Annotated in this window: 55 protein-coding genes and 1 riboswitch (1 of these 56 only partly in view); of the genes, 29 read left to right on the plus strand and 26 right to left on the minus strand. The window is 63.4% G+C overall.

The window, feature by feature from the left end; translation table 11 throughout:
- The first annotated feature begins 1,144 nt into the window (after positions 1–1,144).
- The 3 genes from ACX80F_RS14620 (at position 1,145) to ACX80F_RS14630 (ending at position 4,096) form a co-directional block, all read left to right on the plus strand.
- Positions 1,145–1,738, plus strand: a complete 594-nt coding sequence (locus ACX80F_RS14620; protein ID WP_459337131.1) for an AAA family ATPase — start codon at positions 1,145–1,147, stop codon at positions 1,736–1,738.
- 22 nt (positions 1,739–1,760) lie between these two features.
- Positions 1,761–1,973, plus strand: coding sequence for a hypothetical protein (locus tag ACX80F_RS14625; protein WP_459337132.1), 213 nt, complete (start codon positions 1,761–1,763; stop codon positions 1,971–1,973).
- Positions 1,974–3,754: 1,781 nt separating this feature from the next.
- Positions 3,755–4,096, plus strand: coding sequence for a hypothetical protein (locus ACX80F_RS14630; protein ID WP_459337133.1), 342 nt, complete (start codon positions 3,755–3,757; stop codon positions 4,094–4,096).
- A gap of 40 nt (positions 4,097–4,136) precedes the next feature.
- On the opposite strand, the gene ACX80F_RS14635 is transcribed toward ACX80F_RS14630, so the two are convergent.
- From ACX80F_RS14635 to ACX80F_RS14645, 3 genes are all read right to left on the minus strand, one after another.
- Positions 4,137–4,475, minus strand: a complete 339-nt coding sequence (locus ACX80F_RS14635; RefSeq protein WP_459337134.1) for a histone-like nucleoid-structuring protein Lsr2 — start codon at positions 4,473–4,475, stop codon at positions 4,137–4,139.
- 207 nt (positions 4,476–4,682) lie between these two features.
- Positions 4,683–5,015, minus strand: coding sequence for a hypothetical protein (locus tag ACX80F_RS14640; RefSeq protein WP_459337135.1), 333 nt, complete (start codon positions 5,013–5,015; stop codon positions 4,683–4,685).
- 182 nt (positions 5,016–5,197) lie between these two features.
- Positions 5,198–5,638 (minus strand): hypothetical protein, encoded by a 441-nt coding sequence (locus tag ACX80F_RS14645; protein ID WP_459337136.1) that lies wholly within the window; start codon positions 5,636–5,638, stop codon positions 5,198–5,200.
- Positions 5,639–5,870: 232 nt separating this feature from the next.
- Between ACX80F_RS14645 and ACX80F_RS14650 the strand changes: the two genes are divergently transcribed.
- Positions 5,871–6,221 carry a DUF6221 family protein gene (locus tag ACX80F_RS14650; protein ID WP_459337137.1) on the plus strand — a complete coding sequence of 117 codons (351 nt, stop codon included), beginning with the start codon at positions 5,871–5,873 and terminating at the stop codon, positions 6,219–6,221.
- 71 nt (positions 6,222–6,292) lie between these two features.
- Entirely contained in the window at positions 6,293–7,030 is a 738-nt protein-coding gene (locus ACX80F_RS14655; RefSeq protein WP_459337138.1) for a helicase associated domain-containing protein, read from the plus strand.
- Here the strand turns inward: ACX80F_RS14655 and ACX80F_RS14660 are convergent.
- From ACX80F_RS14660 to ACX80F_RS14675, 4 genes are all read right to left on the minus strand, one after another.
- Positions 7,009–8,273, minus strand: a protein-coding gene (locus tag ACX80F_RS14660; protein ID WP_459337139.1) for an IS3 family transposase whose coding sequence is annotated in 2 segments (ribosomal slippage) — positions 7,009–7,970 and positions 7,970–8,273 — 1,266 coding nt in all. Because the reading frame shifts where the segments join, the coding sequence is not laid out codon by codon here. The two genes, ACX80F_RS14655 and ACX80F_RS14660, sit on opposite strands and share 22 nt — an antisense overlap.
- 487 nt (positions 8,274–8,760) lie before the next feature.
- Positions 8,761–9,240 carry a DUF4411 family protein gene (locus ACX80F_RS14665; protein ID WP_459337140.1) on the minus strand — a complete coding sequence of 160 codons (480 nt, stop codon included), beginning with the start codon at positions 9,238–9,240 and terminating at the stop codon, positions 8,761–8,763.
- Positions 9,237–10,412 carry a helix-turn-helix domain-containing protein gene (locus tag ACX80F_RS14670; protein WP_459337141.1) on the minus strand — a complete coding sequence of 392 codons (1,176 nt, stop codon included), beginning with the start codon at positions 10,410–10,412 and terminating at the stop codon, positions 9,237–9,239. The genes ACX80F_RS14665 and ACX80F_RS14670 overlap by 4 nt, the downstream gene beginning before the upstream one ends.
- A gap of 249 nt (positions 10,413–10,661) precedes the next feature.
- The gene (locus ACX80F_RS14675) at positions 10,662–11,165 is read right to left on the minus strand and encodes a hypothetical protein (RefSeq protein ID WP_459337142.1); all 504 of its coding nucleotides are present in this window, start codon (positions 11,163–11,165) and stop codon (positions 10,662–10,664) included.
- Between the two features lie 195 nt (positions 11,166–11,360).
- Here ACX80F_RS14675 and ACX80F_RS14680 point away from each other — a divergent pair, with 195 nt between their 5' ends.
- Positions 11,361–14,177 carry a hypothetical protein gene (locus ACX80F_RS14680; RefSeq protein ID WP_459337143.1) on the plus strand — a complete coding sequence of 939 codons (2,817 nt, stop codon included), beginning with the start codon at positions 11,361–11,363 and terminating at the stop codon, positions 14,175–14,177.
- Between the two features lie 55 nt (positions 14,178–14,232).
- On the opposite strand, the gene ACX80F_RS14685 is transcribed toward ACX80F_RS14680, so the two are convergent.
- Positions 14,233–15,213 (minus strand): YaaC family protein, encoded by a 981-nt coding sequence (locus ACX80F_RS14685; protein ID WP_459337201.1) that lies wholly within the window; start codon positions 15,211–15,213, stop codon positions 14,233–14,235.
- 394 nt (positions 15,214–15,607) lie between these two features.
- On the opposite strand from ACX80F_RS14685, the gene ACX80F_RS14690 reads away from it, so the two are divergent.
- The 7 genes from ACX80F_RS14690 to ACX80F_RS14720 all read left to right on the plus strand — a co-directional run bounded on the left by ACX80F_RS14690 (position 15,608) and on the right by ACX80F_RS14720 (position 21,155).
- On the plus strand, positions 15,608–16,201 hold the full coding sequence (locus ACX80F_RS14690; protein WP_459337144.1) for a recombinase family protein: 594 nt from the start codon (positions 15,608–15,610) through the stop codon (positions 16,199–16,201).
- A 60-nt stretch (positions 16,202–16,261) separates the two neighbouring features.
- Entirely contained in the window at positions 16,262–16,540 is a 279-nt protein-coding gene (locus ACX80F_RS14695) for a hypothetical protein (protein ID WP_459337145.1), read from the plus strand.
- 113 nt (positions 16,541–16,653) lie between these two features.
- Positions 16,654–17,049: a hypothetical protein gene (locus tag ACX80F_RS14700; RefSeq protein ID WP_459337146.1), complete on the plus strand. Its 396-nt coding sequence runs from the start codon at positions 16,654–16,656 to the stop codon at positions 17,047–17,049.
- Positions 17,050–17,159: 110 nt separating this feature from the next.
- A complete protein-coding gene (locus ACX80F_RS14705) occupies positions 17,160–18,104 on the plus strand; it encodes an oxygenase MpaB family protein (RefSeq protein ID WP_459337147.1) in 945 nt (314 codons plus the stop codon).
- A gap of 775 nt (positions 18,105–18,879) precedes the next feature.
- Complete coding sequence (locus ACX80F_RS14710; RefSeq protein WP_459337202.1) at positions 18,880–19,986, plus strand: IS110 family RNA-guided transposase; 1,107 nt, start codon at positions 18,880–18,882, stop codon at positions 19,984–19,986.
- A 148-nt stretch (positions 19,987–20,134) separates the two neighbouring features.
- On the plus strand, positions 20,135–20,545 hold the full coding sequence (locus ACX80F_RS14715; RefSeq protein ID WP_459337148.1) for a nuclear transport factor 2 family protein: 411 nt from the start codon (positions 20,135–20,137) through the stop codon (positions 20,543–20,545).
- A gap of 76 nt (positions 20,546–20,621) precedes the next feature.
- Positions 20,622–21,155, plus strand: coding sequence for a phosphoribosyltransferase family protein (locus ACX80F_RS14720; RefSeq protein WP_459337149.1), 534 nt, complete (start codon positions 20,622–20,624; stop codon positions 21,153–21,155).
- Between the two features lie 55 nt (positions 21,156–21,210).
- Here the strand turns inward: ACX80F_RS14720 and ACX80F_RS14725 are convergent, their stop codons facing one another.
- The 3 genes from ACX80F_RS14725 to ACX80F_RS14735 all read right to left on the minus strand — a co-directional run bounded on the left by ACX80F_RS14725 (position 21,211) and on the right by ACX80F_RS14735 (position 22,802).
- Positions 21,211–21,651, minus strand: a complete 441-nt coding sequence (locus tag ACX80F_RS14725) for a hypothetical protein (protein WP_459337150.1) — start codon at positions 21,649–21,651, stop codon at positions 21,211–21,213.
- A 111-nt stretch (positions 21,652–21,762) separates the two neighbouring features.
- On the minus strand, positions 21,763–22,293 hold the full coding sequence (locus tag ACX80F_RS14730) for a hypothetical protein (protein ID WP_459337151.1): 531 nt from the start codon (positions 22,291–22,293) through the stop codon (positions 21,763–21,765).
- A 62-nt stretch (positions 22,294–22,355) separates the two neighbouring features.
- Entirely contained in the window at positions 22,356–22,802 is a 447-nt protein-coding gene (locus ACX80F_RS14735; RefSeq protein ID WP_459337152.1) for a hypothetical protein, read from the minus strand.
- Between the two features lie 212 nt (positions 22,803–23,014).
- Between ACX80F_RS14735 and ACX80F_RS14740 the strand changes: the two genes are divergently transcribed.
- Positions 23,015–24,418 (plus strand): ParB/RepB/Spo0J family partition protein, encoded by a 1,404-nt coding sequence (locus tag ACX80F_RS14740; RefSeq protein ID WP_459337203.1) that lies wholly within the window; start codon positions 23,015–23,017, stop codon positions 24,416–24,418.
- A 324-nt stretch (positions 24,419–24,742) separates the two neighbouring features.
- Here the strand turns inward: ACX80F_RS14740 and ACX80F_RS14745 are convergent, their stop codons facing one another.
- The gene (locus ACX80F_RS14745; RefSeq protein WP_459337153.1) at positions 24,743–25,168 is read right to left on the minus strand and encodes a hypothetical protein; all 426 of its coding nucleotides are present in this window, start codon (positions 25,166–25,168) and stop codon (positions 24,743–24,745) included.
- A 580-nt stretch (positions 25,169–25,748) separates the two neighbouring features.
- Between ACX80F_RS14745 and mobF the strand changes: the two genes are divergently transcribed.
- Positions 25,749–30,659, plus strand: coding sequence for a MobF family relaxase (gene mobF, locus ACX80F_RS14750; protein WP_459337154.1), 4,911 nt, complete (start codon positions 25,749–25,751; stop codon positions 30,657–30,659).
- Between the two features lie 86 nt (positions 30,660–30,745).
- Here the strand turns inward: mobF and ACX80F_RS14755 are convergent, their stop codons facing one another.
- Positions 30,746–31,156: a metal-sensitive transcriptional regulator gene (locus ACX80F_RS14755; protein WP_459337155.1), complete on the minus strand. Its 411-nt coding sequence runs from the start codon at positions 31,154–31,156 to the stop codon at positions 30,746–30,748.
- Positions 31,157–31,465: 309 nt separating this feature from the next.
- Positions 31,466–31,695, plus strand: a riboswitch (cyclic di-AMP (ydaO/yuaA leader).
- A gap of 2 nt (positions 31,696–31,697) precedes the next feature.
- On the opposite strand from ACX80F_RS14755, the gene ACX80F_RS14760 reads away from it, so the two are divergent.
- Both ACX80F_RS14760 and ACX80F_RS14765 read left to right on the plus strand, forming a co-directional pair.
- Positions 31,698–32,579: a LysM peptidoglycan-binding domain-containing protein gene (locus tag ACX80F_RS14760; RefSeq protein ID WP_459337156.1), complete on the plus strand. Its 882-nt coding sequence runs from the start codon at positions 31,698–31,700 to the stop codon at positions 32,577–32,579.
- A gap of 255 nt (positions 32,580–32,834) precedes the next feature.
- A complete protein-coding gene (locus ACX80F_RS14765; RefSeq protein ID WP_459337157.1) occupies positions 32,835–33,812 on the plus strand; it encodes a cytochrome c oxidase assembly protein in 978 nt (325 codons plus the stop codon).
- A gap of 80 nt (positions 33,813–33,892) precedes the next feature.
- On the opposite strand, the gene ACX80F_RS14770 is transcribed toward ACX80F_RS14765, so the two are convergent.
- From ACX80F_RS14770 to ACX80F_RS14785, 4 genes are all read right to left on the minus strand, one after another.
- The gene (locus ACX80F_RS14770; protein ID WP_459337158.1) at positions 33,893–34,762 is read right to left on the minus strand and encodes a DsbA family protein; all 870 of its coding nucleotides are present in this window, start codon (positions 34,760–34,762) and stop codon (positions 33,893–33,895) included.
- Positions 34,763–34,940: 178 nt separating this feature from the next.
- Positions 34,941–35,618 (minus strand): class F sortase, encoded by a 678-nt coding sequence (locus tag ACX80F_RS14775; RefSeq protein WP_459337159.1) that lies wholly within the window; start codon positions 35,616–35,618, stop codon positions 34,941–34,943.
- A 43-nt stretch (positions 35,619–35,661) separates the two neighbouring features.
- Complete coding sequence (locus tag ACX80F_RS14780) at positions 35,662–36,438, minus strand: CHRD domain-containing protein (protein WP_459337160.1); 777 nt, start codon at positions 36,436–36,438, stop codon at positions 35,662–35,664.
- A 138-nt stretch (positions 36,439–36,576) separates the two neighbouring features.
- Complete coding sequence (locus tag ACX80F_RS14785; protein ID WP_459337161.1) at positions 36,577–37,182, minus strand: sigma-70 family RNA polymerase sigma factor; 606 nt, start codon at positions 37,180–37,182, stop codon at positions 36,577–36,579.
- Between the two features lie 510 nt (positions 37,183–37,692).
- Here ACX80F_RS14785 and ACX80F_RS14790 point away from each other — a divergent pair.
- From ACX80F_RS14790 to ACX80F_RS14800, 3 genes are all read left to right on the plus strand, one after another.
- Positions 37,693–38,412, plus strand: coding sequence for a hypothetical protein (locus tag ACX80F_RS14790; RefSeq protein ID WP_459337162.1), 720 nt, complete (start codon positions 37,693–37,695; stop codon positions 38,410–38,412).
- A 177-nt stretch (positions 38,413–38,589) separates the two neighbouring features.
- Entirely contained in the window at positions 38,590–39,876 is a 1,287-nt protein-coding gene (locus ACX80F_RS14795; RefSeq protein ID WP_459337163.1) for an Nramp family divalent metal transporter, read from the plus strand.
- Between the two features lie 199 nt (positions 39,877–40,075).
- A complete protein-coding gene (locus ACX80F_RS14800; RefSeq protein ID WP_459337204.1) occupies positions 40,076–40,780 on the plus strand; it encodes a metal-dependent transcriptional regulator in 705 nt (234 codons plus the stop codon).
- A gap of 24 nt (positions 40,781–40,804) precedes the next feature.
- Here the strand turns inward: ACX80F_RS14800 and ACX80F_RS14805 are convergent, their stop codons facing one another.
- The 5 genes from ACX80F_RS14805 to ACX80F_RS14825 all read right to left on the minus strand — a co-directional run bounded on the left by ACX80F_RS14805 (position 40,805) and on the right by ACX80F_RS14825 (position 44,732).
- Entirely contained in the window at positions 40,805–41,683 is an 879-nt protein-coding gene (locus tag ACX80F_RS14805) for a cation diffusion facilitator family transporter (RefSeq protein ID WP_459337205.1), read from the minus strand.
- 107 nt (positions 41,684–41,790) lie between these two features.
- Positions 41,791–42,210, minus strand: coding sequence for an ArsR/SmtB family transcription factor (locus ACX80F_RS14810; protein WP_459337164.1), 420 nt, complete (start codon positions 42,208–42,210; stop codon positions 41,791–41,793).
- A 49-nt stretch (positions 42,211–42,259) separates the two neighbouring features.
- A complete protein-coding gene (locus ACX80F_RS14815; protein ID WP_459337165.1) occupies positions 42,260–43,048 on the minus strand; it encodes a hypothetical protein in 789 nt (262 codons plus the stop codon).
- Positions 43,049–43,190: 142 nt separating this feature from the next.
- Positions 43,191–43,760 carry a copper resistance CopC family protein gene (locus tag ACX80F_RS14820; protein ID WP_459337166.1) on the minus strand — a complete coding sequence of 190 codons (570 nt, stop codon included), beginning with the start codon at positions 43,758–43,760 and terminating at the stop codon, positions 43,191–43,193.
- Positions 43,761–43,880: 120 nt separating this feature from the next.
- Positions 43,881–44,732 carry a YcnI family copper-binding membrane protein gene (locus ACX80F_RS14825; protein WP_459337167.1) on the minus strand — a complete coding sequence of 284 codons (852 nt, stop codon included), beginning with the start codon at positions 44,730–44,732 and terminating at the stop codon, positions 43,881–43,883.
- A gap of 1,008 nt (positions 44,733–45,740) precedes the next feature.
- Between ACX80F_RS14825 and ACX80F_RS14830 the strand changes: the two genes are divergently transcribed.
- The 5 genes from ACX80F_RS14830 to ACX80F_RS14850 all read left to right on the plus strand — a co-directional run bounded on the left by ACX80F_RS14830 (position 45,741) and on the right by ACX80F_RS14850 (position 49,190).
- Entirely contained in the window at positions 45,741–46,085 is a 345-nt protein-coding gene (locus ACX80F_RS14830; protein ID WP_459337168.1) for an ArsR/SmtB family transcription factor, read from the plus strand.
- A complete protein-coding gene (locus ACX80F_RS14835) occupies positions 46,085–47,005 on the plus strand; it encodes a cation transporter (protein ID WP_459337169.1) in 921 nt (306 codons plus the stop codon). Before ACX80F_RS14830 ends, ACX80F_RS14835 begins: the two co-directional genes overlap by 1 nt.
- A 104-nt stretch (positions 47,006–47,109) precedes the next feature.
- Positions 47,110–47,811, plus strand: coding sequence for a DsbA family protein (locus ACX80F_RS14840; RefSeq protein WP_459337170.1), 702 nt, complete (start codon positions 47,110–47,112; stop codon positions 47,809–47,811).
- A 29-nt stretch (positions 47,812–47,840) separates the two neighbouring features.
- A complete protein-coding gene (locus tag ACX80F_RS14845) occupies positions 47,841–48,485 on the plus strand; it encodes a vitamin K epoxide reductase family protein (protein ID WP_459337171.1) in 645 nt (214 codons plus the stop codon).
- Positions 48,486–48,557: 72 nt separating this feature from the next.
- Entirely contained in the window at positions 48,558–49,190 is a 633-nt protein-coding gene (locus tag ACX80F_RS14850) for a methyltransferase family protein (RefSeq protein WP_459337172.1), read from the plus strand.
- Between the two features lie 172 nt (positions 49,191–49,362).
- Here ACX80F_RS14850 and ACX80F_RS14855 read toward each other — a convergent pair whose 3' ends face one another.
- The 4 genes from ACX80F_RS14855 to cmtR all read right to left on the minus strand — a co-directional run bounded on the left by ACX80F_RS14855 (position 49,363) and on the right by cmtR (position 52,137).
- The gene (locus ACX80F_RS14855; protein ID WP_459337206.1) at positions 49,363–50,340 is read right to left on the minus strand and encodes an arsenic resistance protein; all 978 of its coding nucleotides are present in this window, start codon (positions 50,338–50,340) and stop codon (positions 49,363–49,365) included.
- A 226-nt stretch (positions 50,341–50,566) separates the two neighbouring features.
- Positions 50,567–51,085: a signal peptidase II gene (gene lspA, locus ACX80F_RS14860; RefSeq protein WP_459337173.1), complete on the minus strand. Its 519-nt coding sequence runs from the start codon at positions 51,083–51,085 to the stop codon at positions 50,567–50,569.
- 87 nt (positions 51,086–51,172) lie between these two features.
- Positions 51,173–51,781 carry a cadmium resistance transporter gene (locus tag ACX80F_RS14865; RefSeq protein ID WP_459337207.1) on the minus strand — a complete coding sequence of 203 codons (609 nt, stop codon included), beginning with the start codon at positions 51,779–51,781 and terminating at the stop codon, positions 51,173–51,175.
- Positions 51,778–52,137, minus strand: a complete 360-nt coding sequence (cmtR, locus tag ACX80F_RS14870; protein ID WP_459337174.1) for a Cd(II)/Pb(II)-sensing metalloregulatory transcriptional regulator CmtR — start codon at positions 52,135–52,137, stop codon at positions 51,778–51,780. The genes ACX80F_RS14865 and cmtR overlap by 4 nt, the downstream gene beginning before the upstream one ends.
- A 366-nt stretch (positions 52,138–52,503) precedes the next feature.
- Between cmtR and ACX80F_RS14875 the strand changes: the two genes are divergently transcribed.
- The 4 genes from ACX80F_RS14875 to resB form a co-directional block, all read left to right on the plus strand.
- The gene (locus ACX80F_RS14875) at positions 52,504–52,839 is read left to right on the plus strand and encodes a hypothetical protein (protein ID WP_459337175.1); all 336 of its coding nucleotides are present in this window, start codon (positions 52,504–52,506) and stop codon (positions 52,837–52,839) included.
- A gap of 204 nt (positions 52,840–53,043) precedes the next feature.
- Positions 53,044–53,793, plus strand: coding sequence for a cytochrome c biogenesis CcdA family protein (locus ACX80F_RS14880; RefSeq protein ID WP_459337176.1), 750 nt, complete (start codon positions 53,044–53,046; stop codon positions 53,791–53,793).
- A 146-nt stretch (positions 53,794–53,939) separates the two neighbouring features.
- The gene (locus ACX80F_RS14885) at positions 53,940–54,605 is read left to right on the plus strand and encodes a TlpA family protein disulfide reductase (protein ID WP_459337177.1); all 666 of its coding nucleotides are present in this window, start codon (positions 53,940–53,942) and stop codon (positions 54,603–54,605) included.
- Positions 54,606–54,732: 127 nt separating this feature from the next.
- On the plus strand, positions 54,733–56,286 hold the 5' portion of the coding sequence (gene resB / locus ACX80F_RS14890; RefSeq protein WP_459337208.1) for a cytochrome c biogenesis protein ResB. 45 nt of this gene lie beyond the right edge of the window; only the first 1,554 of its 1,599 coding nucleotides appear in the window; its start codon is at positions 54,733–54,735; its stop codon lies off the right edge, out of view.

Genomic DNA, 56,286 nt, shown 5'->3' on the forward strand with positions numbered 1-56,286 from the left:
ACCGCAAGGAACGCGCCGCCTGGCACGCCTGGCTCGACCGGCACCTACTCCCCCACCTCGAAGAACACGAACTCCACGACCCGGAACGCGACGACTACTGGCTACCACCCCTTGCGGACGACGACGAGCATCAACACTCCCTCTGGCACGCCGCCTAACGACCACGGGGTCTGACTCCCACCATCCCGAGGTGTGATGGACTTTGGCGGTCGTGTGCTGACCCATGGGGATTGCCTGCTCAGAGGTCGCCACAATGTTGCCATCGAAGGAAGGCAGTCATGGAAATCGCAACCGTCATCGCCGTAGCACTGGCTCTGTTCGCCGGAGTAATCCTCGGGCCTCGTGCCAAGAAACGGAAGGACAAAAAGACTCCCTAACGGGCGTCTTCACCGTTCACCGGTGTCTTCACTGTGCTGAGCCTCCTGCCAACCTGGGTGCGGCACAAGCCCCCGGCGCTTCGCTGCTTGTCCCGCACCCACGTGGACAGCAGGAACCATCAGCCCGCCTGCACCCACCCACCACGTCACCAACACGCCGACAGGTCACCTCGAGCGAGCAGTGGGTCTGCACAGCCTCCACGGACCCGAGTACAGCAGTGCAACCGGTCAAGACCCGGAACGGTCCCGGATCGGAATCTCACGGCGCGTGCACTGATCCGGGCGTACCCACGCCTCACGGGCCCGGGAGAACTCCACCCACTGCGCGTACACCGCGGTCGGGGTCCACGCCATCGCAAACCCCTTCACCGTCTGCTTCCCGCCATCCGGGTACTCCAGCGCAACCCACAGCGCCGGCGCCCTGGCCGGCTTCGTTACCGGCCCATCGGGCGCGTCGAGCTGCAGCGGAGGCACAAAGCGGTCCGCGTTCGGCGGAATACCGTGCCACCCGGGACGAGGAGCTGAAGTCATCGGCACAACCTACCGGGCTCCCCAGACACCGAGCCCCACTCCCCTACCGGTCGCCAACGTCCTGCGGATCGGTCGGAAAGCTTTGCGACGACTGGGGTAGCGGTAGAACACGACTTTGCTGCTGTCGCACCCTCTGGTGACTGCTGGAACGCATGTGGATGAAGCTACTGCAACGGAAACAGAAACACGGCTATCTGTGCCCCCGTATTTCTGTGTTTCAGTGCTACGCTTAGGGTATGAAAGTTGCCCTCGTAAACCTCAAAGGTGGAGTAGCGAAAACCACCAGCTCCATCTACATCGCTTCTGCTTTAGCGAGAAAAGGCACGGTCGTGCTGCTTGACGGTGACCCCCAGGGGTCCGCATCAGACTGGACGGGGCTCATCGAAGAGAGCGGGGAGTTAATGCCCTTCGCTGTGAGAGTCGTCAATCAACGCACAATGGAGAAGGCCACTCATGGGTTCGACCACAGCGTGATCGACACTCCCCCAGGCAACCCTCAAGTCATCGACGCCGCCATCGCCAGCGCAGATGTCGTGGTCATCCCTACCGATGCATCCGCGATGGACATCCAGCGGGTGTGGCCCTCGATTGAGGCGGCCGCACGAGCCGGTAAGCCCGCCGCCGTGCTCATTGTGCGCGCGAGACTGAACACTAGAAGCCTCGCGATAGCAGTTGAGACCTTCGAGAACGCTGGTGCCGCTGTCATTGACGCCTACATTCCACTCCGCGAAGACATCAAGAATGCCTACGGCACTATTCCGGCCAACCTGCACGGCTACGACCAGGTAGCACTCGACCTACTGGAGGTACACAATGGCATCGCCAGCTAAGAAGCCATCACTTGCAGAACGAATGGCACCCAAGGTGACCGCGATCGACCCGGCGCTGTCGAGCAACGGGCCCTCGGTCTCCTCGTCCTTCAAGAACGCCAACGAAGACTACGCAAAGCGCCTCACGCTTGACCTGACGCTCGCGCAGCACCGAAAGCTGAAGCTGCGAGCCATGGACACTGGAGTCCCCATGGCACAGATCCTCCGGGACTTCATCGACGGAATTACCGATTAGCCTCGCGGTCCGAGCGGTCAGGCACTCCCCCACCGCCTAACGCTGAACGACGAGCAATCACTCTGGCACAGAAATACGTAAACACGGATAGTTTCAGTGGTTACAAAGGGGACCTTTTTGCTGCATGAGGGCCGGCCTGCTGGCTGGCCCTCATGCATTCGCTTCTCGGCCCAGTCGAGTCTTGCTTCCATGGAAGCAAGCACTCAGTAGATAAAGGAACACAGAAATACGCCCGGACAGCTAGTCCGATGGTGGATGCGCGACTCCTGATCGCAGGGGGTTGCCGAATCTCGCGGCCTGAGCAGCCGGCCGCTCCCCCACCTCGCAAGCGTCAGTCACAGAGGCGGCCCCCGTGAAGGCCCCAGGTGCAGTCAAGTCCTTATTCCGCAGGCTTGAGCATCAGTAAATGAAGATACACAGAAATACGGTTTCACAGAAACGCCCGTCGATTTTCAACGGTCGGTGAATCTGCTGACGCCAGGGCTGGTGCACACTGCGCCCTTGAGCACTGCTTGCGGGCGGTTCTCCGGGACCCACGGCAGTCCAAGGGTCCCCCTGCCTCCCGTCACTCAGATGTCGGACACGCCTGAGGCTACTGAAATACAGAAAGATGTATCAACAGAAAGCCGTAAAAACAGATTTCCGTGTTGGCGGGGTGGCTGCCGCTGAACGCAGTGTGTCGTGGCAGCACCGGGTAACTCCGGGGACGCCTCTGGAAACCTAATCCGGTGGGCCCGAGGTCTGCGCATTCCCGCAGCCGGAAGCCGAGAGGCGCGCGAAAGGACGGGATGCCGTCCACGCCAACACAGAAAAATAGAAAAACAGAAAAGCGTAAACCCAGAAGCAAGTCCGGTAAGGAAAATGCATGTGGTCGCCATTCGTGCTCGGCGGGAGGGCTGACTTGGCGCCCCGCTCCAAGTCAGGCTCAAGGCGAGTGACCCTAAGCATTCGATTTTGGGGCGTAGGCCTCCAGTGCGGCAAGTGGGAGAGGGTTAGAGCAGGGTAGGCGAGAACTCGTAGCTGTGGATCAAGACAGTTGGGCGCCAGGGTGTGCCCGCCCGGCTCAGGGGAGTGATGGTCGTAAATCCCTAACCCGGTGGGTCGAATCTACACATCGAGCCATCAACGATGGGTTGATGGCTAGCGCGAGTCTGTGGATCTGTAAATCTGTTGACACTGCAATCTGTTTAAGTGTAAAAGCGTATACACAGAAATCCGTATTTCTGTGCATTCTTGAGCGGAGGGTGTGCCTAGGTTATGGAGGGCCGGTGTTTCGCACCGGCCTGCACGATGTTGTTGGGTGATCCTGCCCCGAGTTGAGAGTGTGGCGAGGGCAGGGAACCGGTGGAATGGGTGATGGCTGCGAACAATGGGGGAGTGGTGCTGGTGTTTGTTACTTCTGAATGGTGTGGCACTTACGGTGTAATGCCGGTCAGGCACTCAAGGGAGGTTGTGCACGGCCACTGCTCTCTCGAGGTGAGATCTCTGGGTGTCGGTGACGCGGGTGGTTGTGTGTAGGCGTCCGGTTGGGTTCCTGCTGTCCAAGTGTGTGTGGGTGGAGCGGGGAGAGCTTGGACTGTGCACAGTCGGCCAGGAGGTAACGCGTAGGCCCTACCCGCAGCCATGGAGGGTGTGCTCCTCGGATCATTGATGCCGGACATGGGGAAGGCCTCGTTCGGCTGCCCGAATGGGGGAATCAGGGAGACGTCCGGGATCTTCACTACCGGTGCACACCGGGGGACAGCCGTCCCCGTAATCCCGATGATGGAGGAGTCAAGCTGATGAGGAATCCGCCATACGCCGGGTCCAACGACACTAATGACTTTGATGATCTCGGCCCGAATGAGGCGGCGAAGATGCTGCAGTCGTACCGGCTGCTCGGGGACTGTTTCGAGCTCTCCGACGACGAAGACCTGTTCGGGTGGGGCTGGCTGATCGAGGGCTGGCGGGATCTGCTGGTAGGCCGTCAGGAGCAGCTGCAGCGCGCGGAGCGGGAGATGGCGGCCGCCGTCGGACTTGCCCACCATGAGGGTGGATCCTGGGACGACATCGCCCAAGTGCTCCGGTTGCGGCCGGCTGAGGTGTATGTGCGCGTCGGCCGGCCGACCCAGGGCCAGGACTAGACCCAGCCCGGGAGGCCGGTATCGGAGCCGGGGGAGGGGTTTAGTGGGCTGCCGTGTAGGCGTCGATGATGGTCTGACTGATCCGTCCGCGGGGGCTGGGGTTGTGGCCGTTGTCCTGGGCCCACTGGCGGATCTGCTGGGTGTCTTCACGCTTGGACCGGTTCGTCGACGTGCCCGACGTCGAGGACCGCTGGCTCTTCCGGCCGGTGGCTTTGCGGGCCTTGTTCACGTATTCGGCGAGGGTTGAGCGGAGTTTCTCCGCATTGTTCGTGGTCAGGTCGATCTCGTACTCGGTGCCATCGACCCCGAAGCGGACGGTTTCCTGGGCGATCTCCCCGTTGAGGTCATCGACGAGTTCGACCTGTACGCGCTGTGCCATTATCTGGTTACTCCTAGAATCGTTGACAGTAAATTGCTAATCCCCAGTGGTCGACTCTATCGCAGAATCAATATGTTTTGCACGCCCGCGTATTACTCGAAAAGCACCAAACCATTACGTGTGGCTGATTGCTGGTTTGTTGCCAACTGATTCGCGGGTGTGCACCGGGGCTCATATCAGATCTATGCCGTGTGCGCGTGGGTTGGGTTAGTGGCGTGGGGGAGTGGGCCTGTCAGCGGAGTTGTCCACGGACGCGTCCCTGGGATTGTCGGTGGGGGCGGGGGTGACGGAATTGAGCCATACCCAGCCTTCCCGGTGGATGTGGATGAGGGGTTCGAGGAATCGGATCTTCACGGCGGTCCTGGTGTAGGAGATGGCGTGGGCCTGGATGCGGAAGGCTTTGGAGGGGTAGCGGATCCACGCGTACACCCGGCGGGGTTCCGGGAAATTGGTGGCAGGAGTGTTCTCGAGGTCGAGTTCGGCCGCGGTGAGCATGATGAGTTCCTCGCGCATCACGAACTCCTCGATCCGCTCATCCATCGCACGGGCATAAAAAGCCTTGTACCTTCGGCTCTGACCCATAATTCGCTACTTGCTTCTCTATCTCCGGTCCGTATTGGCCCGGCACGAACCGATTACACCCCGACCGAACCCAATAAACGCATTGATCGTGAGCTAGTCAGGAAGTCGGCCGGGATTGCTCGGAGTTGGCTGGTGTCCGGTTAGAAGCCGTAGACGGTGATGACGCCGCGCAGCCGCCAGTTGGTTGATTGTGTGTCGGCGCTCATCTCGAACTCCAGCACCGGGGACGCCGGCCCGGTCTGTGCCTGGAACCGCCAAAACCGGGTGCCGGCATTGCCCCCAGACTCGGGTAGGGGAGGAGGGGTCGAGGTGGGTCCGGGTCGGTTGTTTGGGCTGGACCAGGAGGCGGGGGCGCCGATGACCTGCCACAGGCCACCCCGCCAGCGCAGCGCCAGCGGGAGCCCCGAGGGCAGGAACCGGACGGCCGCGGTCTCATCGAGCACCTGCGACGCGGTCTGCCCAACCGGTCCACCCTTCGTTCCACTATTAGCCCCACTGCCCGTCTTGCCGCCGGCCCTGGCGCCCTGTGCGGGGGTATGTGGGTGGGTGGTGTTCCTGCGGTGGGTGGTCGTGGTCGCCATGGGTGTGTTTCTCCTGATCCGTCCTGCCGTCCCTCGGACAGGTTCCTTAAAATAGAACACAGGTTCGATTATTTGGGAAGCCAAACCCGACAGCCGGGCCCGGTTGCTGACACACGGGGTGTGGGGCATCCACGTGTGGGCGGGTGGAGCCCGTGAGGGTGGAGCTCAAAGCCGTCCACAGGTGGGTGCGCCGCACCCCCGCCCTGCGTGTCCTCTGGTTACCCTCGACACCATGAACCGCACGAACAGTACGGACCGGACGGATCAAACAGACCAGATGGGCCAAACGAACCAGACGGGATCAGACGGTACTGCTGATCCGATGGATGAGCTGGCCGCGTTCATCCTGGCGCGCATCACCGACGATCTGGAGGTCCTCGCCGGGGCCGGGGTGATACCCGTTCAGGTGGGGGAGCGGCTGCTGACGGAGTGTGAGGTCAAACGCCGCCTGGTCGGACACGTCCAGAGCGTCGATTGGGCGTATGAGCCGGCCGGGGATCAGGACTACAGAGGCAAGATCCTCGAGCTGCTCGCCCTGCCCTGGGCCGCACACCCCGCCTACAACCCGGACTGGGCGACCTGACGCCGATGCAGACCCCCATCCACGCTCCTGCTGACCCGAGGGAGACGCCGTCGGAACGCCGAGACGACCTGATGACGGTTCCCGCGGGCGTGGATGAGCCGATCTTGTCCGAGGACGAGGACCTGTGGGCGGCGTGTGAGAGCAGGCAGGAGTGGCTGCTCATGTACTCCCGCGGCGTACCCGCACCGGTAATCGCCGCCTGGTGCAGGGTGCCCGTGAAGCGCGTGGCCCGCGCCGTCGACCGGCAGATCGAACGAGACCCGACATGGTTCGACCGATGCTGGTTGGTTCATGATCAGCCCGCATGGCCGGCGAACAGGAAGCACCGCCGGCGGAGCCGGGAGCAGGTGTGGTGGGAGCACTACGCCCGCCTCACAGCCCATGTGCGCGCTCACGGGAGGATCCCGGCGCAGAACGACAGTCAGGACAGTCGTGTGCTGTATCGGTGGGTGGAGAATCAGCGCAGGAACTACGACGCCGGCACCCTTACCCCCGACAGGATCCAGTCCCTGAATGCGCTGGGGGAGTGGGTGGGTATGAGGAGGGGTAATGCCGACGCGCTGTGGGCGCTGCGCCTCGAGGAAGTGCGGCAGTTCCACGCTCATACCGGGCGGTTCCCGATCTATGACCGCGTCCGGTACCCGGACGAGACGGTCCTCGCCGTATGGCTGGGCCGGCAGCGCACCTGGCAACGCAAGAACCGGCTGCGACCCGACCGCCTCCAAAAGCTCAACCAGACCCTGCCCGGCTGGTATTTGAACCGCTCTGGGTTTGATGGAGACTCGCGTTATGTGATTCCCACCAGCTGATTGTGGTTGGTTTGGCCAGCATAGAACGTCTGCTCGAACTCGGCGGGCGGGACATCGCCGAGGTAGCCGTGAAGGCGCTGCGTGTTGTGCCAGTGAACCCATCCGAGGGTCGCTAGCTCGAGGTCCTCGACCGTCTTCCACGGACCAGGGCGGGCTGGACCACGGACGAGTTCGGTCTTGTAGTATCCGTTCACCGTCTCCGCCAGGGCGTTGTCATAGCTATCGCCGACGGTCCCTATCGAAGGCGTCGCACCAATTTCCGCGAGGCGTTCGCCGTAGCGAATCGACGTAAATTGGCTGCCCGCGTCGCTGTGGCACCGAAGATCCTCGTGGTGAGTGCCTCGTGACCAGCGAGCCATCTCGATCGCGTCGAGGACCATCTCGGTGCGCATGTGCGACGCGCACCGCCAACCAACGATCATCCGCGAGTACGCGTCGATGATGAAGCAGACGTACGCGACGCCGGCCCATGTCGGGACGAAGGTCAGGTCGGTCACCCAGAGCCGGTTCGGCGCCGCTGCGGTGAACTGTCGTTTCACCAGATCCGGGTGTCTTGTTGCGACCGGATCCGGCCGCGTGGTCTTCACCCGCTTCGAACGGGTGGCGCCCTCGATGCCGGCAGATCGCATCAGCCGGCCCGTCTGGTCCCGGCCGATGACCATTCCGGCGCGACGCGCGGCTTTCCAGAGCTTGCGGACCCCATAGACGCGGTAGTTGTCCTCCCACAGGGCGACTAGCTCCGGGGTGAGGATCGCGTCGCTGACGGCACGCGCGGACGGGACGCGGTTCTTCGCGGCGTAGTACGTGCTCGGGGCCACCTGCAGCAGCGCGCAGATGGGCTCGACTCCAAGCGGTCGGCCTTCGACGATGTCGTGTCTGTTCACGTCGATGAACGCGATTACTTCCGGTGTTGGCGGTCGAGCTCCGCCCCGAAGAAACTCGCGGCCCGCTTCAGGATCTCGTTCGCCCGCCGCAGCTCCCGGACTTCTTGTTCAAGCTCCCGCACCCGCTTGGCCTCGGCAGTACTCACCCCAGGGGCCTGACCTTCATCGACGTCGGCCTGCCGGACCCATGACCGTACCGACTCCGTTCCGTACCCCAGCTGCGACGCGACCCGGTGAACTGTCCCGTGCTCGGTCCCGAGCTCTGCCCGCAAGGTCCGCACCATCCGGACCGCAGCGGCTTTCTCCTCCGGCGAATACCGACGAGCGGTCGGCTTCCCGGCTCCCTGACTTGATGCCATGACTCTATTCTCGTTTCCAAGGTCAGGAGTCTCCATCAAACCCAGAGCGGTTCATTACTTGCGCCACTGTTAGCCGCCGTCGATTCAAACTCGTCGTTGTTCGCGGCATGGCGCTTGTTCTGGCCCACTCTGCGGACAGTACGAGGGACCGCCGACAATCAGACCCTGATCGTGATCCCTCCTCTAGTCCCAGTCCGCACCCGTGGAGGCTGTGCACGGCCACTGCTCGCTCGAGGTGAGCTGCCCGTGTCGGTGACGCAGGTGGTTGTGTGCAGGCGGGCTCTTGGTTCCTGCTGTCCATATGTGTGCGGGACGAGCAGCGGAGCGTGGGGAGCTCGTGCCGTGCCCATGTGAACAGGAGGCGCGCCAGGGAGACGAGATGTCAGCAGGGTACGCGAAAGCGGCAAAGCCTATTCAGGCTCGATCGCTGATGTGGTTGCGAGATCTATTTGTAGACCAATAGTAGAAGGGGGAGGTATGGCCTGTGTCAGCCGACGACCCAGTCTTCCTTACGAATCAGGTCAATCAGCTTCCCGTGATTAATCTGCCGTTGTGCGCATACGTACGGGATTTTTGGTTTTGCTGGCCCGCCGTTGGTTTCACCGGAGATGACCATGCCGGATTTCACTTCAGCTACGGCGATGACGAAGGGGTCAGCGCCGTTCTTACCGCCTTGTTCGGACCACTGGGGGAATTGAGAGACGATGTCGCCGGCGACTGACGCGACCTCAGATGTCGTCGCGTACATGCTCGATGCCCGTCCCATGCCGGTTTCCTCACACCACTCCTTTACTGGTGCGTCTGTCGAAATCGCTTCCGTCCACGCTTCTTCGGAGATGAGGAGACGACCGTGAGAGATGAGAGCATCTACATGGTCCCAGAGCTTTGGGAAGTGACGGCGCGGATAGAACCGCTCGATGCCGTCGATCAACGCGCTGGTATCGAGGGAGTAGGTCAGAGCGGTCACGCGAGAACCTCCGCGGAAGTAATTCGATCGACAAGTTTAGGAATCTTGTCGTACGAGACGTCGAGCAGTCGGGCGGTGTCCCTGGAACTCAGGGCACCTTCGTTGTGAGCACGGACCATGGAGGCGATGAAGGGTCGTCCAAGGTCACGTACTTTGAGCTGGTAGTAAATGGGTGTGTCCCGTCCGCTTCGAGCGTCCTTCTCGTCTTGTTTGTGTCGTTCATAGGCTGACCGGAACTCACCCCTCATTTCGGCATAGTCGTCCCACGTCGCCAGCCCAAGATGGATCATCCTGATCAGCCCCGCCTCGGCACTGGCTCCAAACCGGTCGGAAACTGTCCTGAGATCCGTGTAGGAGGTCGGATCGATTCTGAGGTCTCGGGATAGACTGGCGAATGCTCGACCTGGCATCAAGGCCGCAGCTGCCACCCGATCGCAGTAGCGCTCCTCGGGGGCAGACGATTGACGACTCAGGTCGCACAGCCCGCTGTGACGCAGGCTCACGTGTGCCAGCTCGTGAAGGAATGAGTAGATCTTCCCCCGAGGCCAATCGGCTCCGTTCAGAGCAATGACGGGGGCGGGGTCTCCTGAAATGGAGAAGCCGCGCATCTCGGTCACCGGCACACGTTGTACCTGAATGACCAGGTAGCCGCGTTCTTCCACCTTCCGGACGAGGGTCCTCAACAGCTCCAAGGGCTGGGCGAGGCTTCGGGCTGGAAGCTTGTCCAAGCCGAGGTGTCCTCGGAGTTGGTGGCCTGCTTTTTCCGGATCAGTTTCGTCGATCTGAAGAATCTGAAGCGGCGGCAGGAAGTCTTCACCGAGCTCCTCGCGGACATCCAGCAGTGCCTCCTGCTGGCGTTTGGCACGCAGAATCGCCTTGCGCAGGGCAGCTGATTCCTCGCCTTCGGACTCTGGCCGGCGGAAGTCGGGCAGATCGAAAACTTGTTCTTCCTCTGGAGGAGCGGTGAGGAATAGGGCAGCCAGCGGGCGGTTGTATGCATCGGCTGCGGCTCGCAACTGGTTAATTGTGGGTTCAGTGTCGCCACGCTCCCACTCGGCTAACCGGGTGATGGAGACACCAATGCGCCGTGCGGCTTCCTCATCTGAGAGTCGCGCGGAGGTGCGGGCCCACGACAGAACGTTGGGTGACGCGGCGAAGCGGCGCAGCTTCATGTCATGTCCCCCAGTCCATTGCTTGATTCTAACGGTCGATAAGGTGCAACTCGGTGTTAATGGCGGAGTGTCTACCGACAACGGTGCGCGAGGTAGAAGTGATGCAAGGCTTAGAACACATACCGGAACGGTCACAGTTAGCAAGGAGCAGGCCGAAGTGCACTGTCGAAGGACGGGGAGCCAGGCGTACACAGTGACCGTGCAGGGATCCTTCAGTGGGCGGGTCTCGTGCGGCGGTGGTGCGTTCGTTTAGAGGTGGGCCGTGAGAATGGTGCGTCCGCGATTGAGGATTTCCATGATGGTCAGCCGTTCCTGGCGGGTGAAGTCTGGGCTGTAGTGTTCCCCGGCCGGGGTGATGCTTTCAAGGTTGTTGCCGTAGAAAAGCTTGTCATAGCAGGCAGAGGCTTCCGGCCCCCGGTCCTCCAGGGAGGCTCCGAGGCTACGGGCTATGTCGTTGAACAGGTTCCACGCGTTGAGGATCTGCGCGCAGACTGCCTCCGAGGCCGGTAGTTCGAGCAGCTGGTCCAGTCCATCCAGGTTTTGCGGCTCCTCATCGCCCTTCTCCAAGGCCAGACCATGCCGGTCTGCCACCGCTTCGAACCCGTCCGCCGGGGACACGGTCACTACCCTGTCACCGTCGGTAAGGACGCAGTCGGTGTCCTCGTCGGGTTCGCCGGTTCCGTCCTCGGTCTGCCACACGAGGCCCAGTGTCCGGCTGCTGAACCGGATCCAGTGCCCATACGAGATCATCATTCTTCGGACATTACCGATGAACCCGACTGTGGCGGATCAGACGTGCCTGCGCTTAGCTTTCGTCATGCCAACCTTCCGAACTGTCGGCGTGCGTAACCCGATCCTCACCCGGGCCGCACCCGACGCGCTCGAACACATCCACGAGTGGATGCCCATCATGGTGCTTCTCAACGCGGTCAGGCGACAATATGAGTTATGAATGAGATCGCCATACACGGCCGCGAAAACGACCTAGACGCCGTCGTGGCTACGCCTGCTGGTTTCGTGCTCGTTGTGGGAGATTCCGGTATTGGAAAGTCGAGTTTTCTCTCCAGCTTGACCATCTGGCCCGATGAACCTTTGGTATCGAGCCCCATCGTCCTGAAGTCGGTAGAAGGTTCCTTACAAACGGCTCTCGCCGACGCGATCAGTGATTGCATGTCGCAGTATCTGACCGAAGCGCCCGACGTGGGCACCGCTTGGACCGTAGTGAAGTCAATCGCGGATCGGGCGACGACGGTCACCGGCGGTGAGATTGGTGGCGCGATTCTCGCTCGTGCTCTTACGTATGCCGAATCGAAGCTCGGAAAGGAAGTCATCGACATCGGTAAGAAGGTGCTCGGTGACGTTTCCAAAGGTGGCATCTTGGGCTTTGCTGATCAACTAGCATCAATCCGAGTTCTTAACCGTGCGAAAGAGTTGTGTGATATCGCTGCAGACTTCAGCCGGGCCGCGGGCCGCCCCATTGTGCTGCGGCTCGACAACGCAGAGCGCCTCGTGCCATCTGATCGCGGACTGCTGACGGAACTCGTCGACACCGTCGTCGGCTCGGTACGGATCGTAGCTTGCGTTACGCCCCATCACGCGGCGGGTGACGAAATAATCTTGCAGATGAAGATGCGAGGTACTGAGCCGCATGAGCTGCTTCCGCTTGCGCAGCCCGCCATCGAAGAGTGGCTCAGTTCCGCTCATGTGCCCCCGGCTCACTGGGACACGATCGTTCGACTCTCAAGTGGATATCCGTTCTTCATTGCCGATGCCATCCAACTATCAGGCGCGGACGCATCCTTCGACGAGATCACCGCCCCGAACGGTTTTGACGTGCTTATGCGCGAGTCCTGGAAAAATATCCCTGAAAATCTTCGAGCAATTGCAGCCCGACTAGCTCCCTTCACTGACCCACCAAGTGACGCCTTCATCCTTCAATATCTAGGGTTTAATATTTTAGAATGGGGAATCCTGACGGATTCGTTGCTCGAATCAGGCATTTTTATCCGTCGCTCTGATGGTGAGGCTTGGTTCCACGATCGGCGGCGTGCCTTCATTTGGGAGCGGGTTCTCGCTGATAAGGCACGAAAGCACGTTGCTGGAGAAGCGTTTGCCGCCGTCTCATCGTGGGTGGACGGGCGGAGTGACTTTGAGCTGTGGGTGCCCTCTGCAACGGCGGTTCTTGCAAGAGCCTCCGAGATATCGGCGGCCGGGAGTGCCACTCAGGACCTTCTTGCGCTGCCCGACGAAGGCATCGCTTTGCTGTGGGGTCTGATTGAGGTGATCGAGCCGGATTCAATGCTCGCCCCCTTCGCCGAGATAGGGGAGGTGCTGCGTCATGCCGAGGCGCGGTCAGGTCGAGTAATAGATGCGCTGGCTTCCATGGCGCAACTCAAAGAAAAAGGCTTGATTCAAACAGACGAGGCAGATCACCTCCGCCTCGTACGCAGCAATGTTCGACAGAATAGCGACTATGCTGCTTTGCTCGGCGAGATTCAACTACGTTTTCACACTACTCCGAGGCCGCGTCTCGCAACCGCAACCTTCAACGCGTTCATACGTCCCGTAATGGGCTCGTTTAGCGCAGCGGTGATCAACCTAGGCACCTCAAGCCTCGCCGCGCATAAGGACCACGCGAGGGCGTTGCGTGACCCCGGCGTCATCGAGAGTGCCAGCGATTTGATAGGTCTCGGGGCGACGGTAACCGTCGATGGCCAGCAGTTCAGCTTCACTGCCAGATTTCGAAATCATGAGGCTAGAGACCAGGCAGAGCGAGCGGTGCTTGCCATTGCCGACCGCACCTCGCGTGTGCGACCCGACAGAGTGCTTCCCCTGCCACAGCCGCGCCTGCGATACGCACGCTATCGGATGGCGATGGAATTACTGGGGCTGAAGCTGGCGAAAACGTCATCGCCTGCCCCAGAGGAAATCATCACTTTCCTCGATTTGAGGGCGCAGTACGCGACAGCGCTAGGAACGATCAGTACAGTCGACGAGGTTGAAGTGCTCAACTTGGGGCGTAGGCGCTTTCTCGTTGAGACACGTACAGCCCCTGACTCTTGGACCTCATTCGAAGTACGCACGGACAACGTGCGGCCCACACAAGACATCGCGCCCTTTGCTTCCGATCCTCGCAATCCGTTTTTCGAGCTTCAGCTGCGTGCCGACGGCTTCTTAGCTGGCGGGGAGCACATCGTTAAGGCGACGACTCATTACGGCTCGAAGTCTTCGATCCCCCATCCGCTGACGGCAGTTATGGATGATATAGACACGGCTGGTAAGAAGTACAACTCAGGGCTCCGGTCGGTGCTTTTCGCCCCTGATCCCGAAATGCTCGAGCGAGAGATTCGCGGTGAGCGTCAGCGACTCATGAACGCGGTGAGTGCGTTGGAATCGGTTGGCGTCGAAGAAGCGACCGATCATCAGCGTTCGTTGCTCGTGGGCTTTTGGGAGGACACGGATGCAGGGTGGAGTGACTTCGGCAACTGGAATGCGTGCGCTCTAGAGGTTGATGATGGCCAAGGCGTCGTAGTTGTCCGAAGACTTCCGAGACGACCCACTGAACTCTCCGCCTGGCCCATAATTGCGGTACCTAACGAGTTCGGTGACCATGTCGGGGCAATAGTATCTTCATGGTCACATGGTGAGGCGGACTCGATTATTGCGCCCCTGTTGGGATACTCCGACTACGATGCGCGAATGATGGACCTCGATACGCCAATCGGTCAAATGATTCGGAGCACGCACGACATTCTTGGCGAGTGAACTTACCTCCTGAGGCGAGCACAATGGTGTTGGCGGCATCTCAGCCCTCGCCCTTTTATTGTGGTGGTCGGTTCAGGAGCGACAGAATCTGGTTTGGTAGCGCATCACTAGCCTTCGAAAGGACTGTCTCAAGCGGCACTGCGTGATGCGATTGGTTAACATCGACCGCCTGCGTCCACACAACGGGCTTGTAGCGTGTGATCATCGACAGTCCGTAGAGCAGTACCCACCAGCTAAGGATTGGATCCAGCGATTTCTGCCCTGGGACGACCGCCGGCATGAGTACCGTGGACCTCCTGTAGCCGCGAAGGTGTGATTCGAAGTTCTCAAGCTCAAACTTTGCTAGATCTAGGCGTGCACCCGCATCATCGATGTGCTGTCCGTTGCCTGTGGTTGTAACGAGTAGGGCCGGTTCAAGGTCCGGGTATTGACGCTTTATTGCCGCACCGTTCTCCTCTGCGTCCTGTTCGCTCAGAGGGATCGTGAAGTGACGCTGGCTGTACTGCCCTGGAAGCGAACCGTCGTAGACACGATTGACGAAGAGCGGAAGGGGGTAGTTGGGCTGTGGGAAATCTAGAGAGACTTCGAGAACCATGTTCCACATTGCAGCCAGAGACACAGGCGTCTTTAGGGGATCTGAATTGAGCAACCATGCGAGCCTGCCGAATGATGAGTCAGTTCCGCCGTCTCCTCTAATCTCGCAGCTAAAGAGAGCATCTGCTTTGAGGCTGTCTAGCTGCAAGAGTTTGAGTCCGTGCCCCCGCACCTCAGGTGAAGTCGTTTTAGCCGTGGGTGTAAGCGCCGCTGATATCGCCCGTCCTGCCTGAGACAGCCCGTAATACAAGTTGAGGGACCTTGATTCGTAACCGATGTGCTCAGCCGCCTTGAACTGCTGCTCAGCCTGTTCCAGAGCGCTCACGAATAGTTGCTTCCGGCTCTCGGGCATCCAGGTAGGAGGTCTGGAGCGAAGCGCGCGGATTCTGAGCCAGCTTTCCTTGGAATCCTCTGAGTCACCTTCGAAGATGCGTCTTGGCATTAGACCATCTTCCGCCAAGTTGCTGCTCCTTTGGGGACGTGCAGCTGTGGCCCGTCTGTAGTCGGTGAGAGCTTGCGCAATATGACGGCAAGCCGGTCGTTTACTGGCACCACGCAGGGGTTCCGGACCTGCCGGCCGCGCCAGGCCGGGGGAGGGACGTTTAGCCCGGGCGATGAAGACGGGCGCAAACGTACCTCAAGCGGTACGCCTATCCAGGGCAACCGCCCTCCGAACGCGTCTCAAAAAACTACAGTTTTCCAAGACACTCAGGTGGCACCTTTGGGGCCCGAGAACTTCCGTGGAACTCCAGGGCACGCTCTGTCTCGGAAAGCCGTCTCGCTATAAAATGTCTCAGTTCTCGTGTCACCCGGACTTTCTGAGGCACACTAGTCAAATGAGGCATCTTGGATACACCCGCGTGAGTACATCGACGCAGGATGCGAAGCTGCAACTCGACGCACTAGTCGCCGCCGGGGTGCAGAAGCGGGACGTGTTCGCTGATGTGACCTCCGGGAGCAGAACCGCGCTTGAGCGGCCCGGAATGAAGAAGCTACTCGAGTACGCCAATGAAGGTGACACCGTCGTGGTCTGGCGGGTCGACCGTCTCGGGCGGTCGTTGATCGATGTGCTGAACACGGTGAACCTCCTTCGTGAGCGGGGGATTTTAGTGCGGTCCTTGTCGGATGGCATTGATCCGGAAACCTCGACGGGCCGGCTGATGCTGAACATGCTCGCCACCCTCGCCGAGTACGAGCGTGAACTCATCGTCGAACGCGTCAACGCCGGCCTGGTGGCGGCCCGGCAGAACGGGACCCGCTTCGGCCGACCACGCTCGGACCCGAAGGTCATCGCCGCGAAGCTCGACGTCGTGGCCGACGCCCGCGCGAAAGGCAGGACCGCCGAGGATGCGGCGCGTCTGGTTGGCTGGAGCAGGGCCACCCTGTACCGGCACCAGCAAGCCCACGAGGCCCAAAACCATACGAGCTAAACCTATCCGCCGCAACCGCCCCGTAGTCAGGGGAGCGCGATGATCCGACTGATCCGCTAGTTGCTGACCTCGAGCATCCGGTACAGCTACCTGTTCGTCCGTTTCATCCTCCGGCTCCCGCTGCTACTGCTGCCCATCCCGCCGCGGGTCCGCAACAAGATCGCCGGCGCGCTGGCGATCGCACTCTGGTTCGCCGGCCTGTACGTTCTGGTCGTCGCGGCCGCCGCGCCGTGGTGGGGTCAGCTGATGGTCGTCGCCGCAGCTGCACTGGTGATCGTCGGAGTGGTGCGGATGGAGGGTCGCCGGCCGATCGTCCGCCGAGCAGCGCGGGTCCGATGACGTCCTGGCAGAGGTAGCCGGCGATGAGACAGCGCAGGGTAGAGGCTGACCGATTCTGGGAGAAAATTTTCAAGGGCCCGCGGCCGCATGATTGCTGGATCTGGACCGGCGCGGTGGCCGACGATGGCTACGGGCGGTTCTGGGTCGCCAGGGACGGTGAGCAGCGCGCCCTGCGGCCGCAACGCTACGCCTACGAACACCTCACCGGGGAGACCCTGCACCCCGGCATCGCGCTCATGCACGTCTGCGACGTACCCCTGTGCGTTCACGCCAGCACCGGGGCAGACACGCATCTGCTGCCGGGCACCCAGGCGTTGAACATGCTTGACCGGTCCCAGAAGGGCCGGCACGCGAACGCCTCGACCTTCCGGTGGCGCGGTGTTGGCCGTGCCCAGTTCCGCGCCCAGTCGCTCACACTACGCACAGCCCTCCTCGAGCACGGCTGGAACGAACCGATCATCCGCCCCCTAATCAGCGGCATCGACCCCGAAGCACCAACGCTCTTCTGACCACGGAAGGGTCCTCTCGGCCATCGCCGTGTCAGGGCCATGTTCTACGCTGTGTAGTGGAGTCCTGTTTTGGGTGTCCGTCGTACCCGACCTACCGTCGTTGGAGCATCATGCCTGTGAGCTCGATCCCGCGCCCCGCCGAGTTGGCTCACCGCGTCCGCAGCGCGTTCCGCGCCCGGGTCTCCGGAGACCCCACTGGGGCGCCGGACTGGGTGCGCGACATCGCCCTGGTCGGAGAAGGCCCAGGCTTGTTCGAACCCGACGGCGTCGTCTGGCAGGTCCACGGTGGCCTTTCCACTTTGGTCGGCGGCGTCGCGGCCCTCCTCGGACAGGGCGCACACCCGCTCGCGATGGCCGGGGTCGCACGGCACTCCTCCTACCGCAGCGACCCCTGGGCCCGCCTCGCCGGGACCGCGCGCTGGCTCACCATCAGCACCTTCGGCTCCGCGGAACTGGCCGAACGGGATTCAGCGCGGGTCCGCGGCATGCACGGGCGGGTTCGCGGCACCACCGACGACGGCCGCGCCTACTCCGCCTCCGACCCCGCCCTGCTCCGTTGGGTGCACCTGGCCTTCACCGACGCCTTCCTCGGAGCCCACGAGGCCGTCGGCCACGACCTCGCCCCGCGATTCGGTCGCAACTGGGCCGACACGTACATCGCCGACTGGTCCCGCAGCGCCCAGGCGCTCGGAGCCGAGGACCTCCCGGTCAACCGCCAGGAACTCGCCGAGGCACTGCGCGCGATGGAACCCGACCTCGAACCCGTCCCCGCCGAGCTCCTGACCTTCCTCTCCGCCCCAGACGGGCTGAACCGGGCCGAGCGGATCTTCTACAGCGGCCTCGCAAGCGCCGGAGCGCTGGTCATCTCCCCGTCCGTGGCTCCCCTCGCCGGGGTGCCCGGTCGCGGCGACCGCTCGCTTGCTAATCGCCTTCGGTTGCAGCGCACCCGCTTGCAGTTGCGGACCTTCCAGCTGGCCCTCGGACCGCACAGCCCCTCCGTGGATGCGGCGCGCTACCGGCTCGGCCTCGCTGGCCCCCCGGACTGGCTCGACTGAGCCGCGGCCGCAACTACTGCCCCGACCACGCTCACCACGTCTGGTCGACGCCAATGAGTGAATGAGTAATTGAATGGTTGAGCACGGGCCGCCACCGATGGTGCCGGCCCTTCGTCGTTCCTGGGGTTCCTGGCCGGCGCCCGCAGGTGGCCGGCGGCCGCGGGTGTCTCACCTGTAGTGCTTCCCTGGTTTCCGCTGGCGCTCCAACCAGGGCAATGGTCCTGCGCTTCGCTCCGGCCTGTTCCGGCCAGGCTGCACCTTCGTCGCATCCAGTCCGGGCGTTTTTCGCTGCTGTCCTACGGATTATGCGCCCCCGCTCCACACCATCAACCGGCTCCGCCGGCATCGGGCACACCAATTCTGTCCGGCGCTCCTGCGTCGCTTATTTCCTCCCAGGATTGCCGCACCCTCGCACCTACGGCGTTGAGCACTGCTCCGTCGGAGACGAGCGAGCGAGCTCGCCAGCAGGCAAAAAACAACTGTGAGTCTTGCAGTGGTTGGTCTGGGACTGGCTGGCAGTGTTGATGCCGGTCGTTCTGCCTGGCGGGTGACTCGAAAAAGCAATGGCCCCGTGAGGGTGCATTTCCCCCGACTTGTCCGCGCTGGGTGGAGTGGCCGGCGTTGACCTGTCCCACGACGGTGGCTTGATTAGAAGCCTGCCCAGCCCCTGCGGTTGTGGCTCATCACAGTTTTGCCTCGACGTGACTCCTCCCAGGTCAGTGCCGGTCGCGATGCGACCAGTCATGCCCGTTCGATAGGAAGGAGGGTGGCCGCAGTGACCCTCGTTGCGCAGACCCGCCCATTCGTCATCGGCGTGGACTGCCACGCCCGCACACACACGTACGCCATCATCGAAGCCAGTAGCAAGCGACAGGTCGCATGCGAGCAGTTCCCGACCACCTCGGCAGGGATTTCCCGCGCACTCGCTTGGGTAGGCCGACGCACTGACGGCGATATGGCCTGTCTTTGGGCCGTCGAGGGTGTCGGCTCGTACGGGGCGCGTCTGGCACGGGCCGTAGCCGACGCCGGTTATGACGTCGCCGAGGCTCCACGGATGAATGCCCGGGGGCGCCGGGGGATCGGCAAATCCGATCCGCTAGACGCCGCCGCCATCGGAGGCGCTGTCATTGGCTTGGAGGAGTCCCAGCTGCGAGCCCCGCGCCGGGATAAAGGAGCCCGTGCCGGGCTCAGGATTCTGAGCGCAGCCCGGGATCAGTTGACCCGGGACCGAACAGTGAACATCAATGCACTCACCGCCCTACTCCGGGCCCATGATCTGGGAATCGACGCCCGTAAATCATTGGTTCCTGCCCAGATCGACACGATCACCAGATGGCGGGAACGACAGGAACAGATCGAACTATCGATCGCGCGCGAGGAAGCAGTTCGGTTGGCGCGCCGCGTTCACGAGGTGACCGACCAGCTGATGGCGAACCAGAAACGCATGACAGAGCTGATCCAGCAGAGCCCCGCGGCGCCGCTGCTGGAGATGGTCGGCGCCGGGGCCGTCACAGTCGCTGCTGTCCTAGCAGCGTGGTCGCATCCAGGAAGGGTTCGCAGCGAAGCTGCGTTCGCGTCCCTGGCAGGGGTGAACCCCTTGCCGGCCTCAAGCGGGAACACTGTCCGGCACCGGCTCAACCGGGGCGGTGATAGGCGCCTCAACCGAGCCTTGCACACCATCACCATGACCCGGATGGTCCACGACCCCGGAACCCGGGACTACGTCGCCAGACGCACCCAGGAAGGCCGCAGCTACCGCGAGATCCGCAGATCCCTCAAGCGCTACATCGCCCGAATCCTCTACCGCCAACTCAACTCCCTTTACGCCGCCGCGGAACCTACCCGGTTCCAGGCTGCCGGGGGAGCCCCTTACCTGGAATAGGAGAACTGGGGGAGCGTGCCGACTTCGGTTTGATCGACGGTTCAGGTGATGCACGATTGCGATCCTGATGCGTTCTTCGAGGTGGTGGTAAGACCTACTGTCCGTGCGTCGCCCATGATGCAGGGATAACGACTGACACACTCAAGTGATGCGCACCGAAGAGATACTGGAAGCCGCGAGAAAGCGGGCGGATGCCTTGAGCCGACACGACAGCGCCCTGTTGTGCGAGCTCCTCCACCCGCAGTTCTCCTGGACCTCCCACAAAGGCGACCAGTTCAACCGCGAGACCTACCTTCAGTCCAACATTGGCGGGCGGAACACCTGGCACAGTCAGATGCTCGAAGACCCGAAGATCACGATGTGCGGCTCCACTGCGGTCCTCACCTGCATCGTGAGAGACGACGTCACGACTGCCGCGGGGCGCAACGAATACCGAATGCCGATGACCCAGGTATGGACGGAAGAAGAGGGTGCTTGGCTGCTGGTCGCGGGACACGCGGGACCACTTCTCCCGTCCTCCTGGGCCACTGAACTGACTCTTCCGCTCGAGGATCCTTGAGCGACACCGCCTTGCAGTCTTGAGCGGCTAGGGCGTGCTGTGTTGCGAAGATGGGTGCATGCGGAAGGAATCTGACATGCGGGACCGTCTTCGTCAGTCTTTTCGATGGCTGGGGGACCGAACCGATCCTGACTTCAGGGCTGATGTCACAGGATGGTGGCGGAGTCCGGACACGCTCCTGTCGCTCGGTTCTAGTCTCGCGGGACTCTTCGCTGAGTCAACACCGACCGTTGTCATGGGTACCGAATCTCACGGGAGCCTGCTCGGCGTTTTGACCGCGCAGCATTTAGGGATCGGCTTCGCGGAAGTGCGGAAGGATCCCGGTCGCGCGGCCGATAGCGATGCCTGGTGGGAGGTTTCCACGGGACCTGATTACATCGACAGGAACTTACGGCTCGGGCTGCGTCGCTCACTGTTGCAGGCAGGGGACAGGGTTCTCTTTGTCGATGATTGGATTGCCACCGGCGCTCAAGCAGAGGCGTGCTATGCCCTCGTCGAGATGAGTGGTGCATCCTGGATCGGCGCCGCGGTGGTCGTGGACGGCCTCGAGCGGGCCCATTTGCGACGAAAGCTTCAGGTTAGATCCTTGCTCACCGTTCGGGAGCTCTAATCCACCCGAGGCAAACCCTGTCGGTGGGCGATCCTTCAGCGGGGATGCCCTCGCGCTAAGGCACTCGCTTGCCGTCGTAGCCATGTATCAAGCCGAGGCGAGCGAGTGAGACATAGGGCAGGTACCAGTCGATGGACTGCTCAGACAGCCACTCGTTGAGTTCTTCGAGGGATTCAAACGAGGGGTCTGGGTCGTCGTCCCCGGGCCCGGCCAGCATTTTGTCGGTGATGAAGTAGGCGGCGGCGAAGCTGAAGTCCTTTGGTTCGTAGGATCGGTTCAGGTCGGCGTCGCCGTATACGTGGATGAGGAGGTCATGGCCAATGTATGAACCGGTAATCACCCTGCCGGCAAATTCACGCCGTCCAGCAACGAGTCCTTCCCAGGACGGCGCATAGCCGTAGTCGGGCTCGGGCTGGGCTTCCAGTTCCAGCAGGCGAACTTTCCGCGCGCGCCACTCGCGCCTGAGCTTCAGCTTCAGCTCCCACCACTTCCACATCGCCTAATCATGGGGCATCGGATCAACCCACGACGAGCAAGAGGACAGTCTTACTCGGGTACTTTGCTGAAGGATTCCTGATCGGACAGTTCATGCCTGAGCAGTTTGTCTTTACCGGCTGCGGCGGAAAAAGCTGATGAGGGCGGCTTGAGCATCATCCAGGGCGTGGTCGTACGCGGCAGTATCGAAGATGATGGGTGGTGCGTTGGTGATCAGAGCATCTTCGCTGATGCCGTCGGCGTCATCAATCCACCCAAACCTCTGCCACCTCACTGTGCTCTGGTCCCGGCTGACCTGCACGCCGAGGATTCCGTCCGATACGTCGAAACATTCCCCGCAATAGAACAGCTCAGCGGTTATGGGTCTACCTTCGGGACTTGACCCACGGAGCTGCCGTAGCTGTATCAGAGCTTCCCGCATCGATGATCGAGAGAGGCGAGTGACTAGGGGAGGCACGGGTACATCGAAGTCATACTCCGGTTGTTCCCAGTCCCGCCACCACAATCGCAAAGGCCGACCATCAATGAGGATGTCTAACCGCTTGCTCTCGCGACGCCTTGCGCGGCGGGATCTGTGGCTGAACTCCGAATCGACAAAGTCAGGATCCTGCGGACGGAACGTCAGGACGTTCAAGGAGCTCATCACCGCATCCTAGGCGGAGGGCGTACGCCGAACCGGCGTCCGCACGCCGATCCCTCAGCGGGTCATACCGGTTTTGGCCCGCTCGAGTAGTTTCGGCCTAAGCGCCACTCGAAGCCATCTGACTCGATGACCAGTTTGCGGACTACGCCTCGGCCGAAGAGGCTGCGCCGTTCGCTGACACGCCCTTCTCCTTCGAGGTAGGCATGCATGAGGCGGCAAATCTTCCTAAGCTCTCCCTCTTTGTAGGCCTCGATCACGTCTTCGGGATCGTCGTCTTTCTCGCCGTCATCCACCAGAATGCCCGTTTGAACATTCAGTTCAGGGATGAAGACCTCCATCCACACGTGTCCGGCCCGAATGATCGCGGTGCGGTCCTGGCGGAAGCGGCTGTTCACCTGGACACTGTGCGTTCCGTGCGCTTCGTCAGAGCTGACACGCATGCTGACGAAGTCTTCATTGAACACCTCGGTGATGACGCGATCGAGCATGGCCTTGTTATCGGTGGTCATAGTGCAAGCATCTCAAGCTTCGCCAGCAGCCAAACGACGGCGGATACGGCACGCGGGCCGATCCCCTCCCCGGACGAAACAACTCGGTCCGCGCCTGCGCCCGATTCCAGCCGGTTGACAGACATAGAAGCGTCGGGGGAAGGGTCCACTGCTGGTCACCAAGGGCCCCGACACCACCACTGCAACCAAGGAGCAACACCGTGAACACTCAGCTGACCACTCAGCCAACCCTTGAAATGATCGCCCCGCGCACACTCACCGTGGACGTGAACGTGCGCAAGGACGCCGCCCTGACGCCCGAGTTCATCGCGAGCATCAAGGAGCACGGCGTGATCGAACCCGTGATCGCACACCGCAAGGACGACGGCACCGTGCACGTCCTGATGGGACAGCGCCGCACCTGCGGCGCGGTCGAAGCCGAGACACCCCTGATCCCGGTCATGGTCGTCGCCAGCCCGGAGGAAGCCGAGCGGATCACCACGCAGGTCGTGGAAAACGTTCAGCGTTCCGCGCTGACCGACGCGGACGAGGCCGACGCCTTCCACCAGCTGTCCCTGCTGGGAGTGAGCGCGGCGCAGATCGCGAAGAAGACCGGACGCGCCAAGACCCAAGTCGAGGGCGCGCTGAAGGCCAAGAAGAGCACCGCAGGGGAGGCCGCGCTGTCCAAGGGCCGCACCATCAAGGAAGCTCTCGTGCTGGTCGAGTTCGCCGACGACGAGGACGCCACCGCGCACCTTGAAGCCGTCCTCACGGAAGAGCCGGACATGCTCGCCCACGTCGCCCAGCAGTTGCGCGACGATCGAGCACACCAAGCCGCACGCGCGGCGCTGGTGGCCGAGCTGGAAGCGGCAGGCACACCGATCGCGGACGACGTGAGCTGGGGATACCACTCGACCGACGACAACGTGCGCGTCACCGAACTGCTCCGCGCTGACGGATCGCAGGCCACAAAGGAGGACGCGAACGCCGCCTACATCAACGGCGCCTTGACCGTGATCCCGGTCGTCACCGGGTGGAAGGAGCTGGGCTTCAAGCTCCGCTACAACTTCGGTTCAGCCGCACCCAGCGGACCCATGAGCGACGAGCAGAAGGCCGCACGGAAGACCCTGATCGCCAACAACAAGGCCATGGAATCGGCGACGGTCGTCCGGCGCGATTTTGTCCGATCCCTGCTGGCGAAAAAGCAGGCACCGAAGGGCTGGCAGTACTTCACCGTCCACGCCCTGACCCACCACTCCGAGGTCACCAGCGGCTACGAGGGAGCCGTGGCCGCTGAGATGGCCGGAGCGAAGATCGAGGGCAAGGAATCGTGGGGATGGAACCCACTCCGCGACCACGTCGCGAAGACCACCACCCGCCCCGAGGTGCCCATGATCGCGCTGGTCTGCGCAGGGTTCGAGAAGACCATCGCCAAGGACTCGTGGCGCTCACCGCACCGGAGCCACCTGACCTACCTCACGCAGTTGGTTACTTGGGGGTACACGCCGAGTGAGGTCGACCAGATCATCCTCGACAGCGCGAATAAGACCACCGAACCCGACGAGGACACAGAGACGTTCGAGGAAGTCCACGCGGACGAGGAGGAGATGATCGCCGAGGAGTACGCGGCCGAGTAGCACCGGGCACCGGTGGTGCAGGGAGTGACAGCCCTGCACCACCAGCCCCGGCCCGGGAGAGGGGAAGGTGGTCAGCTCGCCACTGGTGGGCGGGGCGGTTCGCCGCCGCTACGGGAGCCTCGAGCTGTGGTCGCCGGCGACGAACCGCCGTCCTCGCGCTCAAGCTCACTGAGGCTCCGGTGCCGCGCACCAGGTACGCACGCACCGGCCGCGCTGCACGCCGACACGACCAGGAGAAAGGACTACGCAGATGCGTTGCCCACAGAAGAGGGGACCGACACAGTCGGTCCCCTCACTTCGTGCTGCCCGCTAGGGCGTCACCCGCTAGGCGGCCTTCGTCTCGGCGGCGACCTGCTCCGCGTCATCTGCTGTTGCCGCCAGCGTCGGTTCGGTCCGCACTTCTTCGGACGACGAGCTGGTGCCGGCACCGTCCAGGGCACGCTTCATCTCGGCGGTACTGAGCCCGAGCCGGGCGGCTACCCCTGCCCGACTCTCTCCGGTATCGAGCATCTGCTGCACCTTCGCGCCAGCTTCCTTCGCGGCCGCTTCCGCGTCCTGCTCGGCTTTCGCCAGGATCGCGTCAGCACGCTCCCGCGCCTCGGCGCGGATCTGCTCGGCCTGCTGCTCCTGCTCGAAGAACTCCGCCGCCAAGTCAATCAACCGCTCGTGCCGCTCGGTCAGTTCCTGAGCTTTCGCCCTCGCCTTTTCCCGCGCCGCTACCTGCTGCGCTGACTTCCTCGGTGCTGCCATGATGACTCGTCCCCTTCACTCATCCTGCGTGCAAGACCCGTACCTGATACTGCGTCGGCCACGACTTGCGATCCGACGCACTTTCCCTGCCAAACCTAACGGTTAGCAGCCGGTCACCACAGGTAGACCCCGACCGATCACCGACCCTGTCCGACGTCACCGCTGGCACCCACGAGCCGACTGCGGAAAGCAGATGCGGACCTCGCTGGCGCTCGGACTGGATGCAACGGACGTTGACCACACGTGGACAGCTCCGAGATAACCTAACGTCTCTATGCTGCCCACCTGGTGGATAACGTCCGTTTGCGGTTCCACACAATCGAACGAGCCGGTGGATAACGAAAATCGTGTTACCCACCGCTCATTCTCATGTGCACAACCGCATCGAGATTCGATGGACCAATCGTACTGGTTTCCACGGCACTTCATCTGGCTTTCCTCCTCCGTCGTCACCATGCGATTTCGCGCCCTTCCAACCAGCACAATCTGTCACACCTCTTGCATCCTGATAAATGGGGTCAATCCTGCCCGGCGAGCCGCCATCAGCGGGGCAGGGGAGTGGATGAGGATGGAGCGTGTGATGACCGTCCATAAGCTCAGTGCTGGGGACGGCTACGCCTACTACACCTCCGAGGTCGCCAGCGGCGACGAGCTGCGCGCAGGAGGCCGCGGACTGGGGGACTACTACACCGTTGACGGCATGCCTCCGGGGCAGTGGGTTGGGCACGCCGAGCAACTACTCGGCGTCTTCGGTGAAGTCAGCGAAGCGCAGATGAAAGCCCTCTTCGGCGAGGGACTGCACCCCGAGGCCGCGAATATCCTCGCCGCCGGCGGGACGACCGAGCAGATCAAACTGGGGCAGAAGTACCACCAGTACGGGGCAGCCAACACGGAGATGACCCGCCGGATCGACGAGGAAGTGGCCCGGTTCCGGCGCACCAGCGGGCCCGCATGGAGCGGCCCGGAGAACGCCGACAAGACGCTGCCGAAAGAAGTCATGCACGAGATCCGGTCACGGGTCGGCGGCGAGCTGTTCCGTGAGTCCCACGGCCGGAACGCCCGCAGCAACGAAGAACTGGCCCGGTACGTCACCGCGCAGACCACCCCGTCGAAGCAGACCGTCGCCGGGTATGACCTGGTGTTCTCGCCCGCCAAATCGGTATCCCTGCTGTGGGCGCTCGGCGGCGACGAGGCCCGCACTGCAGTCGAAGCCGCCCACAATGAGGCCATTGCCGAGACGATCACCTTCCTCGAAAAGAACGCCACCTACACGCGCCGTGGGAAGAACGGTGTCCGCCAGATCGACGTCAAGGAAGGTCTCGTAGCCACCCAGTTCCGGCACTACGACTCCCGCGCCGGGGACCCCCAGCTGCACGACCACGTCGTCATCGCGAACAAGGTGATGGGCAGCGACGGGAAATGGTCGTCCGTCGACGGGCGCACCCTCTACAAGATGGGCGTCGCCGCATCCGAGACGTACAACGCAAAGGTCATCGAGAAGGTCTGCGCATCCCTCGGCGTCAGCACCGTCGCCCGGGCAACCGGTGGCCGCGAGCCTGTCTACGAGGTCGCCGGCATCGACCTCGACAGCATCCACCGGGCCTCCTCGAGGCGCACCAACATCGCCGGAGCGATCCACCGGCTCGAAGGCGAGTTCACCGATAAGCACGGGTATGCGCCCAGCGATAAGCAGAAGATCGCCCTGGCACAGCAGGCCACATTGGAGACCCGACCGGAGAAGAAGAGTGCCCGCCGGCTCTCTGCGCTGGTCGACGAATGGCAAAAGGACTACAGCACTGGGTTGGACGGCGGGATGGGGATGCCGGTGGGTCCGGCCCTCCTCGAGCGCGTCCGCAGCGCCGGCCCCGGCGTACTCACCGGCCCCAGTGTCGCCGACCTCAACGTGCACGAGCACGCCCGCGAAATCGTCCACGAGCTGTCAGCCAAGCGCGCTTCATGGGGACGGAACCACGTCATCGCCCAGACCCGCCGCCACCTCAAAGAAGCCTTCCCCGGGCAAACCATCACCGACGAAACCGTGGAGAAGGTCACCCGCTCCGTAACCGGCACACAGAGCCTCCGGGTTACATCGGAGGCCATCACACCGCGCCTGCACGAGTTCCAGCGGGCCGACGGATCGAGCCAGTTCCAGCAGGCCGACAGCGCCCTGTTCACCTCTCACGAGGTGCTGAACGCTGAGCACAGGACCCTCGCCGCCGGACAGAAAACCGTCATCCCGGCCGTGTCCATGGAACGCTTCGACGCAGTCCTGGCGAAGCACACCGACGCCGCGGCCGAGAGCGGCAAGCCATCCCTGTCCCAGGGCCAGATCGACCTCGCGCGCGCGTTCGCTACCAACGAGAAGCTGCTCACCCTCGGCATCGGACCGGCAGGAACAGGCAAGACCACCAGCCTTTCCCTTGCCGCCGACGCCGTCCGCGACACCGGCGGACGGGTCATCGGACTCGCCCCCACCGCCGCCGCGGCCGCCGTCATGAGCGGAGACCTCGGCGCGGAAGCCACGACCATCGACGCGTTCCTGGCCACCCACCGCAACCAGCAGAACAACCAGAAGGCAGATAGCGCGGGCGTCCGTTCGAGCTTCATCAACCCGGCCTTCATGCCTGTGTTGGGCCTGCGTGCCGGGGACGTAATCATTGTCGACGAAGCCGGTATGGTCACCACTCCGAAGCTCGCCGACGTCGTCGCCGTCGCCGCCCGCAACGGCGCTGTGGTCAGGGCCATCGGAGATGACCGCCAGCTCGGCGCCATCGGCTCCGGCGGCGCGCTGCGCCTGCTCAACAACGAGGTCGGAGCGGTCCGCCTCGAGGAAGTTCACCGCTTCCGCACGGAAGGCGAGTCAGAGGCATCCCTGGCACTTCGGGAGCCGCCCGCCGCCGGCGCGGACACCCCGTTCCACTGGTACCTTGAGAACAAGCGCGTCACCGCGGGCACCCTTGAGGCCATGACGCAGGACGCCTTCGCCGCGTGGAGGGCAGACACCCAGGCGGGCAAGACCTCGCTGCTGATCGCCACCGACAACGCCACCGTCACCGACCTTAACGCCCGCGCACAGGCCGCCCGCATCGCCACCGGCGACCTGGCCGACGGCACCGGCCCGATCACCGAGGCAACACCGTCTGTCGTCCTGCGCGACGGCCTGCGCGCCTACGCCGGCGATACCGTCGTCACCCGCAAGAACGACCGCACCCTGCAGGTCAACCAGGGCAAGGACTTCGTGAAGAACAACGATGTCTGGACCGTCGAAAAAGTCACCACCGACCCAGCTATTGACCCCACCACCGACACATCTGCCGACACATCTGCCGACACATCTGCCGACACATCTGCCGACGCAGCTGCAGGGGTGGACCGGCAGCGCATCACCCTCCGGCACGCGGGCCACCGCGGACGGATCACCGTCGAGGCCAGCTACCTCCACGAGCACGGACAGCTCGGCTACGCGGCGACCGTGCACCGCGCCCAGGGCGCCACCGTGGACACCGCGCACGCGATTCTGGACGAGCGGACCGACCGCGCCGGCGCCTACGTCGCCGCCACCCGAGGACGCGAGACGAACCGCCTCTACGTCGCCCTCGGCGACGACAACGACCAGGCCGCGACCCGCGACAGCGTCCTGTCCACGATCACCGCGAACTACGACCGCACCCTCTCAGCGCACGAAGCAGTACGGGTCGAAGCCGTCCGTGCCGGCGACGTCGCGACCCTCGCCGGCGTCTACAACGAGGTCGAGAACGCCGCATGGGAAGCCAAGACCAGGACCATCGCGGCCGAGGTGATCGGGCCGCGGAGCGCCGTCCAGTTCACCTCCCACGAGGCATGGGGAGCAGTAGCAACCCACCTGCGCGCAGCAGAAGCCCAAGGACTCGACCCCGCAGCACTCCTCGCCCAAGCCGCCGGCGTCACGCGGGACAGCAACAGGGACAGCACGGGGCGCGGGCAGCACGCCGACACCGGGCACCTGCGCGGGTTCGACGGGGCACAGGACCCGGCAGCCGTCCTCGCCTACCGGCTCGAGCAGCGCATCGACGCCGCCCACAGCCTCCTCTCCAACGCCGACCAGCGTCCCCTCGGCGCCGTGTCCGACGAACATCTGGCCCGCCTCGCACAGCAAGCCGCGAGGTACGCAGCAGGAACCGAGCTGCCACGCCGGTCGCCCGGAGAGACGCCGATGGACGCCGGGCTGGACAGGGAATGGGCGGCGCGCCCGTTTGCGCTCCTGCGGACCGACAAGCTCACGGACGCACGCACCTCCGCCCTGCTGCGGATCCGCTCCGTCGACCCCACTAAACCGGGCGACACAGAGACACAGAGAACTGTGTCCAAAGACCAGTGGACGGTGCAGGCGATGACCGTTGAGCTGGAACGCCGTGCCGATCTGTCCCCCAGCCAGGCCGCGATCGAGCGCACCGCCCGCGGGGAAGATCCCCGCACCGCACACCAGGTCACCATCGACGAGGCGATCAGACACGAGCAGCAACTCCGCGTCGTCGCACGACCCACCAACACCGGTGCTGAAGCCGGGGGAGAGGCCCCCGGCGTCGTTGCATCCGCTGTACCTGCCGCACCGCTCACCACAGCGGTTGTCAGCAACGACTTGGCGCCCACCGTCCTCCTTCGGGATCCGCTGGTGCCGGCCTCCTACCGGACCGAGCTCGACCGGCTCCGGGCGCACCTCGGACAGAAGGTCATGGTCCGCGGTGCGCAACTCGCGGAAGAAAAGCCCGCGTGGACGAACGCCCTCGGGCCCGTGCCCGGAAAAGACGCAAAGGCAGTCGAGTGGCACAGCATCGCGGCCGAGACCGAGGCATACCGGAACCGGTACAACATCGGCACCCACGAGACCTCGCTGATCCCCAAGCAGTACCGGGACGATCCCACCGCGCAACGCCTCATTGAGCGTGCTACGGCCCTGCACAAACACAGCGAGCTCACCATCGTCGCACCGAGGTCGGCCACGCAGATCCAACAAGCAGCGGATGAGGCGGCGATCGCCGATCGCATGACGACCGAGCGGGCCGCTGCCCGGCGCGTCATCGACCGTATGCGTGCAGAACGCGCCGCCGCCAGCGATCCGCTACCGGCGCCGCAGCAGCGAGAGGCACGGATCGTGGACGCCGTCCAGTCGGACGATCAGCCGAAGCAGTCGGAGAGCATGGCAGCGGCCATCGCCCGCGCCGTAACAAGGCACCGTGCACCCACCGACGGGACTGAACATGCTGTATCGGAACCGGCGACCGATTTGAAGGAACAGAGCTCAAAGGAGCCCACCGTTGGCGAGACCAAGAATGCCGCTCGTGCACCCGAGAGGACTTCCGGGTGGAGTACGCGGCAAGTCGAAGTTATCCGTCGACGGCGGGAAGCAGCAGCCAGTTCCGCACCGAGAAGGGAAGCATCCGAGGAAGCTTCAGCGGCAGCACGACGTGCCCAGGAATCTCAAGGACGAGACGAAGGCCGAACCCGACAGTAGGTGTTCTGGCACGGCAAGAGTGGGCGCGTCTGCCTGCCGATAGCCTCGCTTTTGTCGCCCTGATGCTTTCTGGATACGGTCAGCGACTAGCGCAGTAGTCGGCCTATTGCCTGGGTTGCTTCCTGGATCTTCGCGTCGACGGCTTCGACGCTTGTTGGGTCAGATGTGCTGTCTGTGCTTGCGGTTTCCCGGGCCGCATCGGCGACGCAATGCGTGAGGTGGCTTTCCAGAAGCCCCAGACTGAGCGCGTGCATGGCGCTATTCACGGCGGCGACCTGCGTGAGGATGTCGATGCAGTATTTGTCCTCGTCGATCATGCGGGCTATTCCGCGGACCTGACCTTCGATGCGCTTGAGTCGGCGCAAGTACGCGCCTTTGTCGGCGGCATAGCCGTGAGGGTGAGTTTCAGCGTCGTGCTGAGGAAGCGGGTCGGAAGTTGCTTGTGTCGGGGGAGTAGTCGTCTCATCCGTGACGTTCGATGCGGGATAGGTGGGCATTGTCGTCCCCTTCATCATCATCGACGCGCTGCTGCCCAGCACAGGTAGCCGTTGATGCGGTCCTCGGCCGCGCGAGGTACACGGCCATCACTAGTATCCGTCAACGACGAGAGGAGGTGAACGAACAACAGGACCGGAAGTTCCGCCTAAGCCCGTTAGCAAGCCCTGAAGCAGCGTGTCGCGACAACACGCCGGACGACGTTACATAAATGTGACTATCGATACCACCCTGGGGTATTCTCCTCAGGTGATCCCGGCACCCGTCGAGACCACTCTCCCGCGCAGAATGCCGAGTCCTGCCACTGCTCCGGGATCCGTTCGCACAATCCATATGGCAGGGACGGGGGAACCACGTTTCCACCGGGTCACCGCACGCTCTTTGTGTGATGGCCCTCGGGGTTAAGTCGATCCAACGACCGACGTGCCGGGACCTGCAGCAGCGTTTCGCTACTGCAGAAACAGCACTAGGGATGAAGGACGGCCGGGTGACTCCCATCCGAACCCGACAGCTCACCCCGCAGGCATGGGAGAGGCAACCACCATGTCACGTACGTCCATTCCCGCGCGCCACCGCGCCGTCGTCACCCACTCCATCGCCCTCGAGGGCCTGTCGTATTCCGCGAAGACCAGCGCTGTCGCGCTCGGCAAGCCGGCCATCATTGCAGCCGCGACCGGCGGCCTCGTCTTCGCTATCGGAGCCCCCGCCGCCCAGGCCGGCACCTACACGCAGGACACCCGCCCCGTCACCGCACAGGCTCCCGCTGCTGCCGGCGTTTACACGGTCACCTCCGGCGACACGATGGGCACCATCGCCGCCAAGCACGGCGTGAACCTCGATGCGCTACTCGCGACCAACGGCCTGTCCTACGCCTCAGTCATCTACCCGGGTCAGCAGCTCCGGCTTTCCGGCGGCGCCGCTACCAATGTTGCTGTCAGCGCAGCCGCGGTTCCCGCTGCAGCCCCAGTCAGCCAGGTCTTCTACAGCGCACCTGCCGCAGCCCCGACTGCAGTACCCGCTCCTGCAGCAGCTCAGCCCACATACTCCCTGACCTCGGCCGCTATCACCCCGATCGCCCCGGCAGCTCCCGCAGCGCCGACCGTTCCCGCTAGCGGCGTCGGCGCGGCCCTCGTCGCCTCGGCGTACTCTCAGATCGGGTCCATCCAGGACTGCACCATCCTCGTCGAGCGGGCCCTGCGCTCGATCGGCAAGAACGTCGGAGACCTCGGCCCTATGCAGTTCCTGCAGTACGGAACTGTCGTCGCCACCCCGGCACCGGGTGACCTCGTGGTCCGTCCGGGTCACGTCGCTATCTATGTCGGTGGCGGCAAGGTCATCAGCAGCGGCATGAATGGTGCGAACCTCACCATGGAGCACTCCCTCTCTGACCTCGCCGGATCCACTTTCGTACGCGTTAACGGCTAACTTCACCCATCGGTGAAGTGGCTGCCCTCAAGCTGAGATGGCGGTGAGCGCCCTGGACGGGGGTGCTTACCGCTATTTCCTTGCCCGCCCGTCACCGGTCCCCTGGATGTCGGTCCGGGCCGGAAGTAAGGCACTGGCCGCGGGCGCCATTCGCTCAGTGCCTGGTTCCGCTTAACGGGGTGTAGTGAGTTCCGACGGCCGCACACTGCACCCTAGACATTGGCGAGACCGTGAAGTTTGGATGGTTGTACAGCAATGAATGATCCGTGGGTCAGTGGGCCAGTGTGGATACCTGAGGCCCCACCATCGTGGGCGACCTACCTGGCACCAACGCTGCAACCGATTCCGCTCATCCCCGTAATCGCTCTGGTTCTGGGCGTGCTCTACCTTGCCGGGGCGATCCGCCTGTGGTCGATGGGCCGATCCTGGCCGATCTGGCGAACAGCGATCTTTTTATTGGGCTGCATCATCATCATGATCACCATGGGCGCAGGAGTTGAGGGCTACGGCCTTCGGATGTTCTCCGTGTTCATGTTCCAGCAGCTCACCCTCATGATGGCCGTTCCCCCTCTTCTGGTCCTGGGTCGACCGGGCACCTTGTTGCTGCGTGCGACCCCTCACCGCGGACTCGGGCGCCCGGTCCTCCGGCTCGCCCACGCTGGCCTGCGATCAAGGGCCGCCCGGATCGCCCTTCATCCGGCCTTCATGATTCCGGTGTTCCTCGTGAGCTTTTACGGGGTCTACCTCAGCGGCATCGCCGACGCGATGCTTCCCTCCTGGTATGGGCACATCACCCTGGAACTGCTGTTCCTGATTTCCGGGGTGCTCTTCACCGTCCCCGTGCTATCGACGGACCCGCTGCCGGTAAAGCAGTCTCACTTCGGCCGGTTCCTCGACATCTTCGCCGAAATGCCACTGCACGCCTTCTTTGGCGTGGTCCTGATGATGGCGACCACCCCTGTCGTCGATTTCTTCGGCACATTGCCCGTGGGGTGGGATGTTGACCCAATGACGGACCAGGGCATTGCCGGCGGCTTGGCCTGGTCGTACGGAGAGCTACCGTCTGTGCTGATGCTCCTGATCATCATGGTGCGCTGGCAGCGCGACGACACGGTGACATCGCGGGCCGCCGACCGGAAACACAATCTCGAGGGAACCCCGGAGCTCGACGCATACAATGCCTATCTTGAGCAGCTCCAGCAACGCTCCGAACGCCAGGATCGGCAACGATAAAGGACAGGACGACCTGCTAGCGTGGCGTCCCAGCTCCTGAGGTCCTCACCCGGGCACCTTCAGGGGAGGTACCGGAATTACTAGCCGGCGGCGAGTCGGACAGCCTCGCGGAAGTCATCGAGTGAGGTCAAAGCATTGTGGTTCTGATCATCAAGGAGAATCAGCGCGGGGGCTCGGGTTACGCCGACCCGTGCCGCTTCGATCCGGTCGGCTTCGATGCGTGCTCGCACCTCGGAGCTCTGCATGTCGGCTTCAAACCGTCTGCTGTCGAGGCCTAGCTCACGGGCAACAGAGACAAAGGCGTCCATGGTGACACGGGTGTGCAGACGGGGGAATTCCTGAGCTTCCGGACCTAGTGTGATTTTTTCCAGAAAGGGCAGGAAGCAGTTCTGGCGGTCGGCTGCCTCGAGCGCCTTCGCGCCCAGACGCGCCTGGTCACTCGTGGGAAGGTGGCGCGCAACGAAGGTGACGCGGCGGGAGTAGTCCACCTGGAGGTTGGAGAGAAATTCCTGGGTGGAGATGGTGCCGGGGGCGTAAAGGTCGATGAACTGCACAAGGATCGCCCGCTCGTGCGAGGCGCGCGAAACCATTCGGTCACTGGTAACGATGGCGGTCCGCAAAACAGTCTGCTGCGTGCCACGGTCGGTTGACTTCGTAGCCGACGTCGCCCCAGCGATGGGGGAGTTCTTTGAGGTCGTAGGTGCCACGTCGAGGTCTCGGTCATCGTTGTCGCGATCGCTTGACAGGTATCCCTTGTAACCAATGAAGAAGGCGATGGAACCCAGCACCGTGATGATGGCCAGGGGGATCATTGCTGCAATCCAGGGGTTCATGAAAAAGGTGCCGGTCCTGTCACGTCCGACGACATCGAACGGGTTTACCGGTTCGCGTGCGCCCAACGAGTCGTCGATCGGAACGTTCCGCCCCGAGATGGTGCCACCGCGGCACATCAAATACATCCTACCGTGAACTATTCCGCGTTCCTTCGTGTCCCACCCGGGGCAGCCCAGCGGGGAGCCACAACGTCCGGCCAAACCGGCGGTTAGGTGTACTGAGACGGGACCTTGGTGACATTGCTCTGGAAGGGTGCAGCGATTCACCCAACAGGATGGCCTGGGGTCGGCTTCGTCAGACGAGTTTGGCGTAGACGACGTAATTGTCGTCGAAGAGCCCGGTAGCGGGGTCGTAACCGTCACAGGTGATCAGGCGGAGTTCAGGGCCTTCTGTGTTCCCGTAGACGGTCAGGGTGGGAAAGTCGTCTTTAGGGTATTGCTCGCCACGTTCGACGGCGAAGCTCACTGTCGTGCCGTCCTTCCGGCTGACTTCGATGACGTCGCCGGCCTTCAGTGCGCGGAGATCCGCGAAGACGCCTGGGCCACCGTCGGTGGCGTTGACGTGTCCGAGCAGGACCGTGGGCCCTTGCTCGCCCGGGGTGGGGGACTGGTCGTACCAGCTGGCGGGGGCGCCGGGCCCATCCGGTGGGACCTCGAGGGAGCCGTTGTCCCGCAGTCCGAGTGCCAGAAGCTCTGATCCGGCCTTAATGGCGGGGATGCTGAAGGAGACGGGGACCGATTCCGGAAGAACCTCCGGCGCTGGGGTGGCAGCGGGTGTTGGGCTCGCGGGTGCGCTGGGTGCCGGTGTCGGGCTCGAGGTGGGGGCGCCTGCTGTGGGGGTTGCGGCTTTGCTGGGTGGGGTGCTGGTTTCTGCCTGCGGAGTGGCGGGGGCGCCGCATCCGGTGAGGAAAACAGCAGCGACCGCCGTCGAAACCAGAAGGTTTCGACGGCGGCCGCTGGATGAACTAATCATGGTCTGAAAGATATCCGATCAGTTCAGTGGTGCTGTGCTCAGACTAGTTCGAGTTCTGGCGACGAACGACGTAGGTTCCGCCTGCTGCTGCTGCCAGGACGAGACCGCCGGCGAGGGCGTACATGCCCATGCCGTTGTTGGTGTCCTGTGCGACACCGGTATCGGCTCCACCGTAGGGCATTTCGCCCATCTGGGTAGCGGCGAGGTTTCCACACAGGGCCGGCGAGGTGGCGCCGAGGGGGAGCTTGGGGTCAAGGTCGCTGGGGGAGTTGAAGACTTCCTCGGACACGCCAGCGGTTGCCGGATCGAGACCGTGGACGACGACGACTGCCGTGCCGGCGTCAAGTGCGTCCTGGGTGCCCTGGTTGATCTCGAAGGAACGCGAGATGTTGTAGCTGCCACCCTGTCCGCCGAGTGCGAGGTTCAGGCCCTCTTCGGGTCCGGTCGCGCCGCTGGTGGTCAGCGTGGTCTGGATTCCACCGTACTTGCCGGCACCTTCGGTGACGCTGACGATGCCGTCAGCGTTGGCGTCATCGGCATCGGTCGGGCAGGTGCCCAGGGCGAGGCCGTGGATGTGCTGAACGTGCGGGTACGGGCCGTCCATGAAGGTCTCGGCGAGGCCGTTGACCTGAAGGTTAACGGTGGCGGTCGTGCCCTCGACGTCAACGGTGACCGTGCCGGTGCCGGTGGTGCCGTTGAGCTGGCCGAGCGTGGACGAGTAGGAGCCGGCTGCGTGATCAGCCATAGCGGGGGCTCCGGCCATGGCGACAACGCCAAGAGCCAGGGTGGGGACTGCGAGAAGTCGCATCTTCTTGTTCATGTGGAACATCCTTCACTGTGCGGTGAGGCCGCACCCGTGGCGGGCGCGTCTGTGATGTGATTCGGGACACCCGTCTCTACGGATTGGTACACATGTGAAACTTTTTTCCGCCGATTTCCTGCACTACCGGCCGCCTGGTCAGCGCTGGTCAGCGGCTGTCGGTTGAGTGAGTGCTTTGCGCAGGACGATGATGCCATCGCGGATCCGGCTTTTGGCTGTTGGCAGTGGCACAGCCTGTCGCTCGGCGACCAGTTCGTAGGTCAGCCCGTCGTAGAAGGCGAGACAGATCGCTTCACGTTGCGGGGGTTTCAGGTTTCCAAGAAGCGCCCTAACACTGTCGTGCTCGACGGAGTCCAGTGCAGTGTCTGATGTCTGGTCGTACTCGCGGGTGAAGTTCCGGATGAAGTAGTCGGTTTCATGTCGGGTGGCGCGTTCCTCACTGGCACTTCTGTCCAGGGCGCGGCGGTGGGTGATGGTCATAATCCAGGTATCGGGATGACCGCGGTCAGTGTCGTAGGTGTCCGCCTTGCGCCAGATCTCGAGGAAGACCTCCTGCGTCACCTCAAGTGCGATGTGCGGGTTCACGAGGATGCGGGCGCTCACTGCGAACATCGCGGGGCCCATCAGGGCCAGCAGCGCCTCGAACGCAGGTTCGTCGTGAGCGGCAACGCGCTCCATCAGAGGGCGCAACCGGGCACGTAGAGGCGGCTGCCTTGCGTCGGCATCCTCGGTCAGCTCGCCCACAATCTCCCTCTCCTCGGACGTACATCAGCCTACGAGTAGCCAGACGGATCCGTGATTACCCTGTTCCGCGCCCACGCGATGAGCGCGAAGACCCGGCACGACGGGATCCGCGCCGGTGGTGCCCGTCAGGGAAACCCCAGCCCTTCCGCGAACCTGCGATTCCTTGCGGGCGAAGGTGCCAAATTGTTGTCGTGGGTTGCTGTGGACTGGGTTCAACCGCTCCTTCCAGCCTGCATACAGGTATGGGTCGTAGCGTCGGGGCATCCTCATGTGCGAGTGATGGGATCAATTGCCTGGCATTTGGTCCCCGGTGGCGCAGGGAGTGGGACAAATTGCTCAACGTGTTCCACTCCCAGCTCCTTCCCTCCAGCAGGGCCGAGTGTCAACGCCCCATATTTCAGGTCCTGATCTGATGATTGAACCAAGCCCCCGAGGCGTATGGTTCGAATCACACTGGTCAGTGTCCTGGGCTTCGCCTGGGACCTCCTCACCATCAGGGGTTGTTCTCGTATGAGCACACCGCAGCATCGATTGATCCGTCTCGCGATGGGTACCCTCCTCATCGCCGGCGTCGCAGGATGCGGGGCGACGGAGGAGAACCCCCTCAACGTCAACGCGGCAAGCGAAAATCAGCAGGGAAGCGCGGGACAGGAGGACAGCGATGCTCCGCTCCCGTCCAACAGTGACGCGGCGACCCAGGATGATGCAGCGACTTTCATCTCCGACAGTCTCGATGATGATCCCCTGAACATCCGCGCCGATGGCGCCACCCTGTGTGGGGTGCAACCTCAGGACAGCCTCCTGCAGTACACGATCATGCTGCACAACCCGACCCTTGAGACGTTCACCTTCGACAGCATCGATCTGGTCGATGCGCAGGGATTGCAAAAAGTCGATGTCAAGGTGGCGCCCGCGAACCGGGAGGGTCACGGCAATCACGGCGCCTCGCCTGCACAGGCATCCGCGCACGGGACCGCCGGGCATGAGGCCACCCCCACCCCGTCACCCTCGGCGTCAGAACCCAGCACCTTCTCGGTCACGCCTGTCCCGGCCATCGGGTACCGCTTCGAGCCGGATCAGCACATCAACATCGTGGTGTCCGTAGCGCTCGACGATGCTGCCACCCGTGGCACCGCCAATGACGTTCTCGTCGGCTTCTCATCAGCAGGACGTCAGTTCTCGGTGCCGCATGACCTGAACATCACCATCGACAGAACCACCTGCTCCTGACCCAAGGATTGCCCCGCTCAGCGGACACTCTTCGTTGGATCACAGTGGTGCGCCCTGAAGTACCGACGAGACTCCACAATCGAACCGAAACAGGAACCAGGAATACCGGCGCAAGAGTCGCTTTTTCCGTTCGGCCAACCTCTTTTTAGGTGCGTCTAAAAGTGCTAGCGTCGGGTCATGTTCCGGCAGCGCTCCGCATCGATCCTTCCCGAGCAGTCTCTCGAGGCTGGTCCTTCGTCGAAGGTGCCCCGTAGTGGAGGCAGGACAATTTGGTTGCTGGGGCCCGCCCTTGTAGCCGGTGTCGCCTACCTCGATCCCGGGAACGTCGCGAGCAACATGACAGCGGGGGCGATCTACGGGTTCCTGCTGGTCTGGGTTGTCGTCCTCGGGAACGTCATGGCATGGCTGGTGCAGTACCTTTCCGCGAAGCTCGGCATCGTCACCGGCAAGAGTCTCCCGGAAATACTGGGTGAGCGAATCAGGTCACGCTGGGCGCGACGCGGGTTCTGGTTGCAGGCCGAGCTGGTTGCCATGGCGACTGACGTCGCCGAGATTCTCGGCGGGGCGATTGCCCTGAACATCTTGTTCGATCTTCCTCTGCTGGTCGGCGGGCTGATCACCGGGGCAGTGTCCCTGGCTGTTCTACAGCTCCAGGGCAACGGCCGGCATCAGATCTTTGAACGGCTCATCATCTCGATGATGGTCATCGTCGCAATTGGCTTCTCGGCAGGAGTGTTCATCAGCCCACCGGAACCGTCCGACGTCGCGGCAGGTCTCCTGCCGGCCTTTGACGGCAGTCAGTCCGTTCTCCTTGCCGCGGCGATCCTCGGGGCGACGATCATGCCGCACGCGATCTATGCGCATTCGGCGTTGGCCCGCGACCGCTTTCCCAAGCGCCCTCAATCATCGATCCCGCGGTTGCTCAGCGCTACCCGCTGGGATGTCAGCATCGCGTTGACCGTTGCGGGCGCGGTCAACCTCGCCATTTTGCTTCTGGCCGCCACATCCCTGCAGGGCCGCGACGACACCGACACGCTGGAGGGCGCCCACGGTGCGATCGCCGAAGTCCTCGGCCCTGTTGTTGCGACCCTTTTCGCGATTGGGCTGCTTGCCTCGGGTCTTGCATCAAGCTCCGTCGGCGCATACGCGGGCGCCGACATCATGCACGGCCTGCTGCGGGTCAGGATTCCCCTGACCGCGCGGCGAATCATCACCCTCATTCCAGCACTGATGATCCTTGCCCTCGGGGTCGATCCGACGCAGGCGCTGATCCTCAGTCAGGTAGTGCTCTCGTTCGGCATTTCCTTCGCTCTCGTCCCCCTGGTCTACCTCGGCACGCGCACCGAAGTGATGGGAGATCACCAGAACAGGTGGTGGACGACCGTGGTCGGCATCGTGGTCGCAGCCCTGCTGGTGACACTGAATCTGACACTGCTCTACCTGGTCTTCTCCGGGAGCGGGTGACCCCCGTCAAGGACGTGCACAACATCATGAAGCCCGGGTCGTCCAGCCGCCCGAGGCCCTCCGGCGACAAGCCAACTGCGGCGCGCCGCGGGTGAGGCACCCCTGTAGCCTGTTGCGTGCGGAGACGGGTCCTCCCTGCAGCCCACCGATAGCCCACCGATAGCCCACCGATAGCTCACGACACGGAACCTGTTTGAAGATGACGACACAGCGGCAAGGAACACTGCCCAACGCGGCGGTCGAGGACTACCTCAAGACCATTTATCAGCACACGGAGTGGCAGGACGAGCCCATCACTCCTTCGGTGCTGGCATCGAAGCTGGCGGTCGCTCCACCGTCGGTAACCGGGATGGTGAAGAAACTTGCCGCTCTCGGCCTCGTTGACCATGTTCCGTACGGGCCTCTGAACCTCACCGCGGAAGGGACAGCCCGCGCGATCGCTGTCGTGCGGCGGCATCGGCTCATCGAAACCTGGCTCGTCCGGGACCTCGGTTACGCGTGGGATGAGGTTCATGATGAAGCCGAGCTCCTTGAGCATTCTGTGTCTGACCGACTTCTCGACGCCATCGATGAGCGCCTGGGGTATCCCACCCATGATCCGCACGGGGACCCCATCCCCGACGCGTCCGGTAACGCACCGGTGTCCGCGTTTGTGCTCCTCGACGATCTCGGATGCGCCCGGCAGGGGGTCGTGCTGCGTATTGACGATAGAAAACCGGAGCTGTTGCGGCTTCTGGCCCTGAACGACATCCGCCCCGGCAGCACCATCACCGTGCATGAACGCAGCGATCATGACCTCTTCGTTTCTGCTGCACCAATCGGCACCCATCCTGCGCTGCGCCTGAGCCTCCCGGACGCGCAACGGATCTGGGTCCGGCGGCCCTTGGACGCGGCCGCCGGCTGAACGAGACCGCTGCCCGTCCCGGGCTTAGCAGTGGTCGTGGCGGCCTGTGGCCGGCTCGAGTTGCAGGGTGGAGTGTCGGATGTCGAAATGCTCGCTGATGCACGCGTTGAGCTCGGCGAGGATCTGCTCGGCGCGGCCGCTGGTGAAGGCATCAGTGTCGATCTGCACGTGCGCAGTCAGTGCTGGCAGGCCTGAGGTGATTGTCCAGGCGTGCAGGTCGTCCACGAGGACGACGCCGGGTACTTCTTCCATGTGCTGGCGCACCTCGGCAAGATCGGTTTCCTCTGGTGTCGCTTCCAGGAGCACCAGGACGACGGCCTTGAGAAGACTATAGGCGCGGGGGAGGATCAGGATTCCGATAGCGATGCTTGCCAGGCCGTCGGCGCGTGCGAACCCGGTGAGCTGGATGACGAGGGCTGCGACGATCACAGCAATCGATCCGAGCATGTCGCCCAGGACCTCGAGGTACGCGCCGCGGACGTTGAGGCTTTCCTTCTGCCCGCCCATGAGCAGCCGCAGGGCAAAGAAGTTCGCGATCAGCCCCAGAGTTGCCGCGATCAGCATGATGGGGGCTTCGACCTCAACCGGCGCAAGGAAGCGCTTCGTTCCTTCGACCAGCATCAGAACGCCGATGACGCCGACGACGAGGCCGTTGACGAGGGCGGCGAGGACCTCCACCCGCTTCCACCCAAAGGTGCGGCGTTCCGTTGCCGGACGCGCCGACAGCCAGGTGGCGAAGATGGCGATAGCGAGGCCAAAGGAGTCACTGAGCATGTGACCGGCGTCAGCCAGCAGGGCCAAGGATCCGGACACCACGGCGCCGACCACCTCGATCAGCATGACCGAAAGCGTGATGGCCAGGGCAGCGACGAGCCGGCCCCGATGGGCGCCTCCCGCTGTCAGGCCATGGGAGTGTCCATGCCCGCCCCCGGCACTCTTGCCGCCGCTCCCGCCAGCACCCCGGTCATCATCATGACCGGCATGTCCGGACCGGCTGCCGGGTCCGGCGCTCATGCCGACACCGCTGGACCCGGGAGAGCGGCTGCTTCTGTGGTCCGGCGCCCCGCAGACACAACGTCCGGGGCGGGCGTCAACGGGTTGTCGCCGTGGTGGCCCTGGTGGGAGGCGTCTTGAGTTCCCGGGGTGACGAGGCGTTCACCGGCGTGCAGGAGATCATCGAGGCCGGGATGGGCCAGTCGGTACAGGGTTGCTCGCCCGTCGGGAGTCGCTGCGACCAGCCCCGCTTCTTTAAGCAGTGCCAGATGCGCCGAGACTGTCGATTGCGCAAGGCCGAGGTGAGCCGAAAGCTCACCGACCCGATGCGGGCCGTCGGCAAGACAGTGGATCAGCGTCAGCCGGGAAGGCTCGGACAATGCCCGGAAGATGCGGGCTACATCCTCGTGTTGGTGCATCTCATAATTGATCGCCATATAACGTTTATATCGTTAACTAGCGATTAGATCAAGGCGGGATGTCGGATCACCTTTCCGGTGGCGTCCTCGATGGGTCGGTGATCTGTTGCAGTAACCGGTTCTTCAGCTGCTGTCGCAGGCGCCGGCGTGCCAGGAGCGCGGTGAGGGCGGCCGCCCAAGCGATGCACAGGCAGGCCAGTGCTGCGTAGAAGAGGGCGGAGGCAGGAGGAGTCGCGGAGTCCGTGTCGCTGAGGAGCAGCGGTCCGAAGTACCACAGGAGGAGGACCGCGCTGGCGCACGCGGCCGCGGACGCTAGGAACATCAGTGGTTGCCGGCGGGATCGCGTTCCGTTAGTCGCCAGCCCGATGGGCAGCAGAAGCAGGCCGGTGAAGGTGAGCGCCGGGCCGAGAGCAAGGAATTGAGAGGACAGCGCGCCGGTGAGCATGAGCAGCAGTGCGATGCCCACAATTCTGCGGTGGGCCAAGGGCAGTGTGATGGCACCCGGGCCGGCGGTGAGCAGTGCCTGGGCAAGATGCGTGGTGATCTGCTGCTGACTTGGGATCGGACGTGCGGGGATGGACATCCTGTGCTCGGACGGGCTCGTTGCGGCAGCTGGGGTGGCGATGGTCGGGGCGGCGGAAGTCGACGCTTCTGAGGGATCAGTCGGAACGATCGTGTTCTCGATGAGGAGGGCGGGCAGGTTCCGGGGCACAGGCCTGGACGGGGCTTTCCGACCGCCGATTTTCACGAGGGTGATATTCGCGTAGGGCGCGAGGTCTGCCAGGGACCGTTCGGTCCGTTGTTGGAGCTCCACCATTGCGGGGTCGGTGTGGGCGAAGAGAATTTCGATGTTCACGGGGTGAGTGACCTTCAGGCAGTGATGCGGGTGGGGGAATGCTGCGCGCTGATCGTCCGGGGATGCCCTCTGACGCCTGCTCCCCATTTCCGTACCACGGGCGACACGGGAGCAGGCGTCTGCGATCGGTTGAGTGGGCTTACTACCGTTTGTTGAGGAGGCGCCGCGTGAGCAGCGCCAGGATGACCGCGATGACGACGCCGCCAATGGCTAGGTAGATGACGAAGTCCGGCAGCCCGGTGGAGGTACCGGCAGGGTCGGCGGCCTGCGGCGACGCGGAAGGAGCGTCCTCCGTCTCTGCGCCTGGAGTGTTTGGCCCACCTGTTGGTGATTCGACACTGCCAGCGGATCCGGTCTGAGCGGTATTGCTTGTGAAGGAGTAGGTCCCTTCGATGGGGTGGTCGTCGGAGGACACCACCCGCCATTGCACGGTGTAGGTGCCGGCTGGCGCACCTGCTCTCAGGGGTTGAATCGCCGTATTGTTCACCACCCGGGCGGAGCCTTCTGACCAGTTGATACCAGTGCTGTCGGTGACGATGATGTCCGCTCCGATACCAGAGGGCGGATTGGTGAAGGTGAGGACGACTTCAGCGGGCGCCACGTCAACAGTCGAGTCGGCTGTGGGGGAGCTGGTGGCGAGCCCATCATGCGCTGTCGCCGCACTGACCGGCCCCAGCAGCAGCAGGGTAGAGGCCAGAACGAGAGCTGCCATCCGTGCGAAGAAGCCCAGTCGAGGGGCGGTGGTGCGTGGTCGTGGTGTCATGACTGTTCCTTCCAGGCAGGATCGGTGTGGGTGCCGTTCCTGCGGCACCCACCCCGTTCTTGCGCGTCGTTAGTTCTGGCGCTGACCGCGGGTACGGGCAAGGGCCAGGGCGCCGACCAGGAGTCCCAGGACACCGGTGCTCAGTCCGATCCAACCGAGGGTGGTGCCCGAGGTGTCGGTCGTCGCGGCTGCCTGTTCAGGCTCGACCTCGCTGGTGCCTGCCGCCGCTTCGTCGGTGGCTTCGGCGCTGGCCGCACCGTGGGAGTCCGTCCCCTCGGACGCAGTCGTGATGAAGGACGGTGCCGGGTTCTCTGGTTCCTCCTCGCCTTCGATGGCCGGTTCGTCCCAGACGCGTTCGGTCCCATCTGCGTAGGACTGGGTGACGGGGAGCTCGACCGTGGTGCCGGCCTCCGGCAGTGTTCCGACGGAGAGCGAGAACGTCTGGTACTGCTGGGCGGTGAGCTGGTGCTCCTCGTCGTTGGCTGTCCAGATCACGGTCAACGGCGCCTCGGTCAGTGTTGCCCCGTTGACCTCAACCGACTCGGGCAGGTCGCCCCGAATCACTTCGGAGGTCCATCCCTCGACGGGCTTCACCCGCACGGAGGTGAACGGTGTTTCGGTGGGAAGTGCGACCTCGATTTTGTTCGTGGTGGTGTCGGTCGACTCGCTGGGGACGCTGAACGTCAACTGGGAATAGCCGCCTTCCGTCGTCGACGCCGGGTCGACGCTTACGTGGGCGGATGCGGCGGAGGCGCCGGCGAGCAGCAGGCCCGACGTCGCAGCAAGTGCGGTGATACTGCGCAGAGTCCGGCGGGCAGGGCGGCTCGCAGGCCCTGCCCGGTGAACGGTGCCTGTGCGGGTAGGAGCGGCATCGTTGGCGGACGGGCCGGTGGGCAGGACGGTGGTGCGTGAAGCGTGCATGATGGTGTGCCTTTCGTGGGCCTCTGCGACAGGTGGGGTCGCGGGCGCTGAGCCGTGATGGGTTGAAGGGGTTGCGCAGGCAACCGACCGATCACGTGCATGCACGAACGATCAGCCGAGTGCCACTCTCCGGGGCGTGAGATGTGGGGGGCCTCGTCGCACATCGCGCGGCACATTCCGTCGGGCGGGGGGAGCGACAGGCCGTTCGGCGTATTCGGCCAACTGTGGACGCCCGATCACTGGCGCCGTTATGGGCGGCCCGATGAGGGGGCGCAGCCAGGCCAGGACAGACCAGAAAGCGTTCTCACCGCGGGAGAGGACCCACACCATTACGACCACAGCTAGCAGGTGTCCGATCACCATGACCGGAGCCGCACCACTGTCGACCAGGTGCGGGACTAGATGCCCGGACGTCGACTCGACGAGTGAGCACTGCATCATGGCGGCTGCATGATCCGCTCCGGCGCCATGCACGCCCTGTGGTGCGCAGGATGCCGGGCCCGAGAGCATCTCGAATGCATGATGCAACAGGACCTGACCGCCCACGAGCAGACCACTCAGAACGGGGAGGGAAAGCCGGCGTCCGGCCAGAAAGGCAACTGGCATCAGGGCGAACAGTGCCAGCCCAACGAGCAGGGGCCACGCGGGCAAAGAACCTCGACCTGTTACATGCGCGCCGAGCGCGAGGGACATCATGCAGGACGTCACGATCACGGACCGGACAAAGCGTGCTGGAGCGGTGACCTGCATGCCGCCGTCCCTCCTCGTCCCATCGCTCATTCTTGCGCTCTTGACACTACCGCCACACCATTGCTGGCCGGTGCTGTCTCTTCGTTCCGAACCGCTTTGCGGACCGCCCCTCGACGGCATATTCCAACCAGAAGCTGACGGTACCGGTGTGACCGGAATCGGCGTCCCGATGCCCCATCGACGCGTCGACAGGTCAGGCATGTCCCTGACCCCGTGTCCCACCCACCATCGATACACATGACGATGTATTATCTAGGAATGGAAACGTTGCTGCAGCCAGCTGTGCTCGCGAAGTTCGGGTACGCCTTGTCGGATCCGACCCGTGCGCAGGTGCTGCTGACCCTTCGGAAGGGGCCCGCCTACCCCAGCGACCTGGCCGAGCTGGCCGGCGTGAGTAGGCAGAGCCTGTCGAATCATCTGACCTGTCTGCGGGGCTGCGGCCTGGTCGTTGCTGTCCCTGAGGGCCGTCGAGTCCGATATGAGCTGGCCGACAGGAAGCTTGGCATCGCGTTGACCGCCCTCTTGGACGTTGTCGCCGTCGCTGACACCGAATGCTGCTGCACCTCTACGGCGAACCATGTTGCAGGGAAGGCTTGCTGCTGATGAGCTCCCACACTTCACCCGCACCGGTGCAATCGGTGCGACCGGCACCCCCGGCCCCGACTACGGGGCGGCGCGCGGTCCTGTCCCGTCGCATTCGGCTTCTCGTTGCCGCGACGATCACGTACAACATCATCGAAGCGGTCGTCGCGATCAGCGCGGGCAGGATCGCGTCCTCGAGCGCACTGATCGGTTTTGGCTTGGACTCGATCGTCGAGGTCCTGTCCGCGGCGGCTGTGGCCTGGCAGTTCGCCGGCCGCGACCCGGAAGCACGCGAGAAGACCGCACTGCGCCTGATTGCGTTCTCGTTCTTCGGGCTCGCCGCGTTCGTGACCTTCGACGCCGTCCGGACCCTGCTCGGCGCATCCGAGCCCCAGCACTCCATGGTCGGGATCATCCTCGCCGCAGTGAGCCTTGCCGTGATGCCGTTCCTGTCCTGGGCGCAGCGCCGGGCTGGCCGGGAACTCGGGTCTCGGTCTGCTGTCGCAGATTCCAAGCAGACCCTGCTGTGCACCTACCTGTCCGGGGTCCTGCTGGTGGGTCTGCTGCTTAACAGCACCTTGGGCTGGTCCTGGGCCGACCCGATCGCCGCCCTGGTCATCGCTGCCGTCGCCGTCAAGGAAGGCCTTGAGGCGTGGAAGGGCGACTCCTGCTGCGCGCCGACCTTCGGAAACCTCGACGCCGCCGGGAACGTTGACACCGGTGGGAGTACGCCCGACGGCGGCACGGACTCGTGCTGCAGCACTGACACCCCGACAGGATCAACCGCTTCAGTAACGAGTACTTCCGGGGGAGCTGCGCCGTTGACGTTGACGGCACGGCCCGCAGGACCCGGCGCTGGGGCAATTACCCCAGCAGGCCCGGGAGCCGAGGCGGCGTCAACGCCGGCGAAGGCGTCCTGTGCCTGCTGCACGCATGATTAGAGCACCCGAGTAAGCCCCGATTCACCCGGATCCACCACCGGTTTCCCTGCATTTCGCCGGGAGCCCAGTACGACGACGCAGTTCCATAACGAGGAGACATCACCGTGCCGACCCCCGCTCCAACTACGACTCCTGACGCGAAGAAGGGCCTGAGCCTGCAGAACCGGATCGTGATCGGCCTGCTTGCTGCTGTCGCTCTCGTCATCGGTCTGGTGATCCTCTTCAACGCCCTCAGTGAGGACAAGAGTCAGGCCACTGGCACGACTACTACCGCAACCGAGGTTGTGCGTGAGGACAGCCACCGCCTATCCCAGGCGCCGGACGAGAAGGCCGTCCTGGTCGAGTTCCTCGACTTCGAGTGCGAAGCTTGCCTCGCCGCGTACCCGGTGGTGGAAGATCTTTCCGAGGAGTACGGGGAGAACTTGACGGTCGTCTCCCGCTACTTCCCGCTACCCGGCCACCCGAACTCCGAGACCGCTGCCGCGGCCGTCGAGGCCGCCGCACAGCAGGACAAGTTCAAGGAGATGCACGCCTTGATGTATGAAAAGCAGACCGAATGGAGCCACACCAACGAGGACCGGTCGCCGGTCTTCCGCGGCTACGCCGAGGACCTCGGCCTGGACCTCGCCGCCTATGACGCGGCGATCGCCGATCCCGCGACCATGGAGCGCGTGAACATCGACAAGAACGACGGCATGGCCCTGAACGTCGAGGGGACACCGACGTTTTTCCTCGACGGCCAGAAGATCCAGCCGGCCACGCTCGAGGAATTCCGCAGCCTCATCGAAACCGCCATCGCGGACTGATCACGGCGCCCGGCGAAGGACCCCCCACCATGTCGCACCCAACGACGAACGAAGTCGCCTCGGCCCAAGAGCCCGCACAGGATGACGTAGCCTCGGCACCCGGATTCGCACGCCGGGTGCCCTTCGGCATCATGCTTGTGGTCACGGGGGTCGTCGGGTGGATCGCGGCCGGCATCCTGATCCTCGAGAAGCTCGAGCTGTACCGGAACCCGGATCACGTCACCAGCTGTGATATCAATCCGTGGGTGTCCTGCGGGCAGGTGATGGAGACCTGGCAGTCTGAGCTCTTCGGGTTCCCCAACCCGTTCATCGGGCTCGTGGGCTTCACGGTCATCATCACCACCGGTATGGCCCTGCTTGCCGGGGCCCGGTTCGGCCGCTGGTACTGGATGGGCCTGCAGGCAGGCGTCACCCTCGGTGCGGTGTTCGCGACCTGGCTGTGGAGCCAGGCCCTGTTCGACATCTACATCCTCTGCCTCTACTGCATGATCGTGTGGGCCGCGATGATTCCCCTGGTCATCCTAACCACCGTCCGCAACCTGGTCCACGGCATCATCCCCGCACCTGCCCGCCTTACTCGCATCCTCGCAGCGTGGGTCGGACCGGTCATCGTGCTGACCTACATTGCGGTCGCCGCCTCCGTGTTCTTCCGCTTTCTCCACGTTTTCATCTAAGGCTCCTGCAACCGCCACAACACCCCTTAGGACGCTTTCAACCTCGTGTAGTCGATGGAATTGAGGCCGCTCATGTCAGTGCAGACAGCGTCGCTCCTTGCTTTGGGCTTGTACACCGTCGGTGTCATCACCACGTTCGGGGTGAGGTCCTGGATGCACCGGCGCAAGACCGGATCCACCGGCTTCCGCGGTATCAGCGGGACACCTGGGTCGGTCGAGTGGTGGGGTGGCGTCCTGTTCGTCGCAGCCATGCTGCTCGGTGCGGCCGGTCCGGCACTGGCCCTTGCCGACGTCGTCGTGCCCCCTCACCTGTCCGGTCTCGCTTGGGCCGGAATGATCCTCGTCATGGGCGGGTTCCTGGGCACGCTCGCCGCCCAGAGCGGGATGGGCACCTCGTGGCGCATCGGCGTCGACGTCACCGAACGCACGGATCTCGTTACCACCGGCCTGTTCGCCCTAGTCCGCAACCCCGTGTTCTCCGCCATGCTCACAGCGATGACCGGAATCATGCTCATGGTTCCTACGCCGGTCAGCGCTACGGCCCTGGCCTGTCTGTTCCTTGCCGTGGAAATTCAGGTCCGGTTGGTCGAGGAGCCCTACCTGAAACGCACCCACCAGCGTGCCTACGCCGACTACACCGCAAGGGTCGGCCGGTTCTTTCCAGGCATCGGCCGAGCCCAGAAAAATGACACCGCGCGGCACTAAGTCCTGCTCGTCTTCACCAGTTACTGCGCTGCTGCCCGAGATTCGTGCGGGGACGAGAAGCGGGTCGCTCCACCGGTACGGCGGCTGAGGGGCTACCTTTTGCCCCCCTGATTCGAGCCCTAGATAACTTGAACCGGCCCCGGGTGATGGGCAGCTGAAGTGCCGGCCGGGGTTAGACGACGCTGATAGTGGGGCTTGGGATGAGCCTGGGGAGTGCCTTGACGTAGGTGATCATGCCGATGAGTTCAATGAGTGTCTGCGTCACGACAACCAACGCGACTAGGGCCAGGGGTTCCGGCAGCGCCAGAGCTAAGGGGAGGATGACAAGGGAATTCCTAGTCGCACCGCTGAAGACCACGGCAGTTGTGCTGCCGGCGTCCAGTCGCATGGCGCGGGAGGCGAGTATCCCTACGGGGACCATGATGATGAGGAACGCGACATAGATCGGGATGACGGTGAGCAGTGAACTTAGTTCCTGACCGACACCGACTATCTGGGAGCCGATGACGATCGCGAGGGTCAGCATCATGAGGGGGACCATGAGGTTCTGCATCAGCGCGGTGAGATGACGCGCCGCCTGAGCGCGCCTGGCCCACTGCTGGGTGAGTGCTGCTGCGACGAGGGGAATGATGATCAGCACGATCAAGGCTTCAACGAATGGTCTTGGTTCGATGGCTGACACAAGGTCCGGGCCGATGAAGATCAGCAGGTAGAGCGGTAGCAGCAGCATCTGGGTGAGCATCAGCAGGGGAGCGGCGGCAAGAAGCCGGTCGTTGGATCCGCCGGCCAGTCCCGAGAAGACGATGACGTAATCGATGCACGGGGTGAGCAGAACCATCATGACCCCGATGAGCAGGGCCTGATCGTGAGCGACGAAGCGCGAGAGCCCGAAGACGATGACGGGCACCACGAGGAAGTTCAGGCCCATGACGGTAGTCATGAACCGCCCATCGCGCAGTGCCTGCCCGATCTTCGCGAACGGGATACTGAGGAACGTCGCGAACAAAAGCAGTCCCAGGACCGGGTTGATCGAAGTTTCCAGTGGTTCCGCGGCCGCGGGGATCAGCCAGCCGAAAAGACCGCCGATGACAATAGCCGCCAGGTACAAAGGGATCTGGTGTCGCTCCAGCCCGGCCACGACGCGTCCTATAGTCACGGTTCAAGCCTAAAGCTCGTGCAGGTGTCACTCACTCGCGACCAGCAGGGTCACTGGAGCGCGGTGACCTGTTGCTGCAATCACCGATAACCGTGATTATGTCAACTTAGGTTGACGCCTCAGGGTCTCCTAAACTATCCACGCTTTGGTAAGCCCAACCCGAACTGCCCTAAATGCTTAAGTAGTTCCTGCCGGACGCATAGACCGTTCGGCAGGAACATTAGGGGTTGCGTGGCTCAGGGGTGCGGCCGCGGGTGCTGAAGAGGGTTCCCAGGATCAACAGCCCGACACCGACGGAGACGAAGACATCGGCAAGGTTGAAGGTGGAGAACCAAGCGACGTAAAGATAATCGACCACACCACCGCCGGCCAGCCGGTCCAGGAAATTGCCCAGCGCCCCACCAAGAAGCAGGGACCCTCCTACTTGGCCGAGGCGGCCCAATGTCTCGGCCGACGCCAAGAGATACCACGCCAGCCCCGCGATGATTGCTCCCGTGCCGAGCAGGATGACGATCGGCGGCAGATCGGCTCCGAAGCTGAAAGCGACTCCCGGGTTGAAGTGCAGCCGGAGGTCCACGAGTCCGCCCTCGATTGTCTGGCCTTCACGCAGTTGTAGCTCGACGATGGCCTTCACGGCGAGATCGGCACCAGCCAGAATCAAGGAACCGAGCAGCATCCCTGCCCGGACTTTGTTGCGTGCTCTCGACGCAGTTGATGCAGCAAGGTTGTCTTCACTCATCAGATGCTCCCCCTGTTGCCGCCTGACGCGCTGTGAACAATCTGACGGAGGGTTCAGCGCCCCTTCGGGTGCGGTGGATGCATGGCGTCACAGGCCGAACGCTCCGCCACTGATGAGGATGAACAGGCCAAGAGCGATGAGTACGACGGGGAACAGGATGTGTTCCCAGCGTTCGAGAGCTTCCGCGATGGGGGGTCGTGTAGCCACGAACTTGGCGAGCCATACGAGCACGATCACAAGGGCGAGGAACACCCCACAGTAGGCGACGACGGCGGTCGGCCCTACGTTCAGGAATACCGGGACATAGACCCCGATATTGTCGCCGCCATTCGCGAACGTCACCGCAGCGACAGTCCAGACGCCGACCTTTTTGCCGGCGACCTTCGCCTCGTCGTCATCGTTATCGTCATTGTCCCGGTTGCGCCAGACCTGCCACGCGACCCGAAGTCCCAGCAGCAGGGGTATGAGGCCGAAGTACGGGATGGCCCCCTCCGGAAGGAAAGCACCCGCACCGAGGGCAACGAGCACCGCGGCACCCAGAATCCCGATGAATCCAAGGTACTGTCCGCCGAGGATGCGGGCTGTGGTTCCTCGTTGTCCGGCCCCGCGTGCGAAGAACAGGGCGAGGACGATGATGTCATCGATGTTGGTGAGAAAGAACAGACCGATAGCTGCAAGAACCGAGGACACAATCACGCGGTGACCACCGAATTTTGGCAACCCGGCAGAGAGCACCCAGCATCCAGACACGGCGCTCCCTCGTTGACCGCAAGGCTGACTTCAACCAGGGAGGTCAGGACTTTAGCCAGGTGTGGATCGGCGATCTGGTAGCGCGTCTGCCGGCCCTCGGAGTGCGCGACGACGATTCCGCAGTCCCGGAGGCACGCAAGGTGATTCGAGACATTTGACCGGGTGAGCTCCAACTCCCGGGCAAGGTCCGCCGGATACGCGGGGTGATCGAGCAAGGTCATCAGGAGACGGGACCGGGTTGGATCGGCCATTGCCCGTCCCAGCCTGTTCATCACATCGAGGTGTCGTTCATGAGTCAGCACTCGCTGTACTATACATGAATGGCTGAATCGGCAAAGGAGGGCCAGCTCGTTACCGGACGCATGTGTGCCGCGTCACTGAGCTCGGCCGCACGCCCTGGCCTGAGTACTCAAGGGACGCCCGCTGGACCGGGGCCGTCACCGCCCGCCGGTAGAATGAGGCAAGGTCAGCCCGTTGAGAACGAATGATGTAGCAGCAGCGTTGGGAGAGTCATGCATCAGATGATGCTCTTGAATCCCTCCGTCATTCCCTCACCGGCCCGGTGGCACCTACGTGTTCTCGTTCTCCTACTGGGCATCACCATCCTGCATGTGTGGGCCGGTCCCGCGCTCTCCGACAGCAGTGGCGTACCCACCCAGGCTGCTTCCATGACGACCATCACGCAGCAGGCATCCGCCTCTCCTGCAGCCCTGATACCTGCCGACGTCCTTCACCAGGCTCCGTCCCCTTTTCTAGGGCCAGATTCTGGTCAGGACGCCCTCCTGGGAGATGTGTGTGCTGCCGCTTGTCCTGATGGGCATCTGGTAGCGACCGCCTTGTGTTCGATGGTGCTCGTCGTAGCCGGTCTCATTGGCCTTTATTGTCTGCGCGCCATGTTCTTCCTGCCCGCGGGTGACAGGACGCGTGAGTTACTACCGTCGGTAGCGGCCCCTCTGCACTCCGACGACGTTTCCCTGCTGCAACTGTCGATCAGCCGTATCTAGGATCCAGCGCCTCCCCCGAGACCGCTTCACTCCTTCGCCAGGTTCTACGACTGCCGGACGAGCCCCGCCTATCTCTCGCGCGGTGCCCTCACGCTTTCTTGCCGTGTGCTGCCGCGTTCCAAGGACCACAACCATGACCTCCCCGCATCACCCGCAAACCCATGCCTGCCCGGCGACCACCGCGGCCGGGCCGGTACACCACTGATGACCATCGGCGAATACTTTGCAGACGGCGTCCAGTCCGGGGCGCTGCTGGCCGCGATACCGCTGGCGATGATCGCAGGGCTCGTGTCCTTCCTCTCCCCCTGCATCCTGCCGCTCATCCCCGGTTATTTGGGCTATGTCTCCGGATTGGCAGAACCAGGCCGCCCGGATAATCGGCGCAGACTGCTGACCGGGGTGGCCCTGTTCATCCTCGGCTTCGCCCTCGTTTTCACCCTCTACGGTGCCGCGTTCGGTGTCATCGGTTCCTGGCTTCTCCGCTGGCAGGACCCCCTGATCCGGGTCCTGGGAGTGTTCGTCATCGTGATGGGCTTGGCGCTGGTCGGCCGGCTATCGTTCCTCCATCGGACCCCAAAGATTTTGTGTCGACCCCGCGCCGCCGTCCCCGGCTCGCCCCTGCTCGGTGTCGTTTTCGGTCTGGGTTGGACGCCGTGCATGGGCCCCACCCTCAGCGCTGTCCTGGCCCTGAGCACCACCACCGGCACGGCGTGGCGCGGGGCGCTCCTGGGTTTCGTCTATTGCCTGGGCCTTGGCATACCGTTCATTCTCGTTGCGCTTGGAGTGCAATGGGTTACCACCGCACTGTCCTTTGTTCGACGCCACATCCGCGTCTTCAACCTCATCGGCGGCGCACTGCTCGTCGCGGTCGGAGTCCTCATGGTGACCGGCGTCTGGATGCTGTGGATCTACCAACTCCAGAACCTCGCAGGAACCTTCCTCACCCCCGTCTGATGCTTCCGCCGAACGCGTCCCCTCCCCCGCGCACACCACGATCGAGAAGAGATCGCCCCATGAGTGCTCCCACCCGCACCCACCGAACTCCACCCCCCGTACCAGGGGCTCCGTGCGCGCCGCGTGCGAGCGTGTGGGATGCGTCAATGCCGCGTAGTCCGCGGCTTCGCGCGCACGCGTCGAGCCTCGTAGCCCTGCTGGTGGTAGTGACATTGCTCATCACCGGATGCTCGGCGCAGAACAGTTCCCTTGCCGAGCAGGCCGATGCCGGCGACAACAAGAACTACGTTGCCGGTGATGGGTCGGTCGCCGAGTACGCTCCCGGTTCCCGGAGCGAACCCGTGGACATCGCGGGTGAGCTTTTCGACGGAACGACTGTCGACTCCAGCCAATGGGCAGGCGACGTCGTCGTCCTGAACGTCTGGTACGCGGCCTGCGCTCCCTGCCGGGTCGAAGCGCCCATGCTGCAGACACTGAGCACCTCCTTCGCATCCGAGGGCGTGAAGTTTTATGGCATTAACGTCCGCGACGAGAAGCCCACGGCCGAGGCGTTCGAACGGAACTTCGGCATCACCTATCCCAGTTTCGTGGACCGCGACGGGAAGCTGCTCCTCAGCCTCACCAGCTATGTTCCACCGCAGGCCGTGCCCACAACCCTGGTCCTGGACCGGCAGGGGCGTGTCAGTGCCCGCATCCTCGGCGTCGCCGACGAAAGCACCTTGAAGACCCTGATCGCAGACGCACTCGCGGAAGGTAGCCCCGCCACAGCACCTGCACCGTCGACGACGGCGGGAGCCGACGATGCCAGCTGATCCCACACCCGGACAGGCACCCGACCACGCTCCAGCCCCAGCAGCTGATCAAGCACCTGACCGAGGTCTTGATACGAGGCCGGCGCAGACATCCGATATCTCGGTGTCCAGTCTGAGCGCCGGTGAAATGCTCCGCTGGGTGTGGCGGCAGCTCACCAGCATGAGGACAGCCCTGCAGTTGTTGCTGCTGCTGGCCGTGGCCGCCGTACCCGGGTCCCTGTTCCCGCAACGCCGAGCCAATCCTGCTGTCGTCACCCAGTACCTGAAGGACAACCCCGACACGGGTCCCTGGCTTGACCGGCTGCAAATGTTCGATGTCTTCTCCTCGGTCTGGTTCTCGGCGATCTACCTCCTCCTTTTCACGTCCCTCGTCGGATGCGTCCTCCCCCGCACCAAAGCTCACCTGAAAGCACTGCGCTCAGCGCCTCCACGCACCCCCCGCCGGTTCTTACGCCTCCCCCAACACGGGAGCATCGTCCTGAACGGTGGCGGCGCATCAACGCCTGCCCCCGACCCGGCCACGGCCATCAGGGACGCCGCAGCGATCCTGCGGAAGCTCCGATACAGGGTCGACATCCGCGACGCAGACACGACCACACCGTCAGTGGGTGCTGAGCGGGGTTTCATGAAGGAAGCAGGGAACCTGCTGTTCCACACAGCTCTCATCGGCGTGCTGATATCCGTCGCTATCGGCGGGATATTCGGTTACCGGGGACAGAAACTCATCGTCGAAGGAGAAGGTTTCACCAACGCACTCATCGGCTACGACTCCTTCTCCCCCGGCACCAACTTCAACCCCGACACCCTCACTCCCTTCGCGCTGACCCTGGACGACTTCGATGTCCGCTTCAACCGGGACGATCCAGCCACCTACGGTCAACCCCTAGACTTCACCGCCCGAATGACCGTGCAGGAAAGCCCCGACCAACCCGCTGAGGACCGGATTCTGAAGGTCAACGCCCCCATCGGCATCGGCGGCACCAACGTGTATCTTGTCGGGAACGGATACGCCCCCGTCGTCGAGATCCGCGACGGGGAAGGAAATGTCGCCTTCTCCGGCCCCGTCCCAGCCCAACCCACGGACTCCGCCTACACATCGACGATCGTTATCAAGGCACCCGACGCGAATCCTGACCAGCTCGGATTCGTCGGTTTCTTCCTGCCGACCGCCGTCGTGAATGACGAAGGTCTCGCTTTTGGATCCGACCCGGACCCCTTCAACCCACGGCTGAACCTCAACTCCTACTACGGGGATCTCGGCCTGGACGATGGGACGCCGCGGTCCGTGTACCAACTGGACACCACGGACCTGACTCAACTCAATGGGCGGGACCTGGACGCAGGCGGGATCGTGCTCGAGCCTGGGCAAACCTACGAGCTGCCCGAGGGACGAGGATCCATCACGTTCGACGACCTGAAGCGCTTCGTTGCCCTCGACATCACCTACGACCCGGGCAAGATCGGCGCCCTGATCTTCTCCACTCTCGCCCTGACCGGCCTCATCCTCTCGCTCATGACCGCGCGTCGTCGCGCATGGATCAAAGCCAGTGCAACACCAGAGGGATGCACCACCCTCGAGTACGCACTTCTCGCGCGAGGAGAAGACCCGGGCCTACACAACGAAGCCGCCAGACTCGAACAAGCACTGTCGTCCCACTGGGGCCTCACCCCACCCCACGAG

The sequence above is a fragment of the Arthrobacter sp. TMS2-4 genome (assembly GCF_054511075.1).

Bases quoted from the DNA above. Each gene is read 5' to 3' on its own strand.
- ACX80F_RS14620 (WP_459337131.1), top strand. From the start codon at position 1,145: ATGAAAGTTGCCCTCGTAAACCTCAAAGGTGGAGTAGCGAAAACCACC.
- ACX80F_RS14625 (WP_459337132.1), top strand. From the start codon at position 1,761: ATGGCACCCAAGGTGACCGCGATCGACCCGGCGCTGTCGAGCAACGGG.
- ACX80F_RS14630 (WP_459337133.1), top strand. From the start codon at position 3,755: ATGAGGAATCCGCCATACGCCGGGTCCAACGACACTAATGACTTTGAT.
- ACX80F_RS14635 (WP_459337134.1), bottom strand. From the start codon at position 4,475: ATGGCACAGCGCGTACAGGTCGAACTCGTCGATGACCTCAACGGGGAG.
- ACX80F_RS14640 (WP_459337135.1), bottom strand. From the start codon at position 5,015: ATGGATGAGCGGATCGAGGAGTTCGTGATGCGCGAGGAACTCATCATG.
- ACX80F_RS14645 (WP_459337136.1), bottom strand. From the start codon at position 5,638: ATGGCGACCACGACCACCCACCGCAGGAACACCACCCACCCACATACC.
- ACX80F_RS14650 (WP_459337137.1), top strand. From the start codon at position 5,871: ATGAACCGCACGAACAGTACGGACCGGACGGATCAAACAGACCAGATG.
- ACX80F_RS14655 (WP_459337138.1), top strand. From the start codon at position 6,293: ATGACGGTTCCCGCGGGCGTGGATGAGCCGATCTTGTCCGAGGACGAG.
- ACX80F_RS14670 (WP_459337141.1), bottom strand. From the start codon at position 10,412: ATGAAGCTGCGCCGCTTCGCCGCGTCACCCAACGTTCTGTCGTGGGCC.
- ACX80F_RS14675 (WP_459337142.1), bottom strand. From the start codon at position 11,165: ATGATGATCTCGTATGGGCACTGGATCCGGTTCAGCAGCCGGACACTG.
- ACX80F_RS14680 (WP_459337143.1), top strand. From the start codon at position 11,361: ATGAATGAGATCGCCATACACGGCCGCGAAAACGACCTAGACGCCGTC.
- ACX80F_RS14685 (WP_459337201.1), bottom strand. From the start codon at position 15,213: ATGCCAAGACGCATCTTCGAAGGTGACTCAGAGGATTCCAAGGAAAGC.
- ACX80F_RS14690 (WP_459337144.1), top strand. From the start codon at position 15,608: ATGAGGCATCTTGGATACACCCGCGTGAGTACATCGACGCAGGATGCG.
- ACX80F_RS14705 (WP_459337147.1), top strand. From the start codon at position 17,160: ATGCCTGTGAGCTCGATCCCGCGCCCCGCCGAGTTGGCTCACCGCGTC.
- ACX80F_RS14715 (WP_459337148.1), top strand. From the start codon at position 20,135: ATGCGCACCGAAGAGATACTGGAAGCCGCGAGAAAGCGGGCGGATGCC.
- ACX80F_RS14720 (WP_459337149.1), top strand. From the start codon at position 20,622: ATGCGGGACCGTCTTCGTCAGTCTTTTCGATGGCTGGGGGACCGAACC.
- ACX80F_RS14725 (WP_459337150.1), bottom strand. From the start codon at position 21,651: ATGTGGAAGTGGTGGGAGCTGAAGCTGAAGCTCAGGCGCGAGTGGCGC.
- ACX80F_RS14730 (WP_459337151.1), bottom strand. From the start codon at position 22,293: ATGAGCTCCTTGAACGTCCTGACGTTCCGTCCGCAGGATCCTGACTTT.
- ACX80F_RS14735 (WP_459337152.1), bottom strand. From the start codon at position 22,802: ATGACCACCGATAACAAGGCCATGCTCGATCGCGTCATCACCGAGGTG.
- ACX80F_RS14745 (WP_459337153.1), bottom strand. From the start codon at position 25,168: ATGGCAGCACCGAGGAAGTCAGCGCAGCAGGTAGCGGCGCGGGAAAAG.
- mobF (WP_459337154.1), top strand. From the start codon at position 25,749: ATGACCGTCCATAAGCTCAGTGCTGGGGACGGCTACGCCTACTACACC.
- ACX80F_RS14755 (WP_459337155.1), bottom strand. From the start codon at position 31,156: ATGCCCACCTATCCCGCATCGAACGTCACGGATGAGACGACTACTCCC.
- ACX80F_RS14760 (WP_459337156.1), top strand. From the start codon at position 31,698: ATGTCACGTACGTCCATTCCCGCGCGCCACCGCGCCGTCGTCACCCAC.
- ACX80F_RS14765 (WP_459337157.1), top strand. From the start codon at position 32,835: ATGAATGATCCGTGGGTCAGTGGGCCAGTGTGGATACCTGAGGCCCCA.
- ACX80F_RS14770 (WP_459337158.1), bottom strand. From the start codon at position 34,762: ATGTGCCGCGGTGGCACCATCTCGGGGCGGAACGTTCCGATCGACGAC.
- ACX80F_RS14775 (WP_459337159.1), bottom strand. From the start codon at position 35,618: ATGATTAGTTCATCCAGCGGCCGCCGTCGAAACCTTCTGGTTTCGACG.
- ACX80F_RS14780 (WP_459337160.1), bottom strand. From the start codon at position 36,438: ATGAACAAGAAGATGCGACTTCTCGCAGTCCCCACCCTGGCTCTTGGC.
- ACX80F_RS14790 (WP_459337162.1), top strand. From the start codon at position 37,693: ATGAGCACACCGCAGCATCGATTGATCCGTCTCGCGATGGGTACCCTC.
- ACX80F_RS14795 (WP_459337163.1), top strand. From the start codon at position 38,590: ATGTTCCGGCAGCGCTCCGCATCGATCCTTCCCGAGCAGTCTCTCGAG.
- ACX80F_RS14800 (WP_459337204.1), top strand. From the start codon at position 40,076: ATGACGACACAGCGGCAAGGAACACTGCCCAACGCGGCGGTCGAGGAC.
- ACX80F_RS14810 (WP_459337164.1), bottom strand. From the start codon at position 42,210: ATGGCGATCAATTATGAGATGCACCAACACGAGGATGTAGCCCGCATC.
- ACX80F_RS14820 (WP_459337166.1), bottom strand. From the start codon at position 43,760: ATGGCAGCTCTCGTTCTGGCCTCTACCCTGCTGCTGCTGGGGCCGGTC.
- ACX80F_RS14825 (WP_459337167.1), bottom strand. From the start codon at position 44,732: ATGCACGCTTCACGCACCACCGTCCTGCCCACCGGCCCGTCCGCCAAC.
- ACX80F_RS14830 (WP_459337168.1), top strand. From the start codon at position 45,741: ATGGAAACGTTGCTGCAGCCAGCTGTGCTCGCGAAGTTCGGGTACGCC.
- ACX80F_RS14835 (WP_459337169.1), top strand. From the start codon at position 46,085: ATGAGCTCCCACACTTCACCCGCACCGGTGCAATCGGTGCGACCGGCA.
- ACX80F_RS14845 (WP_459337171.1), top strand. From the start codon at position 47,841: ATGTCGCACCCAACGACGAACGAAGTCGCCTCGGCCCAAGAGCCCGCA.
- ACX80F_RS14850 (WP_459337172.1), top strand. From the start codon at position 48,558: ATGTCAGTGCAGACAGCGTCGCTCCTTGCTTTGGGCTTGTACACCGTC.
- lspA (WP_459337173.1), bottom strand. From the start codon at position 51,085: ATGAGTGAAGACAACCTTGCTGCATCAACTGCGTCGAGAGCACGCAAC.
- ACX80F_RS14875 (WP_459337175.1), top strand. From the start codon at position 52,504: ATGACGACCATCACGCAGCAGGCATCCGCCTCTCCTGCAGCCCTGATA.
- ACX80F_RS14880 (WP_459337176.1), top strand. From the start codon at position 53,044: ATGACCATCGGCGAATACTTTGCAGACGGCGTCCAGTCCGGGGCGCTG.
- ACX80F_RS14885 (WP_459337177.1), top strand. From the start codon at position 53,940: ATGCCGCGTAGTCCGCGGCTTCGCGCGCACGCGTCGAGCCTCGTAGCC.